Consider the following 56,607-nt stretch of genomic DNA (forward strand, 5'->3'; position numbering starts at 1 on the left):
GATGCGCAGCGCTATTGCATGGGGGCGTTGACTGGCCGCCTCAGGCAAGTTGACTCCGGCAAACTCGGTTTGCGCGGTAGTCAGGGACATGGCGCGTAGCAAACCGCAGCCAGTATCAGCTTCCAGCACATCGCCGTGGTAGCGAACCGCATCGCCGTACAACGCTTTCCACCGGCTTTCGAGCTGGGCAGGGTCCGCCAGGTATGTCACCGCGAGGATGCCGTCAGCGCCGTTTGGGTGGTTTTGCCATCCTGGCACCCAGATCAATTCCGGGCGGTGCTGATGGCAAATGAAGTTGGAAACATCCGGGTGCTCTTCATCCATGAACAGTCCCAACGACACGACGGCTTCGTCCGGACTGCCATCGGGCAGGGTCATTTTGCGCCGGAAATCAATACGGCCCTGACTGGCCAGCCCGGCGTTTGTCAGGCGTGCATAGTCCGCATCAGCGTCTTTGCTGTGCAATGCCACCAGCGAGATGCCCTCTTCACCGCGATCCAGAAATGTGCCCAACTGACGGCCGAAACAGAAGCCATCGACCGAGTTAGTGCCAAACTTCGAGGCATCATCCACTGCAATGATTTCGATGAAATTGCTCGGGAACATCACCAGTGTCGTGACTGTGCCCCACGGGTGATAACTGATTGGAGAGGGTTCGAAGCCCATCTTGCGATACAGCTCCAGCGTCTGCGGATGGTCGCGTACAGTCACCAGCGGGTGGTCGATACCTTGAGTGGATTGAGCGGCTGCGGCCATGTTCATTGCTCCCGTTGGGTAAGTGTTTTCGAGGTCAGGGTGGCCAGTGACTGCGGTGCGCTACCGACAATTTTTGCCGGAGTGCCTGCAACGACAGCGCTCGCCGGTACGGGTTTGAGCACCACTGCGTTGGCCGCCACGATGGCTTTGGCACCGACTTCGATGTTGCCCAGTACGCTGGCGCCTGCGCAGATCAATGCGCCGCGGCGAATCTTCGGATGACGGTCGCCGACTTCAGCCAGCGTGCTGCCCAGCGTCACGCCGTGCCAAAGACTGACTTCATCTTCTACGACGGCGGTTTCGCCAATCACCAGGCCAATCCCGTGATCAACAAACAGTGCTTTGCCCAGTCGCGCTGCCGGGTGGATATCGATGCTCCAGGTGTTGGCTGCCCAGTTCTGCAACAGCACTGCGCTCTGAATATCGCCATCGTTCCACAAGGCATGGCTAATGCGGTAAGCCTGAACGGCCTGAATACCGCGGAATGTAAGGAAAGCGGTGAGGTGATCGGGACAAGCCGGGTTGACGATCACCAGGTGGTTGATGTCAGCCGCGGCGCTGGAGGCGATGTCAGGGTTAGCGCGGAGGATGTCCGTAAACCAGCCAGTCAGATCGGTGCTCCCAGCCTGCCCCTTGAGTTGCCGGGCCAGGTTTGCTGCCAGGGCGGTGGGGAAGGAGGGCTGCGACAGAATTCCGAACTGCACGTAATGACTCATTACGGGGTTACGCTCTGCGAGCTGATGAGCCTGTTCTTGCAGACGCTGCCAAAGGGAATCCATGACCTTCTCCTTTTTGGGGTGGGTCGAGTATGGGCAGGCAAAGGGGGCGCTATCAATCCTTGCAGGAAGGCAGCTTTGTTGCTTTTTTCGCAACGCAGGAGGGCGGTTGCTTGCGGTGCTGCTAATTGTCCGCAAGCTTGCTATTGCGCTGTTTAACCACGTACGGCCGGCTTTAGCCGGGAGAGCGGTCTGTTTGCCGAAGCAAATCATGCGACTGTCTTGACGCTCTCCCGGCTGAAGCCGGTTCTACAGAATGAACTGCCAGGTCCAGCCGTTTGAGTGGTGAGATTTCTGCCAGGCATCAAACCAGATACTTGTTGAACCACTCCAGGGTCCTGTCCCATGCGAGCTTCGCCGCCGCTTCGTCGTAGCGCGGGGTGGAGTCGTTGTGAAAGCCGTGGTTGGCACCGGGATAGACATATGCCTGATAGGTTTTGCCTGCGGCCTTCAATGCCTGTTCGTAGGCGGCTGCGCCTTCGTTGATGCGGGTGTCCAGTTCGCCGTAGTGGATCAACAGCGGTGCCTTGATTCTTGGCACATCTTCGGCTTTGGCCTGACGTCCGTAAAACGGCACGGCGGCGGCCAGTTCGGGGTAGGCAACTGCTGCTGCGTTGGCGACACCACCGCCGTAACAGAAGCCGGTGATACCGACTTTTCCGGTCGTTGCGTCGTGCTTCATCATCCACTCGATGGCGGCGAAGAAGTCGTTCATGAGCTTTTCCGGGTCGACGGTCTGTTGCAGTTCGCGGCCTTTGTCGTCGTTGCCGGGATAGCCACCGACTGACGTCAGACCATCGGGAGCGAGGGCGATGAAACCGGCTTTTGCCACGCGGCGGGCAACGTCTTCGATATAAGGGTTAAGCCCACGATTTTCATGCGCCACGACCACAGCGGGCAACTTGCCGGTGGCTTTTGCTGGACGTACCAGATAGCCGCGCACCTGACCGTGGCCCTTGGGCGAAGGATAGTTGACGTACTCGGCGACGATATCCGGGTCAGTGAACTCCACTTGCTGTGCCATCGCGTAGTTGGGGCTCAGCGAAGCAAGGACGGCACTGGCGGTCAGGCCAAAGACAGTGAAAGCTGCCGCGCGGTCAAGAAATTCGCGCCTGTTGATCTTGCCGTGGGCGTAGTAGTCGTACAGCTCAAGCAGTTCAGGGGAAAAATCTTTCGCGGTGAGACGTTCCATCTGTTCGCTCCTTCTTCGGTGAGTTGGCTGATTAAAGCAGTCTTTGCCATCGAGGCAAATGGGCCTCGCTGTATGTCTGGGGTATGATGGCGCCCCTTCGTACCGAGCATGCCGGTCCGGGGATGCCTTAAAGTCTGGAGTCACCATCTCGATGTTCACCGTCACCCGCTTCGAAAGCCCGCCCCCCGAGTTGATCAAAAGCCAGATCATGCAGATGGTGGTCGATTACGTCACCGATATCAGCATGGTCAATATTGCGCCCAGTAATCCGCTCTACAGCCTTTATCAATATGGCGTCGGTTTCGAAGTTCATCTCTACATCGAGGCCATGGATGGATCAAAAGGGATTCCCGTTGAATTGATTGTCGCGCTGGATGCTGACGAACCGGACACGGTGATCGGCTTCTTGCTGTATTTGCCGGTCAAGGACGATCCCGAAGCCTGCGCGGTAGCGTTTATGGCCGTGCAGGCCAGCAAACGTCGCAAAGGCGTGGCGCGCGCAATGCTGGCGCAGATGACCGAACGCTACCCACATGCCGAACTGGCCTGTCGCGCCGCCGCGGTTCCGCGTTTCGAAGCAATGGGTTTTCAGGTGTTGGCCGCTCGCGGTCCGCAGGTATTGATGAATACGCGGGATCACGGCATTGACGGTCTGGTGGCAGTACTGGATGTAGCGCCGATCTACAATTCGCTGGAGATTCGGCAAATTCATGCTTATTTACTTCAGCAGCACGGAAAGCGGCCGATGATAGAAGCCGAGAAGCAGCGTGATCGGCATCTGGATCAATTAACCCGGCAAGCCAAAGCACTGGTTGATGCGCGCCAGAGGCCCGCGTCGAACGAGACTATCGACTAAGCGCACACGCTAATATCGGTAAAAGTTCGCTCCGCAACCTGTATCCGATTACAATTACCGTTTGCGGTTCCCGATACACGTGTACATAGATGCTTTACCACGCATGACTTTTTGTTAAGCAAGTAGCAGATGTTGTTCCGTGAAAGACCTGGGTGCTGGTTGTAACGAGGTTGTCGGAGCCGTTTTGTTCTGACGATGTACCAAGAGATTCAATGTCACTCAGCAGCTGAAAACAATGGCAAACAAGAAGTCAGCTCAGGAGAGACAAGAGAGTGAGGTTGATAGCAGTGCATCAGCCTTGAATGTCCAGCCGTCGGTCCTGCCGATTGCCGCTGTTCACGATATGCCTGCAAGCATGCGTGGAACCGGTCATCAGATGCGTAGATTGACGGAGGGATGACGTTCTATCCTGGAAAAATCACAGTATGTTAAAAAAAGTGAACACAGCCCTCCTGGGCCTGGCGCTGTCGATGGGACTGACGCCTTTGCATGCAGAAGAAACCAAGAAAGTCGATGTGTTGCTGATCGGTGGCGGCATCATGAGCGCTACCCTTGGCACGTGGCTGAACGAGCTTGAGCCGACCTGGACCATGGAAATGGTCGAGCGTCTCGACAAAGTTGCCGAAGAAAGCTCCAACGGCTGGAACAACGCCGGTACCGGTCACTCTGCCCTGGCCGAGTCCAACTACACCCCGTACGGCAAAGACGGCAAGATCGAGATTGCCAAGGCAATCGAAATCAACGAAGCGTTTCAGGTCACCCGCCAGTTCATGGCGTGGCAGGTCAAGAATGGCGTCCTGAAAAACCCGCATTCGTTCATCAACTCGACTCCACACATGAGCTTCATGTGGGGCGACGATAACGTCAAGTTCCTGAAGGCCCGCTACGAAGCGCTGAAAACCAGCCCGTTGTTCGCCGGCATGCAGTACAGCGAAGATCAGGCTCAGATCAAGCAGTGGGTTCCACTGATGATGGAAGGGCGTGATCCAAACCAGAAAATCGCTGCTACCTGGACACCACTGGGTACCGATGCGAACTGGGGCGAAGTCACTCGCCAATACGTTGCCAACCTGCAGACCAAGCCTGTCTTTGACCTGAAGTTGTCGAGCGAAGTCAACGAAATCACTCGCAACAAGGACGGCAGCTGGCACGTCGAGTACAAAAACCTGAAAGACGGTACTACCCACGGCACCGACGCGAAATTCGTGTTTGTCGGCGCTGGCGGCGGTGCGTTGAAGCTGCTGCAAATCGCTGACATCCCCGAGGCTCGCGAATACGGCGGCTTCCCGGTTGGCGGCTCGTTCCTGGTAACTGAAAACCAGGATCTGGCCATGCAGCACATGGCCAAGGCCTACGGTATCGCGTCGACTGGCGCTCCACCCATGTCCGTACCGCACCTGGACACCCGTGTTCTGGACGGCAAGCGCATGATTCTGTTTGGCCCGTTCGCTACCTTCTCCACCAAGTTCCTGAAGGAAGGTTCGTACCTTGACCTGCTGTCGACCACCACGACCCATAACGTGTGGCCGATGACCAAGGTTGGCGTCGAGCAGTATCCGCTGATCGAGTACCTGGCAGGCCAATTGATGATGTCGGATGACGACCGCTTCAACGCGCTGAAAGAGTACTTCCCGCACGCCAAGAAAGAAGACTGGCGCTTGTGGCAAGCCGGTCAGCGCGTTCAGATCATCAAGCGCGATGCCGAGAAAGGCGGTGTGTTGAAGCTGGGTACTGAGGTTGTTTTCTCTCAGGACCGTTCTATCGCTGGCCTGCTGGGCGCGTCCCCGGGTGCCTCGACTGCACCTCCGATCATGATCGACGTGCTGGAAAAAGCCTTCAAGGACAAGGTTGCTACTCCAGAGTGGCAAGCCAAGATGCGTCAGATCGTTCCGAGCTATGGCACCAAGCTCAACGGTTCTCCTGAGCGCGTTCAGCAGTCGTGGGATTACACCGCTGAAGTCCTGCAACTGACCAAGCCACCGGTAATCGACCCTGCAGCTTACCCGGCTGCCAGCGCTGCACCGGCCAAGCCTGCGAAGCCACAGCCAAGCAATCCTGCTTCGGATATGGCTCTGTAACACGCTTATCGTCAGACGCACGGGGCTCATGTGGTCAATAATGACCACTTGAAACCCGAACAAGAAACCCGGCCCTGCTTAAACGCAGTGCCGGGTTTCTGCGTTTCAGGTCGGTGAATATTTATAGGCGAGTGCTAAAGCCACTATTATTTATAGGTTTAAGGAGTTAATACCGCTGGCGTGAAAATCTCGTTTGCCTGTTTTGATAAATAAGCTATGTTGTAAGACGTCGTATAAGACAGCTCGGTCTTTTGCGCGTTTTCCTCCATTACCAATAAACAATAACAAGGAATAAACATGAACAAGCGTTTCAAGCTGCTCGTTGCGTTTCTCTGCCTGTTCGGCGGTTACACGGCTACGGCTCATGCCTCAGATCAAGCCGATGTTGAAAAGGCTGTCGACAAGCTGACTCAAGCCATGTGGCACAAGGATATTGCGCAACTGCAGGCACTGACTGCCGACAAACTTACTTACGGGCACTCCAGCGGTAACATTCAGGACAAGAAAGCCTTTATCGCGGATATCGAAACGGGCAAAAGCGCGTTCAACAGGCTTGAAATGCAGAAGCAGCAGATCACTTTGTCGGGTGATACCGCGCTGGTTCGCAACCACTTTTCCGCCGAGGCAGTGAACAGCGGCAAGGTTGTCCCGACTGAGATCGAAAACTTCCAGATCTGGCAGAAGCAGGACGGCAAGTGGCTGCTGATCGGGCGTCAGGCGTTCAAGTTCTGATGTGAGGGTAAGCACCGCTCTCATGACTGCACTGTCCGTTGGAGCGAGGCTTGCCCGCGAAGAACGATGACGCGATCTGCCTGACAGACCTCATCGAACGCTTCGCGGGCAAGCCTCGCTCCAACAGGGCAATTGGCTTCGTAGCCTGCGGTAACTTCTATAACGTTTGCGTGCTAACCATAATTCGACTTGCTCCCCACACTGGACTCAGCCCACAGCTCATCCAGGTTACTGAATCCCCATTCCTTCGCTGACTCACGACCCACGATGCGATCCTGGCCCACCAGTGCGGCGAGGTTGAGGGTGGTGTGCGTTATGTGCTGATTGCTGTTGGCGCAGAAAAACACCCGGACCTTGGGCGTGAGCAACGATTTTTCATGCTGTTCGATCACTACACCAATCCGTCCGCTTTGCAGGCGGACCAGTGCGCCGACCGGGTAAATGCCTACGCATTTGACGAAGGCCTGAAAGACCTTTTCGTCAAAATGTCCCTGCCACTGGGCCATGCGGTGGATGGCTTCAGCCGGGCCCCAGGCTTCTTTATAGGGGCGGTCCGAAGTTACCGCGTCATAGACGTCACACACCGCGCCCATCCGTGCAAACAGGCTGATCTGGCTTCCCGCCAGCCTGTGGGGATAGCCGGTGCCGTCGATTTTTTCATGGTGATGCAGGCAAACGTCCATGACCCTGGGGCTGAAATGGTTGCTCTGCCGCAACATATCGGCCCCGGACTGCGAGTGGCGGCGCATGGTTGCGAACTCCTCATCGCTGAGCGCACCCGGCTTGTTGAGGATGGTCAGCGGGATCACGACCTTACCGACATCATGCATCAGGCCTGCGACACCCGCTTCGTGAACCAAAGCAGGCGGAAGTCCAAGCTGGCGGGCGAGGGCGACCATCAGTGCGCAGACTGCGACCGAATGCATGTAGGTGTATTCATCACAGGTCTTCAGTCGAGCAAGGCTGATCAAGGCATCGGGATGCCGGGACAGCGAGTCGGAGATTTCCTCGACCAGTTCGCTGACCTTCTCCATTTCAATGACCTGACCCATGCGTAAATCACTGAACATCTTCTCGACAGCCGCTCTGGAATGAGCACACAGCTTGAGGGATCGGGAAATTTCCTGATTCAGTGCAACACGATGGGGAACAGGTTTGTTGGCGATGTTTTGCAGGCAGGTCGGCAGTGCTGGATCTGATTGAACAGGCGCGGCGGGTACAGGGCTGACACCGCGGCTGTCATCGATCCAGAGCTCTGCGACTTTTGCGTCGAGGATGCGTTGCAGATCATGCTCATTCGAAAGCATGAATCCGTTTTTCCAGAATGACTGCTCTATCCCTGAGCCACAGAATTCGTGTACGTACATGCCGAGGCGTAGCTCGGCCACAGAGATATGTTTCAGCACGATAATGACTCGCTTTTTGTTATGGCTGAAGTTCGCAATCAGGCATTCGGAACTGATCGCGCTTTTCCCGCAGTTGCTATACCGAAAACCTCGCTACCAGACGATTAAGGCCTACGGCCAGTTGCGACAGCTCATTGCTGGCCAGTGAGGTCTGACTGGCTGCGGATGAGCTTTGTGAGGAAAGGTCGCGAATACTCATCAGGTTCTGGTCAACCGAACGGGCGACTTGCGCCTGCTGTTCTGACGCGGTGGCAATCAGCATATTCCTCTCGTTGATGTGGGAAATTGCTGCGGTAATCTCTTTGATTGCGACACCGGCTTCATGGGCGATCTGCAAGGTCGAGCCGGCTTCAAGCGTGCTTTGTTTCATGGACTGCACTGCCAGGGTCGAGTCTTTTTGAATGCCCTGGATCATCTGCTCGATTTCCCGGGTAGACGTTTGCGTTCTGTGGGCCAGTGCGCGGACTTCATCCGCCACCACGGCAAACCCGCGGCCTTGCTCGCCCGCCCGGGCGGCTTCGATAGCGGCGTTCAAGGCCAGCAGGTTGGTTTGTTCGGCGATGGAGCCAATCACGTCCAGTACTTTGGCGATGTGCTGTGCCTGGTTCGCCAGGCCTTCGACTTCAAGGCCGGTACGTTCGACTGTAGTACTGAGTTTTTCCAGCGAGGCGATGGTCTGGCTGACGCGTTCCTGCCCGGTCTGTGCCGAGCGTTCTGATGCCTGGGTTGACTGAGAGGCAGCGACCGCGTTGCGGGCGACTTCCTCGACGGCGGCAGTCATCTGGTTGACTGCGGTGGCCGCCTGCTCGGTTTCCATGCTTTGCCGTTGGATACCGGCATTGGACTCTTTGGTGATCGAGCTCATTTCTTCCGCCGCTGAGGCGAGTTGTCCCGAGGAGTCGGAGATATGCTGAATCGTCCCTTTGAGATTCGCCAGCATGGTCGCAGTAGCGGTCTGCAACTCGGTCATCTCATCCGCGCCGCTGATTTCAACCGTAGTGCGTAAATCGCCGTCGGCAATTTTCCGGGTGGTGATCAGCAGGGTTTGAATAGGCTGGGTAATACTTCGGGTAAAGGCCACGGCTACAACTACAGTAACGATGACGGCGATAACAATGAATATCATTGAGATATAACGGCCGCTGATAAAACTTTCATCCGCGATCGATCCGGATTGCTCCGCCCCTTTTTCGTTAACGCCAATCAGCTCTTCAATAGCGCTTTGCAGCGCCACTGCCTGAGGCTTGGAGGTGTCCTGGATGAATACCGCCATTTCCTGATAAGTGCGAGTTTTACTTAACTCCATCAGTTCGTCGATTTTGCCCTGATAGGCACTGACGTTGGCCGAGACCTTATTGAACAGTTCTCGCTCGGCGGCGTCGCCGACCATAGGCGCATAGTCCTGTGTGGCTTTGCTCAAGTTGGCTTTGAGTTGATTGATTTTCTTGATCGACGCTTCGCCCAGGCGTGCGTCGTCCATGACAAATCGTCTGGCGTCCAGACGATACAGAAGCATCGCGGTCTCGATCCGACCGGCCTGTCTGACGCTGGGCAGCCAGTTTTTCTGGAGGTCGGAGGCTGAGTCGTGAATGTCATCCATCTTGAACAGCGAGGCGGCGCCAAGGCCGATCAAGAGAAGACAGATGATGCCGAAGCTGAACAGGGCTCTGGTGGTCAGTTTTATATTTCTTGTTTTCATACCGAGATACCTCGAATCGCCACGCTGCGATAGCTGAGATTCAACTGATCTATCTGCTGGCGACTTGACATCACTGTAGGCGCCAATGTGTGAAAAAACCATCACCTGTGTAGAAAAGTTTTGTTGTTTACACAGGTCTGGTTATTCAAGTCCATCGGCGTTTAAAACTGAAACTTTAAGGGCGTAAACAGTTGGTTATTTGACGCCATTAAACATTGACCGAATCCTTTTTGCTGCGCTTAACGTTGTAAAGCTAACTAATTAATAAAAAGTTATCTTATATCTCTGCAGTTTCAGACACGTCCGTAAAGAGCAGTGCCTTTAATCCACCTTCGACCTCAGCGTCAGGGAACTCCGGTGGATTGTTTAGACGTTGTTCGAAACGCAGGTTTGGCGCTTCAACGGCGGTGTGGTCGATCAGGAAGCTGGAGCCCAGGCTTGGTTCATTCATGCAGGCCAGCACCTGACCGCCCGGCACCAGCAGCTCGGGCATGCGCCGCAGCACTTTCTGGTAATCCTTGTCGAGCAGGAAGCTGCCGCGCTGGAAGGAGGGCGGGTCAATAATAACCAGGTCATAAGGCCCGGATTTTTTGACCTTGCCCCAGGACTTGAATAACTCGTGATCCAGAAAGCTGACTTTGCGCAAGTCGTGTTGATTAAGGCGGTGGTTCTCACGCCCGCGGGTGAGTGCGGCCCGGGACATGTCGAGATTGACCACTTGTTCGGCACCGCCTGCGATGGCCGCGACGGAAAAGCCACAGGTGTAGGCAAACAGATTCAGTATCCGTTTGCCCTGCGCGTTGGCACGTACCCAGTCGCGCCCGTAACGCATGTCCAGAAACAGGCCGCAGTTCTGCTTCCTGCCCAGATCCACTTTGAAGTGCAGGCCGCTTTCAGTGATCTGCCATTCTTCCACCCGCTCACCCAGCAGCCACTCGGTGGTGCTTTCCGGCAAGTAGCGGTGTTGCAGCAATAAGGTATGTGCCTGGCTGTTCAGCCATTGCGGGGTGCGGGTCAGTTCCAGCAGCAGACGGGTCAGCGCTTCAAGCTCGGTCTTTGCGGGCTCGCGGAACAGTGAGACCAGCACCACGCCTTGCATCCAGTCGACCGTCACCTGCTCAAGTCCCGGCCAGACGCGGCCTCGGCCATGAAACAGACGGCGGGTCTCATCGGGCGCGGTTTGCAGGGCATCCAGCAGGTGCTGGTTCAGGATAGCGAGTGCTTCTGGGGTCATGACGGCAATCAGTGGCGAAAGGGCGCGACATGTTAAACGTTATCGACGCCGGACGGGCAGCGACGTCACCCCGGATGACTGATCACATATAGGCAGATCGACAGCGTCACGAGCGAACCGAGAGTCGACACCAGAATCGTGCTCGATACCAGTGACGCTTCGCGCTTGTAGTACTCAGCCAGCATGAATGGGCCGGTGCCGGTGGGCAGTGCGCTGAGCAGCAGGGCGGCATTGGCCCATAGCAGCGGCACATCGAATACATGAAACACCAGCACCCAGGTCAGCAGCGGATGGCCGATGAGCTTGATCAGGACCAGCAGCGACGTTCCTTCACGTGTGCCTTGCTGTTTTTCGGCGAGGAACAAACCAAGCGCGACCAGTGCGCAGGGGCTGGTCGCCGCACCCAAGAGGCTGAGCAGCTTTTCCAGTGCGCCGGGCAAGGGCGCGCCGCTGCTGGCCCATAACGCGCCGAGGATCGGAGACACCACTAGAGGGTTTTTCGCCAGCGCCAGAAACACTTTCAAGGCAATGCGGTGCGGCTTGCGCTCGGTTTGCAGCCCGACTTCCACACAGACCAGCGCCAGGCCAAATAACACGCAAACCACCAGAAGCGCCCCGACCAGCGCCGGTTGCAGTCCTTCCTGGCCGAGCACCATCACGCACAGCGGGATACCGATATAGCCCGCATTAGCATAGGAGCCGCCGAGTGCGTCGATGCTCGCATCGGCCAGATGGGTGCCTTTCTTCCAGCGCAGCAGGAGGGTGATGACGAACACCGACAGGGTGCTCAACGTAAAGCCGATGACGAAGCCCGGATGCCAGATCTGCTCCCAGGTCGATGTTGCCGTAACGCTGAAGAGCAGTGCCGGTAGACACAGCCAGACCACCATCCGGTTGATTTCCGACGCGGCGTTCGGGCCAAGGCGGTTCGTGCGGCGGCAGATGAACCCCAACAGGATCAGGGCGAAAATCGGTAGCAATATATTGAGAACAGCAAACATTGAGGGCCGTCCGTTGCGCGCAAACAGGCGGGCAAGGTTAAGCACGAAAATCGTTAGCGTCCAATCTATTTTCCTGAGTGCTCGGGCCGTCCATCTGCTCGCTGTCCGCAGTAAGCAGATCGTCACAATCGGGCTTTAGCCTTTAAGTCCGCACATTGCGCTGGTCCAGGTGCTTGTCTGACGGACCGCAATGGTCTCCATTCGAAGCGAGTGCCCGCCATGACAATCATAGAAACCGACTTCAACGTATTGGATGAGCAGCAAATACGAGCTGCGCTAAAGCGTCTGTCTTTTTTGCGAGTCAAGATGGAGGCCGCTGCCCGGACGCCCATCGAAAGCATGCAAGTGCACCCCGATTATCTGGACAGTGCTCGCAACTTACTGGGCTACCTCGCGTTGCGCCGCCATGATATTCGTCCTCTGCAACAGCAGTTGTCCGGGCTTGGCCTTTCTTCCCTGGGACGCTGTGAAGCCAATGCGCTCGCATCGGTAGACAGGGTCATTGATGTCCTGAAGCGCTTGCTGCCCGGCGCTGAGCTTGAAGAAAGCTCCGGCAGTTTGGTGAACCGGGCAGGGGAAGAACTTCTTATCCAGCATGCTAACCAATTGTTTGGCGGCCCAGCGCCAGAGCGCGGCGTACGCATCATGGTGACCATGCCTCAAGAGGCCGCGAGCAATCCTTCCATGGTCCGTGAACTGGTGCAGGCAGGCATGGATTGTCAACGCATCAACTGCGCTCACGATGACCCGGCGACCTGGCTGAAAATGATTGAGCATGGTCGCAGCGCCGCTGCCAAGGTCGGCAGAACCTGCCAGGTGATGATGGACCTTGCGGGGCCGAAGTTGCGCACGGGGCAGATACAGCCGGGCCCGGCAGTGTTGAAAATCCGCCCGCAACGCGATGATTTCGGACGCATCGTGACCGCCGCTCAAGTCTGGCTTGCCGAAGAGCCGGAGGCCTTTTCAGACGATGACTATTGTTTGCAGATGCCGGGAAAATGGTTAAAGCAGTTGCAGGTCGGTGATGAGCTTGCGTTCAGGGACGCAAGAGATTCAAGTCGTTCACTGTCGATCGTTGAAGTCACCGGACAAGGCTGTCGGGCGGAGTTGCGTAAGACGGCCTACATGATTCCCGGCATAGAGCTGCACTTGAAAAAGCATCGGGGTCGCCCGAAATCAGAACGCATTACCGGCGTGCCGCCTCGGGAACAAAGCATTGTCCTCAACGAGGGCGATGCTTTACTGCTGAGCGCTGACGCCAGTCATGGTCATCCCGCAGTCCGCGACAGCAGTGGCAAGGTCCTGACCCCCGCGCGTATCGGCTGCACGTTGCCTGAGGTGTTCAAGGATCTGCGCGCCAACGAACCGGTATGGTTTGACGATGGCAAAATCGGTGGGCGTATCCAGTCAGTGCAGGCCGACGTCGTTACCGTCCGTATTACCCATGCGCCGGGCGGAGCCAAACTGAAAAGCGACAAGGGCATCAATCTGCCCGACAGCGAGCTGCAACTTGACGCGTTGTCGCCCGAGGACCTGGAGGCACTTGCGTTCGCCGCCCAGCATGCGGACGTGGTGGAGTTGTCGTTCGTTAACAGTCCTGAGGACGTCAAATCACTTCTGGCGCATTTGAAGCACCTCAACGCCGAGCATCTTGGCGTCGTGTTGAAAATCGAGACACGACGCGGATTCGAGAGCCTGGCGGCGTTACTGCTGGCGGGCATGCAGAATCCGCGACTGGGAGTGATGATTGCCCGGGGAGATCTGGCGGTAGAAAACGGTTTCGAACGAACCGCGGAGCTGCAGGAAGAGATCCTGTGTATTTGCGAGGCAGCCCATGTCCCTGTGATCTGGGCGACTCAAGTGCTGGATACGCTCGCCAAAACCGGCGCTGCAACCCGTGCCGAAATTACCGACGCAGCGATGGGGGTGCGAGCTGAATGTGTGATGCTCAACAAAGGTCCGCATATCCTGGAGGCCATGGGGACGCTGGACGACTTGTTGGTGCGTATGCAGGGCCATCGGAGCAAAAAACGCGACCTGTTGCGCAAGCTGAGTGTCGCTGAGTTGAACGCCTGAGCCAACCGAGCGCCCGGACTCTGGTTCCAGGCGCTCGTCGGGCTGTGTTAATAAATTTGCGGGATGATCAGGTCACTCGGCGTCGGCACGCGGCTGTAATCCTCACGGCGCTGACGCTCTGGCAGTTCAATCGCCGGTTGCTCGACTTCTTCGTAGGGCATCTGGCCCAGCAAGTGGTGGATGCAGTTCAGGCGCGCGGTCTTCTTGTCATCTGCCTGCACCACCCACCACGGCGCTTCGGCGATGTGAGTACGCTCCAGCATGATTTCCTTGGCCTTGGTGTAGTCCTCCCAGCGACGACGGGATTCCAGATCCATGGGGCTGAGCTTCCATTGCTTGAGCGGATCATGGATGCGGCTGAGAAAGCGCAAGTGCTGTTCCTGATCGGAGATCGAAAACCAGTATTTGATTAACTGAATGCCAGAGCGGGCGAGCATGCGCTCGAACTCGGGCACGGTACGGAAAAACTCCTCGTACTGATCGTCGTCGCAAAAGCCCATGACCTTTTCCACGCCCGCGCGGTTATACCAACTGCGGTCGAACAGGACGATCTCACCGGCCGCGGGCAGGTGTGAAACGTAGCGCTGGAAATACCATTGAGTGCGTTCACGGTCGTTGGGCGCAGGCAGTGCAGCGACACGACAGACCCGCGGGTTGAGGCGTTGGGTGATGCGCTTGATCACGCCGCCTTTACCGGCTGCATCGCGACCCTCGAAAAGGATCACGACTTTGTGCCCGGTTTTCACCACCCAGCTTTGCAGTTTGACGAGCTCGCCCTGAAGGCGAAACAGTTCGCTGAAATAAAGGCGGCGGGCCTGTTTTTCATCGCTGTCGCTGATATCGTTTTCAAACAGTTTGTCGAGGCTGTACTCGTCTTCTGCCAGCTCGAGCTCCAGCTCTTCATCATTATGATCAAGCAGCTCGCGATGAATACGCCGCGCGATATTTTCGTGCTCAGGAGACATGTCGGGCACTCATCTGTAGGAAAAGTCCTCAGATAGTAATCAGCCCATATGAAGAAAAGGTGACGGTTTGAAGGCTCAGCGTGGTATGTAGCGACGCTGCCAGCGATAGGGGATAAACAGGGTCAATATCCCCAGCACTGCGGCAAATGCGCCGCTGATCAACAGCGCATTGGGTCCCAGCCGGTTTTCCAGCAGTGCGCCGATAATTGCCCCTATGAACATGCCGGCCCAAGGGACCAACTGTATGCGCCAGCCATCACGGCGCTCGCCAAGCATCCAGCGTCCCAGACCGCGCCCGAATCGGGAAAGTGCTCCCGTCACATATGTCAGCCCCACCGGCAGGCCGTTGACCTGTTCAACGGCGGCATTGAGCATGCCCATGGCCAGAATCGCCGCCACGACGGTAATAATCTGCGAAGCCATTGGCCAGGCTGCGGCAGCGCACAGCAGCATACCGATACTTAATAACAAGGGCAGGGCGCGTCGGCCACTTACCCGGGCAACGATCACCCCCAGCGCATTGCCGATTACGAAGGTGATGATTGCCAACAGCAGGCGAGAGGTGGTGTTCAGGTCACCATCGCTGATCGCCACCGCCAGACGGGTGGTATTGCCGCTCATGAAGGAAACGAAGTCGCCCGTCGCCATGAACCCGATGGCATCGGTCATGCCTGCCAGAACCGAAAGGCTTGCCGCCAACCCCATACCCACACGCCCGCGCAATTTCTGCATGTGCAGATGCTTCAAACTAGCGCTGGCATTGGCGGTGGAAGGCAGCATCGCAGGTCCTTGCATTGATCACTGATTCAGACGCGAACATTGCAACGCTTGATTAAAGAGCCTTGGCGCGAACGATCCGTTTGGCCTTGATCTCGTCGGCGTAGGCTTTGAGCTGATCGGCATCTCCATACAGCCGGTTGACCAATTGCAGAATGGCCGTGACGTCGACATCAGTCATTTGTTCGGCGAGCTTGAGTATTTCATTGGCAGTGCTTTCAAGGTTCTCGGCAGTTCCCTTGAGGTGACGCTTGAGTTCCTGGGTCGGCTTGTTGAGGGCCATGATGTTTCCTTCTTATAAGTACCGCGATTTCTATGCGGTGGAGCATCGCTTTTTCTGGGGGAACAAGCAATCAGACCTGATGATGAGCGTTGTAGAAGTGGCCCCAGTGTGCATGACACCGCGCTGTCTCGCGGCAAACCAACGACCTGTAGGAGCTGCCGAAGGCTGCGATAGCGGTGTATCAGGAGAAATACTTCGCAGCCTTCGGCAGCTCCTGCAGAAAATGCATTTCAATCCAGTAATTTGCATGTTGTTTGATGAGAGAGGGCGGAACGCATAAGGCATGTTTGCCTGGATGCTGACGCACGAAGTACTCCACCTATCTGCAGGGCTGGCTTTCGCCCGGGAGATGCCGGCCTCGTCAGGTTTCAGCATTCAAACTGTGCAATGCGCATATGCCCATGTGAAATGAAACCAGATTGTGGGAGCTGAGCTTGCTCGCGATAAGGCTGGACGCAATTCACTTCAGATCGCATCCAGCCTTATCGCGAGCAAGCTCGGCTCCCACAGGTCCTGCGTCTTCATCAAACTGGGAGTATCCACTGGGGTGGGCTTTAGCCGAGAGGCGGTCCTGATGCCTGATCAATCATCCCGAGTCAAAACCTCCAGCAATTCGATCTCAAAATGCAGATCAGCCCCCGGCTTGATATGCGCGCCCATCTGCCGGTCGCCGTAGGCCAGATGTGCAGGCACAAACAGGGCGCGGATGCCGCCGACTTTCATGCCCATAAGGCCCTGATCCCAGCCCTTGATCACGCGCCCGGTACCGATCACGCACTGGAAAGGCTTGCCGCGTTCATGGGATGAGTCGAATACGGTGCCGTCTTCCAGTTTGCCGGTGTATTGGGTGGTGATCAGCGCGCCTTTGACGACTTCCTTGCCGTCACCGGTGCGGATGTCTGTGATCAGCAATTCGTTGCTCATGGTGCTTTCTCTGAGTAAGGCTACAAAGGTGGCTTTTTCTCAGGAAAGCTTCAGTGGTGCAAGGGGTTTGATGAGTCGATCGAGATTGAATGCCACTCCGCGCTAAAGCGCTCTTACAATCAGCATGCAAACTACTAATGAAATGCATTTTCTGTAGGAGCTGCCGAAGGTTGCGAAGCATTTATCCTGACAGACCGCTATCGCAGCCTTCGGCAGCTCCTACAAGTTCTGTGTTTGCAACTCGATAGCGCGGAGTTGGCAAGGCCGGGTAATCTCCTGTGCTATTCCGTACTTTTCCGAATCAGAAAGGAGTAACAGAATGACCAATAACACCGCATCAAAAGTCGCACTTGTCACGGGCGCAGGCAGTGGCATTGGTCGTGCTGTTGCGTTGGGCTTGCTGGAGGATGGCTACCGCCTGGTGCTGGCGGGACGTCGTCAGGAGCCGCTCGATGAGTTGGCGTTGGTTATTGGCGAGGCGGGTGGCGAGGCCATTGCAGTGTCCACCGATGTCCGCGATCCGGCGAGTGTCGATGCGCTGTTTGCGAGGATTGAAGACGCTTATGGTCGTCTGGATGTTTTGTTCAATAACGCCGGCGTTGGCGCCCCGGCCGTTCCGGTGGACGAACTGGACGTCGAGAAGTGGCTGAACGTGATCAACACCAACGTGACTGGAGTATTTCTCTGCGCTCGCGCCGCGTTTGGGCTGATGCGCAGGCAGGTACCGCAGGGTGGACGGATCATCAATAACGGGTCGATTTCCGCCCACACGCCGCGGCCGTTCAGTTCACCTTACACCGCGAGCAAACATGCTGTGCTCGGGTTGACCAAGACGTTTGCCCTGGACGGGCGTGAGTTCAACATTGCCTGCGGTCAGATCGATATCGGCAATGCTTTGACCGAGCTCGCGGCACGCATGACCACCGGGGTTCGGCAGGCCAATGGGCAGACCGCGGTAGAGCCGATGATGGACGTCAAGGAAGTCGCCGATGCGGTGCGTTACATGGCGAGCCTGCCGCTGTCGACCAACGTGCTGAACATGACCGTTATGGCCACTAACATGCCGTTCGTTGGTCGCGGCTAGATCAAAGGTTTAGTTCATGTTCTGGCTGGCAACAACCATGGCCTGGGCGATGTTGTTTTTTTCGGCTTCGGTGAAACCGTCCCAGACGTGGACCTTGGCGTAGTAGCCCAGGCCAGCCAGCGAATAAAGGCTCAGGGTGAACACGATGAAAATGGTCACGAACGTCCAGCGGCCGCCGTCACTCTCTTCACGGGACGAGAAGTTCTCGGTGTAGGTGTCGTTACCGTTACGTGATACGGCATTGGACGCCAGGCGTTTGAACCATTGGAGCAGGTAGATGATGACGAGTCGCAGCATGGGATTAGCCTCAAGTTTAAAAGTGTGCAGTAGGGCGCCCAGTGGGCTGACCCGAAATCGTCGTTTGCGCTCAGGGCGCGCTCGGCCACAAATGCCGAAAACGAAAAAAGCCCGTCTATGACGGGCTTTTCTTTTTATAAATCTGGTCAAGTCGCCGGGCTTCCAAGTCGACGACTGCTTATGTCGTTGAGGTTAGAGTCCGCGTCCGCTTGCCGGTATTGAAACATTTTAGAACAATTGGTTTTCTCCATCTAGGGCCGTTCGGCGGTTGTCAGACAACTGGTTGAATTTCTGGTGTGACATTTTGTCACGCGCGGCCGGGCGCTGTGAGGCAATTGGCTGCCCGATATCCATTACGGACTAATTAGCCAACAACTCCGCGTAACGCTGCAAATCCACGTTGCCGCCACTGATCAAGATCCCGACTTTCTGTCCTTTGAGCTGGTCCTTGATCTGCAGTGCGGCGGCGAAGCTCAGGCAGCCCGTTGGTTCGACGACCATCTTCATTCGTTCGGCATAGAAGCGCATGGCGTCGATCAGTTGCGCGTCAGACACGGTGAGAATGTCGTCCACGTCACGGCGAATGATCGGGAAGGTGTGGTTACCCAGGTACTGGGTTTGTGCGCCATCAGCGATGGTGTGCGGAACAGCGATACGGACGATTTCGCCCGAGCGAAAGGAGCGCTGCCCATCGTTGCCCGCTTCAGGTTCGACGCCATACAGCTTGCAAGCGGGCGACAGGGCACGGGTTGAAAGTGCTGAACCCGCAAGCAATCCACCGCCGCCCAGGCAGACCAGTAACGTATCCAGCGGTCCGACTTCTTCGAACAGTTCTTTGGCGGCCGTACCTTGTCCGGCTATCACATCGGGGTGGTCGTAGGGAGGAATCAGGGTCATGCCCAGGCGCTCGGAATGTTCGCGGCCGATGGCTTCGCGATCTTCGGTCTGACGGTTGTAGATCACCACGTTTGCGCCATATTCGCGTGTCGCCGCAATCTTCGCAGGTGGCGCGTCGTGAGGCATGACGATGGTAGCGGGGATGCCCAGGAGACGGGCGGCGAGGGCGATACCCTGCGCATGATTCCCTGAAGAGAATGCCACCACGCCATGTTTACGCTGCTGCTCGTCAAATTTCGCCAGGGCGTTGAAGGCACCGCGAAACTTGAATGCACCGACCCGCTGCAGGTTCTCGCATTTGAAAAATATCTGGGCGTCGAACAGGCTGTCGACGGTGCGCGAGGTGATTACCGGCGTGCGATTGGCTTGGCCTACAAGACGCTGGGCAGCGGCTTCCACGTCTTGATAGGTGGGGAGTGTCAGAGTGTTCGTGTTCACGATGATAGTCACCTTCTCAACTGAAAATATCAGGCCGCTACGGCCATGGCTTCAACTTCCACGGCGCAGCCGTAGTGCAATTGTGCGACGCCCGCGACGGCTCTTGCGGGACGGTGATCCCCCAGCCATTGGCTGTAGAGTTGATTGAATAGCGGCCACTGCCCAATGTCAGTGACATACACCCGCACCTGCACCAACTGCTCTCTGCTGATGCCAGCAGTCTGAAGACAGCTGTCCAGATTGAGCAGCACTTGTCGGGTCTGATCTTCAAACGAAGCATTGGCCAGATGTGCACCGTCGGCAGTGATGGGTAACTGGCCGCTGATCATCACGAAGCCATTGGCGATGGACAGGTGCGAGTAGTGCCCGGCAGGTGGACTGATGGTTGTGCTGTTCTTGCAGAGAATGGGGTCGGGCATGGGGTTCTCTCGTTGAAATTCAAATTTCAGAAGCGGCAGTGGGCCTACTTCAGGTAGCTGTAAGCGGCAGCCCGGGAGACCCCCAGGTGTTGCGCGACCACGTCCATGGATTTGCGCACTTCCAGTGCGCCCGATGCTTTCAGCTCTCGAAGCAAGATGCGGCGTTCATCGGCCTTGAGCGAGCGGGGCGTGCTTGCCGAGCGACCCGCGAACTCATCAATCCGTTTGCGAATACTGTGTGCGCTATCCACTTCCAGTGACTCATCCACCGCGCAATCCACTCGGGTGAATTGAGCCATGGCCGTTTGCACGCCCTGGAAAAGAGTCAGATCAACGTTCATGCACAGCGCCGCGACGTATTGCCCATCGACGTTGCGGATACCGATCGAGGTGCTTTTGGCCTGACGTCCATCGGGGAACCGGTTGGCGTAATTGGCGATGACTTGCGGATAGGCCGGGTCGGCGATTCGCGCGAGGCCCAGCTCGGTGGCTGGGTCACCAACAGAGCGACCTGACAGATTGTTGTGGATGGTGTAAATGGCGTGATCCGGAGTCTGCAGGTCATGCACCACCACTTCGCAAAACGGCCCGAAGGTCTCGCCCAGGCCTTGAGCGACGTGTTTGAGTTGTTCGAGCAGGTTGCGGGTTTCTGCAGAAGAGTCGGACATGTAGAGGGGTATCTGGATAAATTTCTAAGACAATTTATCCAGTAATTGACGTTTAGTAAAGGTCGATGGTGCTTCTGACCTTTGCGGGAGCTGCCGAAGTGCCCCTGATAACACCGATCTGTAGGAGCGAGGCTTGCCCGCGAACCAGACGACTCGGTAGGCCAGACGAACCGCATTATCGCTCTTCGCGGGCGAGCCTCGCTCCTACAGACGTGTTTGCCGCAAACAGCGCTGTGTCAAAAACTCCGGGCCATCTCTACAGGAAATTTGCATGTATCCCGGTATGAGCTCAACGCCAGGGATGCTGCGGACTATCAATCGGCCGTACGCCATGTTGCCTGAACAATGCGCCGTACCCGTCCACCAGAAACTGGCCACTGCGCTGCAGCCAGTCTTCACGACGCTCTGCGTAAACCCGGGGCAGGTAATACCAGGGCAAGCCCGGAAGATCGTGATGAATCAGATGCAGGTTCAGGTTCAGAAACAACCAGCGCCAAGGCCAACCCGCTTCATTGATGACCGAGCGATGTTGCGGCGATGCCGCAGGCCGGTGCTCATAGAACGAGCGGACCATGGATAACGCCAGAGCCAGTACGCTGGCCAGCAGGTATTCGAAGATGCCGATTCCGCCTTGTACCTGAACAAACCACAACACTGCCACCACGCAGGCACCGTGAGTCAGCCACATCAGCCAGGCTTGCAACACGCCTTGCCGTAGCCGTCGCAGTTCTACTGACAGCAGGCCAATCAGCGCAATCGCCGGGCCGACCAGTAATCGGCCATAAAGAGTTTTGTTCAACCAGTGCAGGCTGCGCGACACGATGCTATTGCGCTGCCAATGCTGTTCGCTCAGGTAGCGGCTCTCGGGATCATGATGTGGCAGGGTCAGCTCTTCGTCGCGGTGATGCAGCAGATGGCTGTCGCGATACAGCGTGTAGGGATACCAGATCGCGAGCGGCGCGTAGCCTAGTAGCTTGTTCACTGACCGCCAGCGGGTCGGATGGCCGTGGAGTAATTCGTGCTGCACCGACATCCAGAACGTGATGACCGGCACCAGCAACATCAAGGTCAATCCGCGGCCCAGTAGTGCCGAGTATTGGATCAGGCTGAACCAGGCCGCGTAAGTCCCGATCAGCAATAACCAGGTTGGCCAGTCGGTGCGGGCGGTCCAGGTTTTGCGCAGTTGGGCGATGCGCTGTTGGTGCGTGGCGTCGAGGTAGTTGGGCATGCGCATCACCGGCAGATAGGCATTAAGGCAAGTGGCCTGAAGCTGCACCTTAGCAATTCCGGTTATGCGTGAATAATCACATTTAGCAGTGTTTATATAATCTATTGGACTAAGCGTGGGTGCAAAAATGGGGGCAACCCAGGCCCCCATTCTTCAGTTACCTGATCATTCAGTTACTTGCCGAATAACCGCTCATGTACCCAGCCGTTATTGGTCAGGATCATGCCGCGGGTTTCTTTGATCGGCGTTTTTTCAGCGGCGACTATTGCAGGCAAGTCCCGGATGGCAGCTTGCACGGACGCTTCGTACGCCCATTTCGGCAAGTCGCTGGTCTTGTAGCTGTACGTCACGCGTGAAACCTTCTGGCCCATCATGTCGCCAGGCTCACTGAACTGGTCGACGCTGACGATTTTGGCTTTGCCAACACACAGGGCGCCAACAGTGGTCCCGTTCATAAGTTTCCGGGCGTCATTCTTGTAGAACTTTCGACCTTCATCGGTAAGGTCGAAGGCATAGCGGATATCGGTGCGAGCAGGTTGAGCAAAGCTCTTCGGGATCTCTTTACGAGATAGCTCAGTTTCTTTAACTACCCCCACTTGAGCCAAGGTATGCAAGACCTTGTCTGTACCGCTGTAGTCGAACTCCTGACTCTCGGTAGGAAAGTTAGCGGCCACCAGACATCTCGGATACAGAGTGTCGAGGTAAGCTTGTGCAGCTTTTTCGAAATTTTCTTCACTGGCCTTTTTCGGGTCGGAGCAGCCCGCGAGCATGGTGAGCAAAACGGCCAGCGATAAAATCTTCCTGTCTTTCATGTTGCGTCCTTGATTACGGGGGGAAGTTTCAGCCAATGAAATACGTCATTAATCTGAACCCAATCAAGACCTGTGAACGGGGCGGAAGTTTCCGGGTATCTAATGGCATCTGTTGATTTTGTAGAATGCCTCGACCTATACGAAATCACTCCAGCCAATAGATAAAACGGCAAAAGACCTAAGGTTATGCCGCAGAGGAATTTGGCTTTTTCCATTGTCTTGTTCACATTGTGCGCACACGACGAATTTGAAGGTCCGGTAGCACGCAGCGCGTGATAAGGCGAAATACATGACAACACTCTCCGTGACACCCGCAGACGGTTTGCTGGACGAACCGCGACGCATCTCCATAAAAGGTCTGCAGCCCTCGCAAAAGGTTGAGCTTTCCACGCGCACCTTGCGTGGCAACGGGCAGTATTGGGTCAGCTCTGCGACGTATATCGCCGATGCATCCGGGCAGGTTGATCTGGAACGCGACGCGCCTGTATCCGGCAGCTATGAAGGCGTCTCTGCGTCAGGCCTGCTCTGGAGTCAGCGACCAGAAGCGTCTGGTGCTGCTGATGTGTTTCCAGACGACGTGCTGCAACCCTTGGTGACTCAAATATCCCTTGAGGGGAGTGAGCAATCCGTCACCTTGATTCAGCGACTCGCATCTGGAGGCGTAACTCGCCGTGAGGTTCGCGAGGACGGTCTGGTCGGAACCCTGTTCACGCCGCCTGGCGTAGGGCCGCATCCCGCTGTGATTGTGCTGAACGGTTCAGGGGGCGGGATCAACGAACCCCGAGCCGCGCTTTATGCCTCGCGAGGTTACGCCGCGTTGGCGCTGGGCTATTTCAAGGCACCGGGCTTATCGCCTTACATTTCAAATACGCCCTTGGAGTACTTCGTCGCGGGCTTGGCCTGGGTGCGACGTGAGGTTCGGCCTGCCCATGATTTCGTTGCGCTGAGCGGGCAGTCTCGGGGCGGTGAGTTGGTGTTGCTGCTGGGCAGTATGTTTCCTGAGGCGGTGTCGGCGGTCATCGGTTATGTGCCAAGCGCCCTGGTGCATGGTGGGCAAGCGGCGGCTGATCCGGCAGTAGGCCGGGACGGACCGGCATGGCTCTATCAGGGACAGCCACTGGTGCACCTCTGGAACAACAATAAAACCGCTTCATGGGCGGCCAGGGATGCCGGTTTGCGTAATGCTGAATCTATAAGCACAGCGCTGCAGGATCACGATGCCGTGCGCCGGGTCGCCATCGAGGTAGAGAAAATTCGTGGGCCCGTCCTGTTGCTGTCTGCGGGGGATGATGCGGCCTGGCCTTCAGCGCTTTTTTCCAGAATGGCGTACTCGCGGCTGAAAGAGGCGGGACATCCATGGCCCGTGCAACACCTGAGTTTTGAACATGCTGGCCATACGATTCTGTTGCCGAACATACCGTCTACCTACAGCGTTGACGGCACCCCTGCGGCCAACGCTGAAGCCAATGAACAATCGTGGCTGGCGGTGAAGGCGTTTCTCGACGATGCGGTCAACGCTCGTGCTGCAGAGGGGGCTTGATCAGATCTTGATGGGTTGTGGCGCCTTGACCGTGGTCCGGCGCCCGAGTACCACCGTGCCTACGACTCCTGCAGCAAATACCCAGGTCAACGGGTCAATGTGCTCACCAAACCACAGCGCAGAAAAGGCGATGGTAAAGAAAATCTGCAGCAACTGAACTTGCCCGACGCGTGCAATGCCGCCCATGGCCAGCCCGGCATACCAGGCGAAGAAGCCGATGAATTGCGAGAACAGCGTGACGTAGCCGAAGGCCCATAACGTCGGGGCGCTGATTGCTCCTTGATGCTGTGATGCCAGGTAAAGCACCGGCCCCAGCAGCAAAGGGAAGGCCAGCACCAATGCCCAGCAGATGACTTGCCAACCGCCCATTTCCCTGGCCAGACGTCCACCTTCGGCATAACCCAGACCGCCCAGTGCGATGGCCGCCAGCATTAGCAGATCGCCACTGCTGATACTGCCAGCGCCTTGAATCATCGCGTAAGTCAGCACCAGCGCACTGCCCAGTGCAGCGCATGCCCAGAATGCTTTGGAAGGCCGCTCATGGTGCAGCCACGCCGCGTACATGGCGACGATCAGCGGTTGCAGGCCGTTAACCAGCGCGCCATGGGAAGAGGGAATGGTTTGCATGGCCCACGATGAAAGCACCGGGAAGCCGACGATCACTCCGAGGATGACGAAGCACAGGCCTTTGAGTTGTTGCCGGGTTGGCCAGCGTTCCCGGCGCCAGAGCAACAGTGCTGCCGCCGGAATCGCCGCGACAAGTGCACGACCGAGGCCGTTGAGCAGCGGGTGAATTTCCTCGACCACAATGCGGGTCATGGGCAGGGTCAGGCTGAAAATTATAACGCCGAGCAAACCGAGGGCCATGCCGGTGTTATCGCGGGAAGTCATAAACGGTTCATCGTCAGAGAGTGTGGGCCGGTATTTAGCCATAGAGGCGAAATCTCCCAGCGCTACAGAGAGCGACAGAGTGGGCAGTACACTTTGTCCTGTGGCTGTTTTTATTTTGAACAGATCACGAAGGTGCTCTTTGAGCTCCTCTGGCAGGTCGTAATCTCTGTTGGAGCGAGGCTTGCCCGCGAATCAGGCGATGAGGTAGCTCAGTTACTCCGCGTTATCCTCTTCGCGGGCAAGCCTCGCTCCAACAGGAAACGCAATTTACTATTCAGTCCAGCTTCGCAGGATCGTGCAACGAACCGCGCTGATCGGGCAAACCATGCCGCCCCAGGCGGCAGTACAATTTCAGGGCGCTGAAGCTGCAGGCAGGCATGCAGCGATGGATACACGACGCTTATTGCAGTAGACCTCATCAAGGTGCATCGACATAATGTCGGCCGCTGTTTGCCTATAACAATTCCTTCCCGCTTTGATTGCCCGGTCGACGAGCGATCAGCGCCAAGTCATATCAGCTTGACCATACCTTTTAAAAACCAGATCGGTGTTCATCCGTCTGGCGCTTCGCTATTGGAGTTCGAATGCTGTTACCCATTCTGCTGCTGTCGGCCGCAGGCTTTACTGTGCTGACGACCGAATTTGTCATTGTTGGCTTGCTGCCGGGGATCGCCCGGGACCTTGAGGTGAGCATCCCGCAAGCCGGGTTGCTGGTGACGTTGTTCGCCTTTACGGTGGCCTGTTTCGGTCCATTTCTGACGGCGTATTTCGCGCGCTTTGAACGCAAGAAGCTCTTCGTCACCGTGATGGTGTTGTTTGCACTTGCCAATACCCTTGCAGCGCTAAGCCCCAATATCGCTGTAATGGGGATCGCACGACTTATACCTGCACTCGGGTTGCCAGTGTTCTGGGCGTTGGCCAGCGAGACTGCGGTCGATCTGGTTGGACCTGAGCATGCAGGGCGGGCCATGGCGAAAATCACCTTTGGTATCGTCTGCGCCACGGTGTTTGGCATCCCGGTGGGCACGCTGGTCGCCGATGCCGTGGGCTGGCGTATGGCGTTCGGCATGCTCGCGGTGCTGGCACTGGCCAAAGCGTTGCTGCTGTTTGTGTACCTGCCGACCATTCACGTCAACCGGCAGGACGTCTCGTTGCGCGAGCAAATGAAAGTTCTGCGCAGCCCGGTCCTGCAAGGCCACGTGTTGCTGTCCGTATTAGTGTTCTCCGGGATGTTCACGGCCTACACCTACCTTGCCGACATCCTCGAACGGCTGGCCGGTTTCAACGGCACCGTAGTGGGTTGGTGCCTAATGGCGTTTGGCGCCGTGGGCCTGATCGGCAACTCACTGGGCGGGCGAGCGGTGGACAAGCATCCGCTGATGGCCTCGATTGTGTTCTGCGCGTTCATGGTGGCGGGCATGGTCGCTTTGATCCCGAGCATTCATTCGCCGGTTTTTCTGGCGATGGCTTTGGCGACCTGGGGGATTACTCAGGCGGCGTTGTTCCTGGTCAGCCATGTGCGGGTTATGAAAGCCGCTGAAGGCGCAACAGCTTTTGGCGCGTCACTGAACATTTCGGGTGCCAATCTGGGCATCGGCCTGGGCGCGATAGTGGGCGGCCGAATGATTGATTCGTTCGGCCTGCAGAGTCTTGGCTACGCCGCCGCAGGCTTTGTCGGGCTTTCCATTCTGCTCGCTGTTCTGTTGATGGGGCGGCCGGTTTCACAGCCGCTGCCGGAGTAAATCGCAAAGGCCTCCACACCCTTGGTCGGCCCTCAGTAGATATCGCGCAACGGCGATAGCAACCGAACCTGCGCACCGCTAGAATCGCCGCCTGAATGAGCTTCGCCACTGCTGCTGGCGAAGTATTGCCTGTTTGGGGAATGTGATGGCGGTAGCCCGCGCGAAGTTTACTGAAGGGCTTATAGCACGCCATATCCTGGTGATGACCAGCACCGGCGCCCTGAGCCTGTTCGCAGTGTTTCTGGTAGACATCCTGACGCTGGTCTATGTCTCCATGCTTCACCAGCCCTTGCTGCTGGCCGCGGTCGGCATCGCCAAGGTGTTGATCTTTCTCAACAGTGCTTTGGCCAACGGTTTGATTATCGCGGCTGCGACGGTGTTGTCCGAGCGTATCGGGCATCGTGCGACCAAGGCTGTCTCGCGCTTCACTGCCAGCCTGATGTTGATGGTGCTTTGCGTGTGTGGTCTGTCAGCTGCCTTGCAACTGGCGTTGATCGTTCCGGTGACTCATCTGTTAGGTGCGGATGCTGCGACCTATGAAGCAGCACGGGTGTTTATCTGGCTGACGTTGCCGTTCAGTGTGCTGCAGTCGTTGATGCAGATGACGGCGCAAATCCTGCGCACGGCCGGGGATAGTCGTCGGGCGCTGTGGGTGGTGCTGTCGGGTGCTGCCACACTGGCTATTGCTGATCCATTACTGATTTTCGTCTTTGGTCTGGGGCTGGAAGGCGCAGGCCTTTCCTATGCCTTGTCCGCGTTAATGTCTGCCTGCCTGGGGCTTTATTGGGTACGTCGCCATGTCGGGCTGACGATGTCCATCAAGCTCAAACTGCTGCGCATGCATGTCAGGCGCACGTTCAGGGTTGCCTTGCCTGCGATGGTGGGCAATTTGGCGACCCCGGTGGGGGTGGCGTATCTTGTCTCGAGCGTGGCCACTTTCGGCACCTCGGCCCTGGCGGCAATGGCGGTCCTTGATCGGGTCTTGCAGTTTTCCTACTGCGCTTTTTTTGCCTTGCCAAGTGCATTGGCACCGGTGCTGGGACAGAATATCGGCGCTCATCTGGATCAGCGGACCCATTCGGCAATTGCCTTTACCCGCAAACTGGTCATTGTCTATGGTCTGCTTGTCTGGGGATTGTTGCTGTTGACAAGCGGGCCTGTTGCGGACTTCTACGACCTGGAAGGTGAAGGCCGAGTGCTGTTTCTTGCGTTCTGCCAGTTTGGCGGTGGTTTGTGGGTGCTCATTGGCCTGGATTTCGTCTCGATTGCGGTGTTCGTGACAATGCACCGGCCATGGCTGGTCGCTGTGTTTGCCTGGCTTCGGTCAACGGTCGGTACAGTGCCGTTCATATTCGCGGGCACGCACCTGTTCGGAAGCAGCGGGTTGATGCCGGGTACGTTTACCGGTAATGCGTTGATCGCATTGATGTCGACCTGGGTCGCGTCCATCACCGCCAAGCGATTCTTTATACGTCGGGCGCAGCCAGCGAGCGCCGGGAAAATTTGAATGCAGTTGTTATCGGATTTTTATGTCAGTTGACGAATCAGGGAATGAATCAGGCGAAGAGCTTTCGCCGAAGCGTCGCCGGGCCCCCAAAGGGGAGATGCGCAGAACTGCGTTGCTGGACGCGGCCACGGTTATTTTTGCTCGTGACGGCTACAGCAGCGCGTCGATGCGCGATGTTGCGTCGCTTGCCGGTATCACCACTGTAGGCTTGCTGCATCACTTCCCGAATAAAGAGGCGTTGCTGGCTGCACTGCTGGAGCGCCGTGATCAACGGGTGACTTCGAGGTTTCGCGATCTCACGACCGAACTGACACTGACCGGCTTTCTCAAGTTCTTGAGGTTGAGCATGGGGTTCAGTATCGAGGACGCTGCCGAATGTCAGGCGTCAATGGTGATGAACACCGAAAGCCTGTCTGACGCACACCCGGCGTGTGCCTGGCACAAGGAACGCTTTCATCTTACCCACGATCATGCTCGCGGTCATTTGACGGCGTTGATAGAGGCTGGGGAAATTCGCGCGGACATTGACATCAAGGCCATGGCCCAGGAGATTTTCTCGGTCATGGATGGCTTGCAGATTCAGTGGCTGAGAAGCCCTGAAGAGGTGGACGTGATGGCGGTGTTCGACATCTATTTGCGGCGCTTGGGGAAGGACATTCAGGCTCATCCCTGAGCCTGAATGCTGACGCTTAGTAGGTCTGTGCGGCGTTAACCTGCACGGCCTTGCGCAGCGGCAATGGCAGTGGGTTGCTGTCGCGGGTGGTCAGGTGTTCCGGGAACAGCGTGGTCAAAGTGCGGTTCAGGGTCAGGTTCTCTGAGTCGGAACCCACGAGAATCTTGAACTTGCCTGCATCCACATCCCAGCTCGCGGTCTTGTCGACGTAGTAGGCCAGGGAGCGCGAGTCAATCGGGATGCTGACGGTCTTGCTCTCGCCCGGTTGCAGGTACACCTTGGTGAAGCCTTTGAGTTCTTTCTCCGGACGATCAACCGCAGGTTTCACCGGTTGCACATACAGCTGCGCCACTTCGAAGCCAGCCTTGTCGCCGGTGTTGGTCAGCGTGAACTTCACGTCGATGGTAGCGCCAGGACTCAGCACGTTGGTCGACAGTTTCAGATCGCTATAACCGAACGTGGTGTACGACAGACCGTAGCCAAACGGGTAGAGCGGTTTTGCGTGTTTCTTGTCATAACCGCGATAGCCCATGTACAGGCCTTCGCTGTAGGTCATCTCGGTCAGGGCATTGTTGCCACGGTAAGCAGCCGGGTCCGGATAGGACGCATAGCTCGGGTTATCTTCTATTTTCTTGTCGATGGTGATCGGCAGTTTGCCCGATGGGTTGACCTTGCCATACAGGATCTCGGCCAGTGCCTGACCGCCTTGCTGACCCGGGAACCAGGCTTGCAGGGTAGCGCCGACTTTGTTTGCCCAAGGCTGCATGTCTGCAACACCGCCGCCGTGCATCACCACGATGGTGTTGGGGTTGGCGCGGGTCACAAAGCTGATCAGCTCAGCCTGTTGGTCGGGCAGTTCGAAACCGTGGTCGGAACCTTCGCCTTCATGCTCGTAGTTGGAGCCAGTGGCGACGACTACCGCGTCGTATTTCGACAGATCCTTGGGCGGACGCAGGGAAGCCCAGCTCATCTGTACGCCAGTAACACCGCCCAGTGCCGGGATGAAGTTGCCCTGTACGCGCTGGTATTCGAGTTTCACGGAGTAGGACTTGCCTGCCACCAGCGCGGCAGTTTTGCCAGAGGTGGTCATGGCGTTCACGACGTCGGCGGAGTACGGCACGCCGTCGCTCTGCAACACCAGCTCGTCGTTGACCCACAGTTTGTAAGGACCGTCTGCACGCACTTTGAACACGTGAGCGCCGGAAACCGTCGGCTTGATGTTCGCCGTAAAACGAGCCGAGAACGCACCCGCTGAAGGGCTGAAACCGGATACAGCGGTGGTGCCTGCGTTGGTTTCGTTGGTGCCGGTGGTCCAGTTGAGGTTCACACCCGGCTCGACGCGGGTCACGCTCGGGCTGCCCGAAAAGCTGGTGTTGGAGAAGTACTCGGCTTTCACGCCAGAGTTGTTCACACCGTTGCTACCCGTGGCAGGCTGATACCAGGCTGCGGATTTCGGGTTAAGGCTCAGCTCGGACAGATAAGTGACATTCGAGCTGCTCGACGCCAGTTGCTGCAAGCCGCTTAGCTCGGTGACGTAGCTGTTGGGCGGCGAGTTGGCCGTGCCGAATGGCGATGCCGGTGCTTCGTGTGCCCAGTCGCCGATCACTGCGATTTTGGCAGTCTTGGCCAGTGGCAGCAGCGGTTTGCCTTCCGTGGTGTTTTCGTTGCGCAACAGCACGATGGATTCACGCGCGGTGTTCAATGCTGCGCGTGCGCCGTACTCCGGATGGTCCAGCGTCTTCGCAGTGTTGAGGTTTTCCTGGAAGTCGTAGCTGACGATGGCGCGCAGGTTGCGCTTGACCTTGTCATCGATGACGTTCTGGGTCAGCTGACCGCTCCAGAGATACGGCAGCAGGTTGGCTTCGGTAAATTGCAGACCCGACGGCATGTCGATATCGGTCCCTGCCCAGGCACCCTTGAACGCATCGTGAATGGCGTTGAAGTCACTGATTACAGTGCCCTGATAGCCCCATTCGCCTTTGAGCACTTCAGTGATCAGGTGGTGGTTTTCGCAGGCGTAGTCACCGTTGATTTTGTTAAAGCCGCACATGATCGAGGCGACGTTCGAGTTTTTCACCATCGACTCGAAGCCTGGCAGATACAGCTCGCGCAGGGTGCGTTCGTCAGCGATGACGTTGACCGCCTGACGATTGGCTTCCTGTTCGTTGGCCAGGTAGTGCTTGCCGCTGGCCTGGATGCCCTGCGCCTGGATGGCGTTGACCACTGCAGGAGCCAGAACCGCACCGAGGAATGGATCTTCACCGCTCATGTACTCGGCAGAACGACCGTTGTAGGGCGTGCGGTACAGGTTGACGCCCGGTGACAGCATTTGCTGGCCGCCCGAGATGCGGGTTTCGTAGGCGATGGCCAGGCCGAACTCTTTGGCGCGGTTGATGCTCCAGGTCGCCGCGAGGGCAGACTGTGACGGGTACTGCGCACCAAAAGTGGCGTTGTTGACGTGCACGCCCATGGACGAGTCATACGCCGTGGTGCCCTTGATGCCCCACTTGAGCAGCGGCGGAATCATGTGTCCGTCGTTGACGCGAGTGAAGTTGATCTTCTCGGACTGGTTCATGTTGTCGAGGATTGAGCTGACACGGGCTTCAACCTCGTTGCCGGTGGCTGGCGTCACCGCTGCGAGTGCCATGTTGGCTTGCAGAATGCCGAAAGTCAGCAGGCTCAGGCCGAGGGTGTGTTTGAAGGCTGACAAGGCGGGCGTCCTTTTTGCGTAGGCAATCGACTGATAGTTGGAAGGGGTCATGGACGTTGCGCCTGCGCTGGAGCGTCATCGGTGACCACCGGTGCGTCGAGCACGGCGGACGGGCCTTTTGCCGATGCTGTGCTGACATTGGCAACGCCAGTCAGTTGGTCGCGCTTGGCCTCGACCTGAACGCGAACCTGTTCTGTGGAAGTTGTAGTGTTGGTTGCAGAACCAGAGTCTGCCGCCAGGGCAGACAAACTATGGGCGCAGAGCAGCACTGCGCTGAAAACAGACAGCATGGGTCTGGTCATCGATTAAATCTCGATTAATGGTGTGGGGAAAATAAATAAACGCGGTTGCGGCGATCAGCCGAACGTTAAGTCCAGCGCCAGGATTAAAAGTTCACTGACGAATAGAATATTTGTCTAAATGTTTTTATTAAATGGTGGCACTTGGCCTTAACCGTTGTTTTTTCCTGTTTTCCCGCGCTTTTGCCGGCTGTTAATAACGGTTTTAACGTGATTTATTGGTGAAAAATGCTAAAAAATATGGGTTTTATTGATTTAAATAGCGGTTAAAAACTGATTTATCAGTTAAAAATTGCTATTTAGTAAACCTAATTGCAGTTAGGTTTAGTGGTCTGGTAAGCTTTGCTCACTGTGGAAAGTTGGTGTTTTTACTGGTGAGTTTCTTCTGTTTAATGTTTTTTAATAAACAGGTTATCGCTGTTTTCAGGCGCTCTATGTGAATTAAAGAGTTGTTTGTCCAGTGGCGATAATTAGTATCTAAAGTCTCGGTTTGCCACGCGGGTATGTGATCGTGCGCATGCGATGTAAAAGTCTGTGCATTATTATGATTTTTGTTTGTGGCAGAAGAGCATCTTCTCTTCGACTTATTCTTCAGATGCCTTCGCTTATGCCGTCCCCCCTTGCTGATTCTCCCCGACTGATAACCGTCGATGACCGATACAGGGTTGACCTCGCGGTATTGACTGCCGTCCGGGCGCTCAATCTTGCAGGCTCCAGAAAGCTTACGTTCGGCCAGATTTACACCCGACTGATTCGCTCCCAGGCACGCGTTCCAACGATCACGGAGTGCGTAGTGGCTGTGGATGTATTGGTAAAGGAGGGGCTGCTGGTGTCGGAGCGGGTGCTGGATGAAGATCCGGCGTTTCCGTACACCCAGCACATCATCAGTGGGCTGACCGAGATTGGCGCAGCCCTGCTGATTTAGGAGAGGTCAACAAAGGAGTGTCAGCGACGGCCTGCGCTGCTCAAGACGTCGTGCAGCTTGTTTCTCAGCTCGATCTCGTTAAACGGCTTTTGTACCACCGCGGAGCCAGTGAGGCCCAACACGTCGGTATCGGCGTAGCCGGTGACAAACAGCACGGGCAGGGTGGGATACTTTTTATGGATCAGGCTGGCCAGCTCGCCACCGGTCATGCCCGGCATTGCGAAATCAGTCAGCACCAGATCAACGCTCGGGTCCAGCATCGACAGCGCCATCGCACCGTCCTTGGCCTGTTTGACCTTGTACTCCATGGACTCGAGCATCTGTACGGTCACGGCCCGAACCTCAGGGTCATCATCTACCAGCAAAATCGTGTGTGAACCACCCACCCGCGCCGGAGCCTGATTCGGATTCTTTTCTTCCGGCAGGACAGCAGGTTTATCCACGCTGGGCAGATAGACCAGAACTCGGGTGCCGACGCCCAGTTCACTTTCAATCATCACGCCGCCGCCTGACTGCTTGGCAAAACCAAACACCTGAGCCAGGCCCAGACCTGAACCCTTGCCGACATCTTTAGTGGTGTAGAACGGCTCGAACGCGCGCAGCAAGGTTTCGGGGCTCATGCCACTGCCCGAGTCACGGATGGCCAGCACCACATATTTGCCGGGCTCCGGGTCCTCGGGACGGACCGCAGGTTGAGTGATTTCCGCGTTGAACGTGGAAAAGCACAGCGACCCACCCATGGACATGGCGTCTCGCGCATTGATCGCGAGATTGAGAATAATCATCTCGGTCTGGGTCGGATCGCCCATGGCGTACCACAGATCACTGGCCAGATCGGTCTCGATCCAGATGCTGCCGCCCAGTGCGCGACCGAGAAGGGTGCCCATGCCGCGAATAGTGTCGTTGAGATTGATCGCTGTGGGTTGCAAGCGTTGGCGTCGAGAGAACGACAGCAATTGGGCAGTGAGTCTGGCACCGCGCTCGCCAGCATCCTTGACGTTCTGCAAGCGCTTGACGGTCTTGTCCAGTGTGCCGCGTTCGATATCCCTGATCGCGAAAGTGGTACTGGTCAGAATCACGGTCAGCAGGTTGTTGAAGTCATGCGCCACACCGGCGGTCAATTGGCCCACCACTTCGAGACGCTGCATTTGTTGCAGGTCGGCTTCGATGCGTTCCCGCTCACTGATCTGCGAACGCAGGCGCTGGTTGGCTGCAGCCAGCTCATCAATGACCGCACGCTCCTCAGTGATGTCGCGAACGGCGGCATACATCAAGCCGTCCTCGGGCACGATGGTCCAGGACAGCCAGCGGTAATCACCTGATTTATGCTTCATCCGGTTGACGAAACGTGTCGATACATTGCCCTGAGCGATGCTTTCCAGCTCGTGGAGAGTGGTGTCGAAGTCTTCCGGATGGATCAACTCCCACAAGCGCATCTGGCTGATTTGTTCATGGGACCAGCCTAATGTCGCCTCCCAGGCCGGGTTGAACGATATCGGGGTCATGTCCAGTTGCAACACGGCCAGCAGCTCTCTGGACAACTCCCAGATTCGATCCCGCTCACGGGTACGCTGCTCAATACGGGCGCCCAGCACCTCGTTCAGTTCAACGAGCTCCCGGGTCGCCTGCTTGCGCTCGGTGATGTCTTGCATGACGCCAGTGATGCGCACACATTGGCCGTCTTCGAACACGGAGCGGCCACTGGAGAACAGCCAGCGTGATCGGCCACCCGGCATCAGCGCGCGGTATTCGATCTGGTAGTCGGATTCCCTGGCGATGGCCGCACTGATCTTTGAGTCCAGGAGCGCGCGATCATCCGGATGGCAGCGCTCCAGAAGAAAAGGCAGGTTGACCACGGTGTTGGGCAGGATTTCATACAAGGCGTTACAGCGCTCATCCCAAAGCATACGGCCGGTGGATGGCTGAATTTCCCAGACGCCCATCATTGCTGCTTCGATGGCGAGTCTGGCCCGCACTTCGACGTCCTGAAGGGCGGTTTCCGCTGCACGGCGCTGAGTCCTTTCGCGTACTTCCGATACCGCTCGCCTGACGGCCTTGGGCAGCATCTTGAAGTTTTGCTTAAGGACGTAATCGACCGCACCCAGGCGCATCATTTCCACGGCCTGTTGCTCGCCGAAAATGCCTGAGAGAAAAATGAAGGGGGTTTCTGGCGCTAGTTGCTGGGCAATTTTCAGGACTTCTGCGCCGGAAGAACCCGGCAGCAGGAAGTCACACAGCACCACATCAAATACCTCCTGGCCCAGCGCCTGGGAGGCACCCTGGTGATTGTGCACCAGGGTCGAGTCAACTTTGATACCACTGGCCTCCAGGGACAAAAGGGTCAATTCCGCATCCTGCGGACTGTCTTCGATGAGGAGGATCTTTAATTCGTTCAGTGGCATTAAGTCTGACTGCGCTTAATCAATTTAGGGTCAGGAACTGGTACGACGCTGAGCTCTGACAGAACCTGGTGGTGGTTCGTTCAGAACGGCCCAGAAAATACCCAGATCGGAGATGGCACTGACGAACTCCTTGAATTCGACAGGCTTGACCACGTATGCGTTAACACCCAGTTCATAGGCGCGTGAAAGGTCCATTTCCTCGCGGGAGGAGGTGAGCATGACTACCGGAATGCTGCGCAAATCATCGGAATGGCGAATGGCGTCCAGTACCTGCAACCCGTCGACCTTGGGCAGTTTCAGGTCCAGAAGCAGGACCGCCGGATTACCGTCCACGCGATCGGCGTAAGCATTGCGGCGGAACAGGTAGTCAAGGGCTTCCGCGCCGTCGCGCAGAACGATCACTTCGTTGGCCAGTTGGCTGCGTTCGAGCGCAACCAGGGTCAGTTCCAGATCGTTGGGGTTGTCTTCAACCAGCAGAATTGGCTTGAGCATTATTTTTCCTTCGTACTCAGACGACTGGGTTCAGGTGTTTTGTAAGGAAGGGTGAAAGAGAACGTTGCTCCTTCGCCCAGAACGCCTTGCGCGTGAACGGTGCCGCCATGGCGCTCGATGATTCGTCGGACATTGGCCAGGCCAATTCCGGTGCCTTCGAACTCTTCCATCCGGTGCAAGCGCTGGAAGACCCCAAACAATTTGTCGGCGTATTGCATATCGAAGCCCACGCCGTTATCACGAACGCTGACGACAACACCTTGAGACTCCTGAACCGCAGTTATTTCAATGACAGCAATGGTTTCATTGCGGGTGTATTTGATTGCGTTGGCGAGCAGGTTGCGCATCGCCAGGTGTAAAAAGGCCGGGTCGGCAATGATGATTGGCAAATTGCCAACCCGCCACTCGATGGTCCGGCCTTCGTAATCGGGCTGCATTTCTCGCTGGATCGATTCGACCATGGCCGTCAGGTTGACCTCTGACTGGCGCATGGCGGAGCGCCCCATCTGAGAGAAACTCAGCAGATTGTCCACCAGCGTACCGGCAAACTTGGCTGATTCGCCGATGGTGTCGAGGAAGCGCTGGCCGCGGTGGGAGAGGTTGACCTCTTCCATGTCCTTGAGTAGTTCGGCATAACCTGCGATATGCCGAAGAGGCGCCCGCAAGTCGTGGGAAACGCTGTAGGAAAATGCTTCTAGTTCTTTATTGCTGCGCTTGAGCTCCATGGCCAGTTGCGCCATTTCTTCGGCTTTGCGTAACACGATGCCAAGAACGGCAAGACGCAGTTCCGCTACTCCTTCCAGCTCGGCGTCTTCCCAGGGAGACGAATATCCTTCGACATTCTGCTTCCACAGCTCGAAGCTCAGGCGGGGGCTCAGTGCGCCGTTTTTATCCACGGCTTTCTCGGGTTTTCCTGCCCAGTGAACAACCCTGGCCTGTTCTGGTTTGAACCAGATCAGGTAGTTCGAATGCAGCTCGGAAATCGACACTGCCAGCACGCCACTCACTGACTTGGCCAGGCCCGGGATTGGTGCGATATCGAGGCTGACGTTGTTGGTATGAAAGACATTGGGTCCGCCACGTTCGGCCAGCCACTCGGCAAGTGCCTGAACATGGCGCTCGGCAGGCGTCTGACCGAACAAGTGGCACTCTTCCTCGGAAACCACGGCTGCGCCGCAGGCACCCACGAACCTGATGAATGTGTCTGACAGGGATTGCAGGCCCTTGAACACGCTGTCTTGGTCGGCCATTGCCGCCAGCATGTGAACGATGTCTTTGCGCAGGCTCAGCATGCGATGGCTACGCAGATGAGCTTCCTTGGTTTCCACTTGCAACGATAAAACCCGGCCAAGCAGCTCGCAGGCTGAGCGTGTCTGGAAACTGACAGGGTGCGGCGTGGGGTTGTGGCAGGAAATCAGGCCCCACAATTTTCCATCAACCACAATCGAGATGGACATGGAGGCACCAGTGCCCATATTGCGCATGTACTGCAAGTGGACCGGGGAAACGCTGCGCAGTGTCGCGTAACTCAGGTCGAGAGGGCGCTGTGTCTTCGGGTTGGTGCCGGGGATGATCGCTGACGGGGTGTAGTTCGAGTCGGCAATAATCCGGATGCGGTTGAGGCAATACAGTTCACGTGCCTGAGCCGGAATATCCGACGCCGGGAAACACAGGCCCAGATAGCTGGGCATGTCCGCGTCAGCCAGCTCGGCATTCACCACACCGTTACCAGCCTCATCGAATCGGTATGAGTTAACACGTCCGAAGCCGGTGATGCGCTTGATAAAACGGACCGAGCGTTCACACAGCTCGTCGACGCTTTCTTCTTCACGCATCTGGCTGATGAACGCACGCACCAGTGGATACAACTTGCCATGCGCCGTTACGGTGTCGCCGGCCGGTTCGAACTCGGCAATCAGCACGCCTTCGTGACGGTGCAACATCATGGCTACGTGTTGCCCGGCACGATCACCTTTGAGAAAGGTGACGTCACCCACGTGGTAAGGCTGCGCCTCATCTTCATCCAGCTCACCCAACTGCCCGACGAATGCCGAGCCATCTTTGACCAGGGAATCAAGGTGGCTGCCCAGCAACACGTCATGATCGAGATTCAGCCACTGGGCAATGTTTTCGCTGATCTGAACGATCGTCATCCCGGGTTCATCAATAACGATGAGAAACCCTTGAGGCTGAATGCTACCCGGCGTGCGAATGGGTTCGCGCGCGCAGTTATCAATGGCAGCCTGCAGAGATGCATGAGTGTCGATCGCGGTCAAAACTTTCCCCTTTGAAGGCTTTTGAGACGGTAGGCACAGGCTCAGGTGATGAGCTGAAGAAGGCCGAATAGCATTCGTCCCGAAAAATCCGATGACACAGTATCAAATTATGACCACTTCATTGCTGTGATTAGTGCTTTGGTAAACGGTTAGAGGCGTTTTTTTTGTTAATACCCCAGTTTTTACATCCATTCGTCTGAATACCCCTGTTCGAATAGCTCCTATAGCATTTTTTTACAGGCTGGTCGCTTTTTTACGTTCCGTCCAGGTGGCACACCTCTATGACTAAATGACCATGAGCGGCTGTTATTCAGGCAATAATGTTCTTCTGAAGCCCGGCCATCACTCAGGGAAGGCGACGATGAATATTCATGCTCACATAGAAGATCTGGAGCACCGTTTGCTCCAACAGGACGTGCGTGCTGACGAGGCAACCGTACTGGCCTTGATCGCGGATGACTTCATGGAGTTTAGTGCGAGTGGCAGGGTGTGGACCAAGGACGATGTGATTACGGGTTTAAAGTCCGAGGCCTTTGTTTCGCGGTCCATGAGTGACGTTCAGGTGCGGGCATTGGCGGCTGATGTCGTACTCATCACTTATGTGTGCCAAAGCACAGTGAACTCTTTGCGTAGCTCGATCTGGCGTAAGCATCGGGACATCTGGCAGATGACCTTTCACCAGGGCACGAAGGTTGAATAGCGCCGTTACGCCAGTGCTGACCTGTTGCTAAACAATCCGCAGCCAGGGCCAGCGACATTGATAGCTGGCCGCCTTTTTCAAAAACATTTCGGGATGAGCGTAATTCGGGTTGATTCGCAGAATGCCTTGCTCCAGTTCGGCAAGGCCATGCGGGGCATAGACTTCATGCGTTTCGATATCCAGACCAAGACACGTCGCAGCAACAAGAAATCGGTCAATCCCCTGTCTGGCTGAGTGGAGTTGTGAATAAGGATAGCCAAATCGCTCACTGAACCAGAGATGCACGCGCGCCTGATTCCTGAGCTCGACGTTTACACCCAGATCCTGAAACAGTTGCGCTGCTGCCTTTATGACTTCGTTTTCTGCCTCCCAAGACAGGTCTTCATCAAAGTAAAACACGTCGTAATCATTCACGCCCCACGCAGATGGCTGACCTGATTGTTGATTCCATACCGCCTGAAAAATGCATCCCGCGGTGAGCATGCATTGGCTGAGGCCCAGAGACGGCAGCCGGGTGACTATTTCAGCGTTCAGCGGGTTAGACATCGCGATGTCGATCAGGCGGTTTGCGGTCAGTGTCATGGTATTCCTTACGCTCAATTACAACGATGTCGCTCAATCCCCACCGTTCATACGGCGCGCAATCAGGTAGACCCCCAGGCCGGCCAGGGCCGTTGCAGCTCCGATATACCCGGTGCTCGTCCAGCCGAGCCCGGCGGTGATAGCCATCCCGCCAAACCATGGGCCCAGCGCATTGGCCAGGTTGAACGCGGCATGGTTGGACGCTGCCGCGAGGCTGGGTGCTTCGTGGGCAATGTCCATCAAACGGATTTGCAGTGGCGCCGCCAGCGCGACCATCGTTCCGACAAGTCCGATACCCAGCATGACGCCCCACAACGAGCCCGCTGCGAATGGGAAAAACAGCAGCACTGCCATCGACCAGACCAGTAGCAGGCCCACCGCGCGAAATTGCATGCGGTCGAACAGCTTGCCGCCGACGATGTTGCCAATGATGCCGCCGACCCCGAACGCTGCCAGACCAAAGGGAATCCACTGCGGCGTAACCCGCGTCACCTCCAGCATCGTTGGTGCAAGATAACTGAACACACAGAACATTCCGGAAAAACCAATGGCCCCAATCGCAAGGGCCATCCAGACCTGCGGTTTCTTGAACGCGAGGAGTTCCTTGCGAGGATCGCTGCGCGGTTCATCGCGGCGATCAGGCACGAAGCGCCAGACCAACCCAATCGTGCAGAGCGCGATAGCTCCTACCAGGGCGAACGCAGATCGCCAGCCGAAGAATTGACCGAGAAAAGTAGCGATCGGGTTACCCAGCAACATCGCCAGGGTCAGGCCCATCATTACCCTTGCTACCGCGCCCGCACGTTTATTGGAGGGCACCATGCTCGAAGCCACCACCGCAGCAATGCCGAAATAGGCGCCATGGGGCAGGCCGCTGATAAAACGAAAGGCAATCAGGCTGCCAAATGTCGGAGTAAACGCAGTCGCCAGGTTGCCCAGAGCGTACAGCGCCATCAGCAATAACAGCAGATGTTTGCGGAGCAGTTTGGCGCCCAGAATCGCCAGCAACGGCGCTCCAACCATCACCCCTAGCGCATAGGCACTGATGGCGTGGCCCACTTGCGGTTCGCTCAATTGCAGGTTGTTGGCGATATCGGGCATCAGCCCCATGATCGCGAACTCGCCAGTACCGATAGCAAAGGCGCCAACAGCCATGGCGGCTTCCATTTTGGCTGCGGAGCGCGCGGGCAAAACGTGCCCGGATGGTTGCTGAATAGACATGCGTGTTCAAATCTCAAAAGGTGACAGGAGTTGCATCGCTGATTCCAGGTAAATATCAGCGAGAGGGTCTAGAGCGCTTATTGACGGTAGAGTTCAGCTGATTTCGGCACCGCGGCTGCAACACTCTACGCATGGCTGTTTTTCCCAGCCATGCGTGTAGCTGCAATAAATCCTGCGCAGAAAATAACTACCGCTGCCAGGCAAGCCAACTCACCAGGTCGAAGGCACATCCCAGGCGACCAGTCCGTTGTTACAACGTCCCCACAGGCGCTCCCCGGATGGGCTCCATTGCAGTTGCTCAAACTCCTTGCATCCTGAGGCTTCAGTTCCCAGTGTGATTGAGCGACCGTTTTCCAGGTTCCATAGCACTGCAGAGTTTTTGCCACCGCTGCCGAGGGCCAGCAGGCGGCCGTTGGGCGAACCCACCGCAGTTTTGAGCGAGTCCCGTCCGGGCAAGGTCAGTGAATAGCGCACCTTGCCACTGGCAATGTCGACAACGTGCATACCGGGATTGACCTGCTTCCCTTCATCCAATACAAAGCCGACCGCGACCCATCCACCTTTGACGGAACCAAAAGGCGCAGGGTCCCAGGGTGCCATGCCAGTGGCATCGTTGCGGTCCACATCGCCCAATCGGCGCGGCAACTTCACCACGCGCAACACCTTGCCGGTTTTTCCATCGAGTTCGGCAAGGCCGTAAACGTCTTCGACCCATGTGTTGGGCATGAAGCCGTCCCAGCTTACAGGCTTGATCAGGCTATTGCCGCGCAGGGAACCTTTCATCATGTCCTGACGCGGGGAGGCAAAGCGCAACGTGTAATTCCAGGGCGTACCATCGCCAGCCGGCTGTGCGTTGGCTTGCCAGACATTGAGCGTGTCGCGCCCCCCGCTAAGGCTGTGGTCATAGGGTAACGGCACGCCGTTTCCATCGTGGAAATACTTTATGTAGTCGTCCGGTTTGGTCGTTTTTTCGAAGGCCATGGGGTGCTTGAACAGAGAACCGGTCTTAGCGTCAAAGCGCACAATGAGCCCGCCCGTCGTCAGATACCCCGATTGCCCACTCGCATCGCGCGACAGCTGCCACTGGTGCGACTTTTCCTCCGTCGAGGTCCAAAGTTCCCGCAGCTCACCGGTGGCGTCAGGCGACCAGCGCATTAATGCGCGCGGGTAACTGCGGATGATCAGTACGCTGCCATCGCCCAGGACGATGAAGTTATCCGGGGACTTAATGGACATGACCGCTTTCGCCTCGAGTACCTTCGCTTTGGTGTCCGGCAGGGTGAGCTTCGGCTCGGTTACAAAAGAGACTGGCTTTGGGGGCGCGCGCCATTGCTCCGGGCTCACGCCAAGTTCCACGTTCGCGTTTGGCAGCGTGCTCAATGCATCGAATACCGGGCTGAACACCTCACCTGGCACGATGCTGCGATGCAGGGTTTTCGGCGCTGAGGGGTGAAAAATGTCGAGCTCGGCCAGCTCGCGCATCCGGCCGAAGAACCCGGCGTCGGGATTCGGATACTCATCATTTCGCGTCAAATAGACCACGGTTGCGGGGCGACCCAAAACAGGGTCAAGCTGCATCACGCGGGCAATGACACGACCGCTGCTGCGGCCTGTTGCTCCATACTTATGCTCAGCGCTGCCGACCCAGGATTTATACTGTTCGGTCAGCGGGGCCATGCGCTTGCTGCCTGATTGAAAGCGTATAGTCCGTTCAATAAGGGCAATACGCTCGGGTATCTCTGATTCAGCCAGTGCGCCGTCGCGTACGTCTTGTTGCAGCTTGGGTAGATCGAACTGTCGGACCAGTTCCCGTACAAGATCAGGACGGCGCGTCAACAGCACATTGCCCCATTCTTCCTCCAGTTTGGACAACGGCTCCACACCGGACCGCTCGTCCAGGGGCACCAGGGGTCGCAACGCAGAGATGACTTGCGGCAGTACCTGGTTGAAGGGCAGGGCCACGACGATGTGCACCTCAGCAAGCCTGCGCCCATCTTTCGCCAGCTCCGACGATTGCAAAGCCGATGGAAGCCCTTTGTCGACGTCCTCGGCAGCGCTTGGATGGATTTGCCAGCCCTGGGGTAACGCTGCGGCATTATTCATACCGCTATAACCGATCGCCGCAGCCCATAACGCATACTTCCAGAATCCTGCGCATTTCATGTGTTGTACTTCCCTGGTATTCCGGCGTTGTTGCCAGCTTCGGACACTGCTATTCAGTTAAAAATATATTCGGGTTCGTGAGCAGAAAAATCGGCAGTCAATACGGCAAGCGCTGTCAGGCATCATGCGGAGTGACTTCCTTGATTGGCCAGGACTTAGTTTGTCGGCACGTGGGAAAGTGCCGCAGTCTGGATTATCCTTCGCGATTTGAAATGAGTTTACAAGGACGTCCATGATCCCGATTAATCCCCTGGCCATGATGATCGGTTCCATGATCTTCATCTTTTCCCAGGTTTTTCTCTGGCTGCTAATAGCCGGCCTGCTGGCTTTTCTTATCCCTCGTTACAGACGCTCCATGCTGGCGCGGCCCTGGCTGTTCGGCTTGACGTTCGTAGTGCTGGCGGCCGCCAGCGTGCCCTACGTCAATATCGGGGTTACCCAATGGCTTGACTGGCGCGCACATAACCCGCGCCTGGAGCGTGAAGAGATGCTGGGCGATCTGGTGCTGCCGGCTGGCACGCAGGTCCAGCTGGAAGACGTCAAACCCTTTAACGACCTGAGCGGTACTCCGCGGCCTTACGGCATGCAGAGCCTCAAGCACGCCGACTTCGAACGCACGCCCGGTAACATCATGGGCATACCTGTGCGTTGGCTCGAGCTGTGGCAGGACCATGGTTCGGCGACGGTGGAAATATTGGCGGCTACCGACTTGCAAGGCTGGAGGTGTGAGCCGGGCAAGGTCGAGTTCCGCTTTCCATCCGGCGCTCATTTCAAGTTCTCCGAATGGCGTTTGAACCGCTGCACGCTGGCGCCAGGCAGCAAGCAGGGAGGCATTGTCTGGCCGGGATCGTTGACGGTCTCTTCCGACTCGGGCGATAGCTGGGAGCTGAGGACGGACACGCCGACGCGCCTGCTGGGACTGGAACTGAGATGGCTGAGCATGCTCGTGAACAAGCCTGACGGTGATGTGCTCAAGTGGAGCGGTGAATTGAACAGTGCAGCCGATTTCGGCCCTGTTCACTATCCTGTCGGCGCTCAAGTCAGCAGTTTTCAAGGCTACCTGCTCTTCAGCCCGCCACCTGAAGCACAGGCCCTGGATCGGCTTACGGGAACGCCCATCGAGTCTGATCATTCGGTTATGCAGAGTGCTGATGGGAAGGTTCTGGATGTGCGCCCGAATGGCGAAGTGGGTGTGTGGTTTTATGATGAGATTGTGGTTCCTTGATGGCGAGTCTCATGGCCGTCGAAGGCTTATCAAGTTCAGATCGGTTATGGAGAACGCATAATGTTCGCGACAGGAATTGCGCTATTCGCAGTAGGTTTGGGCACTGGAAATCCTGGTCTATGGATACCGGGCTCTGCCTTGATGGCGGCAGGGTGTTTTAAAACAATCAATTGTTGGGACCGGCGGGAAGGAACATCGGTTAAAGCTTCCGGGCGAGGTCAACCAGACTGAGAGTGGCTGGCGCCAAAAAACATTGGCGCTTGGCTTTTCAGGCGAATTCAGTAAGATTACGTTTTTTGGATCCAATAAGGATCTATCACCTACTCAAGCAAGCCATTGCCAGCAGCGATAGCTCACCCATTCGGGCAAAGTGCTGAAAGGAAGTCCACCAGTATGATGCCCGACGAAGCTTTACGTGTTACCCGCTGGATGCCCTGCCTCTCGATCACTACTGTGATTCTGGGTTCGATATTCGCACTCTATTTGCTGCAAAAGCCTAGCTCCTCCTTCGTCTCATCGTATTTGTTCTCGTTCGCCGTGATGTGGTTCACCAATCTGGTTTCAATGGCGCTGAACGTTATTTACTGGTCTGTCCGCCGAGGACCGAAATGGCTTTCGGTCACGCTGCTGATTCAAGCAGGGGTGTTTTTAGCCCCTTTTGTTGTATCCCTCTTCGGGGATTATTTCTTCGGCTGAGCGGTTGCAATCCGGAACGGGAAGTAGCAGTCACGCTGCCATGAACGCAAAGGCTATGAAGCATCCAGGTTGCTGCAAGTGAAGGCTTTATCTATTGCGGCAATTGACTTTAGTGGCGTGAACCACGCCGCAGCGATGATTCGTTGTTTGGGCAAAGCTAATTGGAAAGGATATACATCGGTATGATATCCCACGGCGTTTTACGTTTTACCCGCTGGATTGCCTGCCTCTCGATCACTACTGTGATTCTGGGTACGATATTCGCACTCTATGTACTGCAATTGCCTAGCTCTGCCTTCGTCCCGTCGTCTCTCTTCTCGTTCGCCGTCATGTGGCTCACCAACCTGATTTCAATGGCGATGAACGCTATTTACTGGTTTGTCCGCCGAGGGCCGAAAGGGCTCTCGGTGACGCTGCTGATTCAAGCAGGGCTAACGGTAGCCGGGTTTCTTGCACTGAGGTATCCGAATTATTTATTCGGCTGACCGGTTTCACTCCGGCTCGGGCGATTAGCAGTCAAGAAACACAGCGTCGTGCGACGGGGATTGATATTGATGAAAAATTTCTGATCCAGGGATCACGTCGCTAAAGAATACCCTTCACGATAATCAGAAAGTCATCAGAGAAAATATGAAATTTTTATCGGTTTTTACGCTGGTTATGGTGGCGATCCTTTCAGGCTGTGACAAAAAATTAGAAGACTTTAACCACCTTCCTGCCTTGTATGGCAGTTCAGACCAGTTGTCAGTTAATAAACAGTTACTGGCGGAGTTTAAAGATAAGAATTTTGTTTGCCGTAGTGAGACGGATTTTTTGCCGAAAGAGTCCACCGCAGCTGCGCAGGCTTTCAGGCAACTCGTGGAGTACGCCTCGCAAGGGGACCAAACCGAAAACTTCTGGAGGGACAAAGAGCATAAAAAAAAGCGTGAGGATTTGCTCGCTGTCGCCATAAAGGAGGGGAGTTGGAAAGCCAAATATCTCGACAGTGTCTGGTCGCTGCGTTATCCGGCCAGCCCCGAAAAAGCTGCCGCAGCGTCAGATACAATCAACGAATTTGTTCAACAGGGTGTACCAATTGTAGTCGCTGGCTATGGAGCCTCTCTTTATGGCCGGGACTACGACGCCATGTACAAGCTGCTTTCTGACGCCGTTGATCGCGGCAGCCCGCAGGCGATGGCATCAGTCGGGGGAAATATCGTCCCGCAGGCGAAAGAGCTTCATCCTGTGGGCAAACAGATGCTTGAGTGCGCGGTAAAACAGGGTTATGCCCCGGCCTACGCGAGTCTGGGGCAGTTGGCCTGGATGGAAGGACGTCGTCTGGATGCCTACCGCTTGTGGGAAAAGGGCGTTAATGAAGGATGTGCGGATTGCAGCGAGAGACTTGAGTACATTGGACGGGTACGACCGGGCTATACGTATGCAACGCCGATGCTGGATTTGGTTCCGGAGCTCGCAGCAATTAACGCATTCTACGAGCACAATCTTTTCTACGAACTGAGTGGGCTCAGGGACTTCGAACGCCCGCTTCCTGAAGCACTCGCCTTTCATCTGGATGACAAAGAACTCCTTAAGTTGCTGGAATTAGAGCAACGTACTCAGCAGTGAACTGATTACCCATTGACAGGGGCGAAAACATATTTTCTGCAGCTGTATCAACGCGCTGCAAATAGCTTCATCCCAACATTCACGAATGTAATCATCGGCCTAATGCAGGCTATGACGATCACATTTAAAGCGATGATGGCTTTTTGTCATTCTCCGGTGGAACCTGGCCGATATATTCCAGTCTGACTGCCAGATCTGTAACTCTCTGACTTCAAGGACGACCCCCGTTATGCCTCCCTCAGCTTTTGATCGTTTCAATAAACTTGCTGCTGTGTGTGTTCTGCTTGGGGCAATACTGGCTCTCCCAGGCTGTGATAATTCCAACTCGACCGGCAACTCTCAGACTCCTGCAACCACTCAGGTGGAATCGGCTCAAGCTGTAGAACAGCAAAAATTCAACCTGTATGTGAAAGCTTATAACCGCTTGCTGGACGACACCTTTGGACTGCTTGGAACTATCAGGTTATACGGTGAGATGAAACTTGATCGCGCCAAGCCGACTGATATGTTCCATGCTCCGTCGGCCGGCAGCTATTACACTGATGCAATCAATGACCTGAAGCAGGGCCGTGATCTTTCTGCCACAGGATCGGAAGATGCGGACGCGGCCGCTGACGCTTTACTGAAAACATTGCCTGTTGTCGTTTCACGCATCAACGAGATCGCGCCTTACTTTAACGGTGGCGCCTATCGAGAGGATAAGCTGGCAAAGGGCAAAGCCCAGGATCCGGCGACTCGAGCAGCGTTCGAGGACGCCATGGAAAGCCTGGGACAGATGGATCAAGCGCTGTCGAGTCATCAACGGCGAGCCCAGGCAGAAGAGGCTGAAGCTCTTCGCAAAGAAGGCAACATGCCGGCTTACTACACGCTCAACAGCCTGATGCTCGGGACCGATATGGTAAATGCCATGAGTCAGAAGGATGTGGCGAAGGCCGACACCATAGTGCCGAATCTGGAGGCTTCACTGGAAGAATTGCGCAAGTCGCTGATCGACTACAAGGATCCTGTGACCAAGAGCAGTATGAGTATTGTGCAAAGTGCGTTGACCAACTCCATCGGTTTCATGCGGCAATATAAAGAGCTTAAACATGACTCTTCTATCAAAGCGATGATGGACTCCTACAACGCAGCAGTGGGGGCGGCAAACAATCTGCGATAGTTCCAGTCCACTGCAGCAGGAGGGCGCGCTTTGATTTTTGGAGTGGCGCTTCTGAATAATGGGCTGGGCGGGGTGCCCTCAGCTCAGCTTCGGTATTCTCATAATAGAACTGCGCTGAAGAGTCTCTTCAGCGCAGTTCATCCACCTTATGCATTTCAGGCGCTGCCGTCGAGGCCATGCATATGAGCAACAACCTGCATAAAGACCCAGGCATCACCTTTTTCGTAGGTCTCCAGCGCTTCGGTGCCGCCGAGAAACGGGTAGGGCTTCGGGATGTAGACCTGATCTTCAGCTAGAGGGCCCAGATGCTGAAATAATTCGGCGACGTGATCCGACCTCAGGACGTGCAGATCGAACCCCGGTTCTTTCAGTATCTCGGTTTCAAACTCTTCGACTGACTCAAAACTTCCATACGACTTTGCTGCGCGCTTGAAAGGGTGCAGGACGATATAGTCCTGGTCGTCCGGGCTGCGAAGGAAGAAATGACCGAGGCTTGAGTAACCGACAACCTCAGTGTGGTCCGGGAAGCTGGGTGCCCATGCACCCAGATCGCTTGAGGGGCGAGCCGAAAAGAGTGTGTAGAGAACTGGTTCGGATGGCTTTCCGAATATTTTAGAGAAAAGTCCCAAGTGGAAACCTCAAGCTGGGCGCATCATCTCAAGAACGCGCCTGTGAATTTTTGTGGTCGTCACTATTGAGAGCCACACTCGATTTAGCGGATTACTTCAGATCTCATGTCTCGCGTGATGACTTTCACACCGTTCCAGTCGGAGCGGGAACCGTTAAATGATAAAAGACAGTCCTCAATATGCTGACCGCCTATACCAAGTATATGGCTGACGAAGTTACCATAGTGTGTAGGGCAGTGGAATCAATGTGTGGTGACGTGTTGAATACGGTCGCGGCACCTACCCAATGATGAGAGGGTGGAGTTCTTTCAGTAGGCTTATGAGGTGTGCATGAAGGCAGTCAGGGTGTTGATACGCGTTTTTCTGTATGGAATTTTTGTCTTTTGCCTACTCACCTATACGTTTATGCAAGGGTCAGAGTATGACTGGATGGGGCCCGATTACGTTATAGAGGATAATTCGAATGACAGGGGGGGTATAAGAGGTCTAGCGGTGGCAATTGCCTTGTTCACTCAGTTTCTGATTTATGTGAGCTGTTCCAGGAAAGAAGCCGCAATGACTGTTGTATTGCTTGCGGTTGTGGTTGGTGTTTATTGGTGATCGGTATGCCCGCCTGATAGGTAGGCGGATTTGCAGTCCCCATGCAAATCATCAAGCGGTTGCATACCGACCTGTCACTCCTGGTAGTACAGCCATGTGCGGTGCTCCGGCAGTTTAAGACAATTATTCAGCCGTGCCCTGGCGCCATTCCAACTCAAAGCGATAGTTGACATCCACCTTACTGGCATCTACCGGCAGCTCGGTCTTGGTCAGCACAAACTCGAAGGCTGGCTCGAAGTATCCATCGCGCAGGATTTCGCCCGCCAGTATCTCGACTTCATACCAGCCATTCTCGACTTCAATCGTCGGTCTGTTGGGTTGCTGATAACGCTCGAGCAACTCATGGAGGTTGTCCTCCGTGAACGCCTGCAGAATGCGCCACGTATACAGATGGATGCGGCCGTGCTCCACACGCAACGAATAACCGCCGCGCCGATGCTGGATGCGGTCTTCGTACCGTGGCATTTCTGGTTCGGTACCTGCTAACGTGAAGACAATCGTGTACGGATGGTTTTCCACTCCGATGAGCGGGATGAGGACACCTTCAAGAACGGCCGCGTCGCCGCTTTCATTGGAAACAAACTCGCTAGCCAGGTCATCGGGAAGTTGATGCTCTTGCTTGAAACGTTTGAGCAGTTGCAAGTCACTGAGCAGGAAGTAGTCAATCAGGTCATTAAGGACTTCGGAAAATATATATTGCATGTGGAGGTATCCTTGGCGTCACGGCGCGAAATGAAAAATTAGCATGGCATTGGCGAGTACGTTTCTCTCATTGCCCTCATCTAACCTTTTCTACGCTGAGTCCACCGGTCATATGATTTGGAGCCTGGTTGTGGTGGGGGCGTGGTTGGGCGCAATCACCCGGAGATCGCATTCATTGATCATAACCTGCTGTGGTGCGGGCTTCCTGAGGTAATGATCCAGGGAGTCGCAGACCGAGTAGCCTCCACTCATAGTGTCACCCGTCGCAATGTCCTGCACATGAGATTGACTGCACATCGCCAAGATCGTTACTGTATGCATGTACAGTTATTCTTCGCAGGGTCAGTCTCATGAGTATTACCATCCTTGGTCCGATATCAGCCGGGGGCGAAAAGCTTCCGCTCTATTCCTTTCAGGCACCTGAGGGCTTGCCGTCGCTGGCTGCCGAGCACATCGAAAAGCACATCTCACTGGATGAATTGTTCGACATCCCGACACCCGATCTGTACATGGTGAAAATTGAGGAGGACAGCATGCAGGGGGTGGGGATTTTCTCCGGGGATCTTCTGATCGTAGATCGCAGCCTTTACGCGGAACATGGCGACATCGTCATCGCAGCCCTCAATGCTGAACCCGTCTGCAAGCGGCTGCACATGCGTGAGAACACATGCATGCTCACCTCGGAAAACAGCAAATATCCACCACGGCACGTGATGGAATGCGACGACCTGGTGATCTGGGGGGTGGTGAAGCACAGCGTGCGCGTTCATGGCAAATTGTGACTCTGGATTGCGCTTGATGGCTGCTTTTACCGGCCTGTTCGCCTCCGGAAACATATAGTTGCCTACCAAGATAACCCCCGTTTGGGTTGAGTTGGAGCAGGTATCAGCAAGTCGATGCGGGGATGATTATGTGAAGGTTAGCGCCTATGATCAGACGGCTGCTTTCGAGACGAGGTCGAAGCCCCGCTTGAGCAAGGGTACGGCGACGCAAACGGAAATTGCGGCAAGCTGCCAGCGCATGAGTTTTATTCATGCAGGGTAAGCGATATTTTCATGGCATCTCCAGATTTGACGAGGAGACAACGCCTGACTGAGGGGGCCGTCAGGGATTTGTTAATGGCTTTGGGGGGCGTCAATCATCTAAGGTAATCCAGCGACACTCACCTAAAAAGACGCTTTGATTACTCCATGTTTTAATTATGCCGTGTGCACAAAAAACAACCCATTGCCTGAGCCGTCTTTTTTCAAGAGAAGACACCCAACAGCATCGGTCAAATAAAATATATCTTTAAATGGCTCTGGAAAGTCTGACGAGTAAAGCTGCATAACAAATTCGTATTCCTCCAGCAAATCCAGGGGCAGCTTTACTCCATTAGGTGGGGTGTTCGTAAGCATGGAGAATACGGGGTACTCATCTTCCTGTACCGCTTTGTTGTTAAATTTTGTATTCGTTTTCGGGATTATATTGTATGGACTGTTAATTTCCGACTCTGAGTCTTTCATGGCTACTAAAGTGTAACCACTCGATATCGACTCCAGCTCGGAAGTGTCGCCGCTGTAAGTAATATTGTCGAGAAAATAATCAGAGCTGCTGTAGGTTGAAAAAATATACAGCATGCCTTCTTGGGGGATTGACCTGTAATTGTGTGTTTTCTTCAGGCTGGCGCACTCTATGGTGGCAATCAGCACTAAAGCTTCTCCATCAGGGTTCATGGGCCAAGCTTTTAAATTTACTGAGCCGCCGCCTATGATAATGCCAGAGTCCTTAGGGTCACCAGATAGTATAATTTCTTTAACCAGAATCATATATTTACCCACCTCCGTTAAGACTGCTATGTAGTTTCTAAGTCATTCGGCCCGAGGTTTGGCAGGCTTCGGACTCTATGCGTCTATGACTGCCCGGGCAGGGTGATCGTGACGGCAATTTGCCTAGATAACCAGGGAGACGCAGGGAGAATCTGCACACACTTCCCGAGGCTGAGCGTGCTTGGGTTGCTTGCTACTGATGACCGTCAGTAGCCAACGGGTGTGATCCGTGACGCGTTCAAATTCTTGCACATGCCGATGACCGTGGGAATGTCGTAAATAAGCTTAGGTGCCGACAGATTTAGTGGGATCGGTCGGTAGGAAATTTTACTTATTCCGGTTTTTCTTCGCGGGGCTCTCCTAAGTAAGCGTACTCCCCACGATTCCCCCCATGGCTATCGCTCTTCATAAATATCGATAACGTGATTTGGCAGAAAGCAGACCTTCATCCCAGCCTGAATCTCGTCAGTGCAATAAGGGTCGTTATCGAGCTGCCCTATATACAGATCTCCCACTCGATCCTTGACGATAACCCACATGCGCTCGACGCTGACCTCTTCTGCTCCACGCTCATCGGTAGTGACGATTCTAAAAATCAACTTAACAAGCTGTTGTGCTTGAAGGCTATTTCTAGCATCTCTCGGAGGAAGCCAGAAGCTTGTAGGGTTTTCATTGTGGATGGCTTCGGCGTCGTCTAACTCCCAGCCATCTCTATCGATGTCAGCTAACGTTGCTTCCATAACCCCTCAAAAAGCTCATATGTTGACTTGACTCGGCTGGAGTAATGCCATATTTCTCGCCGTTATGCCAGCGATCCCCCGCGCAAGCTATATCCTTCGCACGTTTACTGCTGAACTGAGTTGTGCGAGGTAAAATTGGACTACCCATCCAGTGAATCTGAAAGATAGAAAGCATGCATACCTACTACTTCCGGCTGAGTCGTACTGAGGATGTGGCGGATTTATGCCGTATCTCGGCAGAGGCTCGTCTGCGTTACAGGACATTTCCATCTCTAGCCCATATCGCTGACACACCTGCGTTGACCCCTGTGAGATTTGAGGCCTGTCGTGTCGTGGTGGCGCTCGATAGCGATAGTCATAAAATAATGGGCTTCGCGGCAATGCGACCGCTGGACGGGCTTCTGTATTTAGACAATATTTCCGTTGGCCCAGGTGCTTCAGGGATGGGGATAGGGGCAAAACTGCTTTCGGCAGTCATAGAGCATGCTGAAAGCCTCGGGGTTCAAGCGGTGAGTTTGACAACTTTTCGTGAGCCTCCTTGGAATGGCCCCTGGTTCCGCAAGCACGGCTTCCTTACGATGCCGGGTGCATATATAGGTGAGGGATTGAAACAGGTTATGGATCGCCAACGGGTTACGCTGGATGCCACAACGCGAGAAACATTATGGCGTGTCCTATACGATTGATAAGCAAACCAGGCCATTCTAGTTAGGGCGTGTTTGCCATCCGCTGACCTTCAAAGGAAAGCTATGAAAACTCTAATCTTCGACCTGGACGGAACTCTCGTTGATTCAGCACCAGGTATCGTCGCCAGTCTGACACACGCCGTTCGGGCTCTAGGTCACGACTTCACGCCCTCTGCCGGAATCACGCACCTTTTGGGGCCGCCGATGACTCAGGTAATGGCACAACTGCTGATGCCTTATGGAGATGACCGCATCGACCAAGGCGTCGAGTTGTACCGGACTCATTATGGGCGGTACGGCATCTCTGGATCATTGGCTTATCCGGGAATTAGACAAGTTATTGATTCGCTGACTACACAAGGATACGCGTTATATGTCGCTACCTCTAAGCGTCAGGAGTTTGCCGAGCGCATTCTGAGTGAGACGGGGCTGAGAGGTCATTTCCAAAGCGTTTTCGGCACTTCACCGGATGGTAAACTGGACGACAAGTCCCGCTTGCTGGATACATTGCTGGCGGTAGAGGCGATCCGTCCTGGATCCGCCTGCATGATCGGCGACAAGCGCGATGATATTGTCGCCGCCCATCAAAACGGTTTACTTGCCATTGGCGTACTATGGGGTTATGGCACCCGCGCAGAGCTGATCGAGTGCGGTGCCGACAAGCTAGTCGAGCAACCGACTCATTTGCTGGGTGCACTCGTAAAAGACTGAGGTGTATGACAGCTTCGGCACTTGGCTGGCTGCACAGGCGCTGCGCTACATTGACAGTTGAGATAAATCCCCAGACTATAAATCAATGACTATTACCTACCGACTGAACATGATGCGCACCTTGATGACCGCCTTGGGCGGGCCATGAGGTTATGCGCGCGTAGGTAGTAGCGCATTGACTAAAGCCCCGCCAGGAATGGACGGGGCTTTTTCATTCTCCGTCCAGAATGGCCAATCTCAGGAGTGTGAAGATGTTGCAGATTCGTCGAGCTGAGCGTTGTGATGCTGAGGCAGCATTCGATATCCGCTTTCAGGCAATTCAGAACCAATGCAGCACCGTTTACACGAATGCTCAAGTGATGGCTTGGACTTGCGTTCCGCTCACGGATAACTACAGATCCTGGGTGGAAAAAGATTATCACTTGGCGTGCGTCAATGGACTTCCTGTGGCTACAGGACTGATAAATCTCCAGAGCGGGGAGCTGGAGGCAATCTTCGTGTTACCGGAGTTCATGGGCCAAGGCATAGGTAAAAAGATGGTCATTCATCTTGAACATCTAGCACGAAAGGCGGGTCTTGCTGAGATCCACCTTGAAGCCACGCTGAATTCTGAAAGTTTTTATCAGCGCTGTGGCTTCACCGCAGGCGTCCAGGCTATTTACAACTCACCCTCCGGGCTCCAATTGGCATGCGTGCCTATGCGCAAGCAGTTGGTGTATCTGACCGACCTCAAAGATCTTGAGTGACGTGCGCTTCGCTAGCTGCATCTGCGAAAGTCGACCCTTGGCGATTGGTGGTCCAGTCGCCTTCGGACGACAGATGACGCACTTATTTAGCTAGGCACTTATGTCTGCTACGCAGGCGTTGGGAAGGTGACTTCGCTGGATGCTTACTTTGAACGGGATATTGCGATGCTCTCAGGTTGAAAAGCATTAAGTTTCCCAGCCGTGGGTCGCCGCCGTATACCAAGGAGTTGAGCTTAAGTAAGTGCGATCATGTACTGCTCTGCATTCGTTGACCAATGAGCCCCGACCTAGGCATATTGGCCGCCCGCAGCGTAGAGCTGTTCAAAGGATGAGAGTCGCCGTAATGGATTTATCACTGAGCAAGAAAGGATGGTCAGCACTGGCTTTGACTGGGCTGATTTATTTGGCGGCAGGCAACTCCTATGCAGCGGATGGCGAAGCCTTCTCTCCATCCACTGCATGCAGCGTGTTGGCACGAACTCCCGGCTTCAAACCCAATCCCAGCGGCTACAGTGAGTTGCACGACGGTGTCTATTCTTGCGGCACTCCGTACAAATATCTGGGGTCGCAAGAGCTACCCAACAACGTAGCGTTGTACGGCCGTGGCACTGCTGACGAGGTTACGCGGGTCAAGCTGATGCTGAATGTGAACGTGGCAAGCCGAGCTGTTGCGGATACTAAGGCGCTTGCGGCTCTATGTACAAAAATGATCGGAGATCTGGCGGGTACCGTTCCTGTTGGATTTGGCAAGAAAGCCAGCTTGGGTAAGCCATTCGAGGAGCAGTTTCAGGGCTACAAGATTTTCCTGACTAAAGAAGTTTGGCCGACCGGCAAGGGATTTGAGCTCAACTGCGGTATCGCAACCTTGAGTCATGAGGAGTAGCGCTATAGGCGTCATCAGAGTGTGTATAAGCATCCGGAGCCTACAAGTGGATGCTGATGACGAATCAGTAGGTCGCCTCGCTCGGATCCGAAAAAAATCAGTCTCACAAGTGGCAACCGATTTAATTACGCAGAATCTAATGGCCGCCGTATGCAAAGCTTCAATTAACCAAACCTACTAACTGAATAGGCTTTCGGGTTCTACGGTCGGCAGTTTCAGAAGTGCGCGACACTTCATAACAGCGTCAACTATTGCCAATTTAAAGCTGTCGGCGTCGTGAACAACTGCGGATAGTATTGCTGCCCGAGACTGAAGATTTACCTGCCATGCAGTCCGGCACCCCTGGTTTAAGATTTGGGAGAATTGCTCTTCTGCAAACTTGAGGTCGCCTGCTAACCCGGCTGCGACCGCGCTATTGAACACTACCCAATTACTCTTGCGTGCCTGAACACGGAGATGCTTCGCACAAGCATGAATTGAAGGATATTTGAGTCGAAGATTGAGGACTTCTTTCTTCGCTTTCATGGCCAGAGACTGTGCGACCTCGCAGAATTGTTGAGAGTCCAAGTACTCCTCAAACGGTTCAATTCTGTAGCCATCATCGAATGAAAAACTATCTTTTTCATGCCAAAGCCAACATGCACCCACATTCAAGTAGCTTCCCTTTGCTCCTGAGTGAGGTTGAAACTCCACCACTCCAACCCACCAGTTGTGATCGTCGAGCCATATTCTTGACTGGCCCTTTTGCACGCAACCTATAGGGTTCAATTCAGTCCTTGCGGCTTGCTTGATCAAGCGGTTATGGTCGTCGAGCTTCATCATCCAGCCTCTTGGTGATCACACTTTTCGTGAAGATCGAATGGTAGTTTCTGGTCTATTCGGCTCCAAGCCTAGATCAGAGCCTAGAGACCGTCGTGGGGGCTTTTGAATACAAGAGCTGGGTCTCTCCGCAGCGGAAATCATGCAGAGTGCGTTCACCATGTGCCGCAGAAGACTTGATCACATTACTGACGCTTGCGAGTTAGACCTAAGAGTTACCACTGCTTGGCCCAGCCGGCCGCGAGAGTGGTGGCACGCTACCTACATGGGGAGTCAATGGCGGGAAATTACGGTTCGGTCTCGATAGCTCAGGCACCTAACGGCGTTATCTGTGCTCCTGCGACCATTCGTCCTTCAGATGTTCACGCCCACCATTTACATTTGCGTTTTCCGGCAGATCAACACGCAGTAGCCTGAGGGGGCTGGCAATTCTTCGTCGGCCAATTCCATTTGGACCAACGCCTCAAGCAGCGAGGTGGCTGGCCAATTAGACTATCGAACGGCCTTTGGCGTGCCTGCGGTCTGATACTTTGGTGGCGCCAATTCCGCTCATGTCTTTGTAATTCGATATGCGCTATAGAGCACGTTCGGTCATGCAAAAAGCCCGTGGTTAATGCGGCCCAGCACTTCTTCAGCAGCCACATATCCAGGCGTGGTGCCGGCCGCCTCCAGTGCGGTCAGGCCTCCGAATGCCTTTTGAGCTTTGTTCAGGCAGTGGGTTGCCTTGTCCTTGTCGCCGAACACTTGCTCGGCAAGTACCACCAGTTTGCTCACGCGATACAGGCGATCGCCTTCTTCGGGGGAGAGTCGTTCGCCCTTGGTTCGACGGTGAAGGAGGGTGCGTGCGTCGATGATGCCGACGCTCACTGCGTTGACA

The 56,607-nt window shown here is 55.5% G+C and carries 53 protein-coding genes (2 of these 53 cut by a window edge); 21 read left to right on the forward strand and 32 right to left on the reverse strand.

The annotated features are described in order from the left end of the window. From K3169_RS13160 to yghX, 3 genes are all read right to left on the reverse strand, one after another. Positions 1–756, reverse strand: the 5' portion of a protein-coding gene (locus K3169_RS13160; RefSeq protein ID WP_263271869.1) for a VOC family protein. It extends 135 nt beyond the left edge of the window; only the first 756 of its 891 coding nucleotides appear in the window; the start codon lies at positions 754–756; the stop codon falls past the left edge of the window. 2 nt (positions 757–758) lie between these two features. After that, positions 759–1,535 (reverse strand): serine O-acetyltransferase EpsC, encoded by a 777-nt coding sequence (gene epsC / locus K3169_RS13165; protein ID WP_263271870.1) that lies wholly within the window; start codon positions 1,533–1,535, stop codon positions 759–761. Between the two features lie 301 nt (positions 1,536–1,836). Further along, positions 1,837–2,724, reverse strand: coding sequence for a YghX family hydrolase (yghX, locus tag K3169_RS13170; RefSeq protein WP_027900193.1), 888 nt, complete (start codon positions 2,722–2,724; stop codon positions 1,837–1,839). Positions 2,725–2,875: 151 nt separating this feature from the next. Here yghX and K3169_RS13175 point away from each other — a divergent pair, with 151 nt between their 5' ends. The 3 genes from K3169_RS13175 to K3169_RS13185 all read left to right on the forward strand — a co-directional run bounded on the left by K3169_RS13175 (position 2,876) and on the right by K3169_RS13185 (position 6,390). Next, positions 2,876–3,580 (forward strand): GNAT family N-acetyltransferase, encoded by a 705-nt coding sequence (locus K3169_RS13175; protein ID WP_027900192.1) that lies wholly within the window; start codon positions 2,876–2,878, stop codon positions 3,578–3,580. Between the two features lie 425 nt (positions 3,581–4,005). Next, positions 4,006–5,658 (forward strand): malate dehydrogenase (quinone), encoded by a 1,653-nt coding sequence (gene mqo / locus K3169_RS13180; protein ID WP_027900191.1) that lies wholly within the window; start codon positions 4,006–4,008, stop codon positions 5,656–5,658. A 297-nt stretch (positions 5,659–5,955) separates the two neighbouring features. Continuing rightward, complete coding sequence (locus K3169_RS13185; RefSeq protein WP_263271873.1) at positions 5,956–6,390, forward strand: nuclear transport factor 2 family protein; 435 nt, start codon at positions 5,956–5,958, stop codon at positions 6,388–6,390. A gap of 173 nt (positions 6,391–6,563) precedes the next feature. Here K3169_RS13185 and K3169_RS13190 read toward each other — a convergent pair whose 3' ends face one another. The 4 genes from K3169_RS13190 to K3169_RS13205 all read right to left on the reverse strand — a co-directional run bounded on the left by K3169_RS13190 (position 6,564) and on the right by K3169_RS13205 (position 11,730). Continuing rightward, the gene (locus K3169_RS13190) at positions 6,564–7,796 is read right to left on the reverse strand and encodes an HD-GYP domain-containing protein (protein WP_263271874.1); all 1,233 of its coding nucleotides are present in this window, start codon (positions 7,794–7,796) and stop codon (positions 6,564–6,566) included. A 76-nt stretch (positions 7,797–7,872) separates the two neighbouring features. Then, positions 7,873–9,597 carry a methyl-accepting chemotaxis protein gene (locus K3169_RS13195; RefSeq protein ID WP_411567034.1) on the reverse strand — a complete coding sequence of 575 codons (1,725 nt, stop codon included), beginning with the start codon at positions 9,595–9,597 and terminating at the stop codon, positions 7,873–7,875. A gap of 175 nt (positions 9,598–9,772) precedes the next feature. Continuing rightward, a complete protein-coding gene (locus tag K3169_RS13200; protein WP_122703771.1) occupies positions 9,773–10,729 on the reverse strand; it encodes a class I SAM-dependent methyltransferase in 957 nt (318 codons plus the stop codon). A gap of 65 nt (positions 10,730–10,794) precedes the next feature. Next, positions 10,795–11,730, reverse strand: a complete 936-nt coding sequence (locus K3169_RS13205; protein WP_027900186.1) for an AEC family transporter — start codon at positions 11,728–11,730, stop codon at positions 10,795–10,797. 219 nt (positions 11,731–11,949) lie between these two features. Here K3169_RS13205 and K3169_RS13210 point away from each other — a divergent pair, with 219 nt between their 5' ends. After that, on the forward strand, positions 11,950–13,806 hold the full coding sequence (locus tag K3169_RS13210; RefSeq protein WP_231674767.1) for a pyruvate kinase: 1,857 nt from the start codon (positions 11,950–11,952) through the stop codon (positions 13,804–13,806). Between the two features lie 47 nt (positions 13,807–13,853). Here the strand turns inward: K3169_RS13210 and ppk2 are convergent, their stop codons facing one another. The 4 genes from ppk2 to K3169_RS13230 form a co-directional block, all read right to left on the reverse strand. Continuing rightward, positions 13,854–14,771: a polyphosphate kinase 2 gene (gene ppk2 / locus K3169_RS13215; RefSeq protein WP_027900184.1), complete on the reverse strand. Its 918-nt coding sequence runs from the start codon at positions 14,769–14,771 to the stop codon at positions 13,854–13,856. A 75-nt stretch (positions 14,772–14,846) separates the two neighbouring features. Further along, positions 14,847–15,551 carry a YoaK family protein gene (locus K3169_RS13220; RefSeq protein ID WP_231674766.1) on the reverse strand — a complete coding sequence of 235 codons (705 nt, stop codon included), beginning with the start codon at positions 15,549–15,551 and terminating at the stop codon, positions 14,847–14,849. Positions 15,552–15,603: 52 nt separating this feature from the next. Further along, the gene (locus tag K3169_RS13225; RefSeq protein ID WP_027900182.1) at positions 15,604–15,831 is read right to left on the reverse strand and encodes a hypothetical protein; all 228 of its coding nucleotides are present in this window, start codon (positions 15,829–15,831) and stop codon (positions 15,604–15,606) included. 582 nt (positions 15,832–16,413) lie between these two features. Next, positions 16,414–16,755, reverse strand: coding sequence for an FKBP-type peptidyl-prolyl cis-trans isomerase (locus tag K3169_RS13230; RefSeq protein WP_263271875.1), 342 nt, complete (start codon positions 16,753–16,755; stop codon positions 16,414–16,416). A gap of 319 nt (positions 16,756–17,074) precedes the next feature. On the opposite strand from K3169_RS13230, the gene K3169_RS13235 reads away from it, so the two are divergent. Continuing rightward, positions 17,075–17,839, forward strand: coding sequence for an SDR family oxidoreductase (locus tag K3169_RS13235; RefSeq protein WP_263271876.1), 765 nt, complete (start codon positions 17,075–17,077; stop codon positions 17,837–17,839). 9 nt (positions 17,840–17,848) lie between these two features. Here the strand turns inward: K3169_RS13235 and K3169_RS13240 are convergent, their stop codons facing one another. The 6 genes from K3169_RS13240 to K3169_RS13265 all read right to left on the reverse strand — a co-directional run bounded on the left by K3169_RS13240 (position 17,849) and on the right by K3169_RS13265 (position 22,598). Further along, positions 17,849–18,136, reverse strand: a complete 288-nt coding sequence (locus K3169_RS13240; RefSeq protein WP_099268766.1) for a hypothetical protein — start codon at positions 18,134–18,136, stop codon at positions 17,849–17,851. A gap of 360 nt (positions 18,137–18,496) precedes the next feature. Further along, entirely contained in the window at positions 18,497–19,456 is a 960-nt protein-coding gene (locus K3169_RS13245; protein ID WP_263272280.1) for a threo-3-hydroxy-L-aspartate ammonia-lyase, read from the reverse strand. A 44-nt stretch (positions 19,457–19,500) separates the two neighbouring features. Beyond that, positions 19,501–19,890, reverse strand: coding sequence for a RidA family protein (locus tag K3169_RS13250; RefSeq protein WP_099268768.1), 390 nt, complete (start codon positions 19,888–19,890; stop codon positions 19,501–19,503). A 44-nt stretch (positions 19,891–19,934) separates the two neighbouring features. After that, a complete protein-coding gene (locus K3169_RS13255) occupies positions 19,935–20,558 on the reverse strand; it encodes a transcriptional regulator (protein WP_263271879.1) in 624 nt (207 codons plus the stop codon). Between the two features lie 289 nt (positions 20,559–20,847). Next, positions 20,848–21,786, reverse strand: coding sequence for a fatty acid desaturase (locus K3169_RS13260; protein ID WP_255877213.1), 939 nt, complete (start codon positions 21,784–21,786; stop codon positions 20,848–20,850). 173 nt (positions 21,787–21,959) lie between these two features. Further along, entirely contained in the window at positions 21,960–22,598 is a 639-nt protein-coding gene (locus K3169_RS13265) for a hypothetical protein (protein WP_263271881.1), read from the reverse strand. Between the two features lie 289 nt (positions 22,599–22,887). Here K3169_RS13265 and K3169_RS13270 point away from each other — a divergent pair, with 289 nt between their 5' ends. Further along, positions 22,888–24,138, forward strand: a complete 1,251-nt coding sequence (locus K3169_RS13270; protein ID WP_263271883.1) for an acyl-CoA thioesterase/bile acid-CoA:amino acid N-acyltransferase family protein — start codon at positions 22,888–22,890, stop codon at positions 24,136–24,138. Here K3169_RS13270 and K3169_RS13275 read toward each other — a convergent pair whose 3' ends face one another. Further along, entirely contained in the window at positions 24,139–25,029 is an 891-nt protein-coding gene (locus tag K3169_RS13275) for a DMT family transporter (RefSeq protein ID WP_263271885.1), read from the reverse strand. A gap of 584 nt (positions 25,030–25,613) precedes the next feature. Between K3169_RS13275 and K3169_RS13280 the strand changes: the two genes are divergently transcribed. The 3 genes from K3169_RS13280 to K3169_RS13290 all read left to right on the forward strand — a co-directional run bounded on the left by K3169_RS13280 (position 25,614) and on the right by K3169_RS13290 (position 28,951). Then, positions 25,614–26,771 (forward strand): MFS transporter, encoded by a 1,158-nt coding sequence (locus K3169_RS13280; RefSeq protein WP_027898978.1) that lies wholly within the window; start codon positions 25,614–25,616, stop codon positions 26,769–26,771. A gap of 145 nt (positions 26,772–26,916) precedes the next feature. Then, on the forward strand, positions 26,917–28,278 hold the full coding sequence (locus K3169_RS13285) for an MATE family efflux transporter (protein WP_263271887.1): 1,362 nt from the start codon (positions 26,917–26,919) through the stop codon (positions 28,276–28,278). Between the two features lie 22 nt (positions 28,279–28,300). Further along, complete coding sequence (locus tag K3169_RS13290) at positions 28,301–28,951, forward strand: TetR/AcrR family transcriptional regulator (RefSeq protein WP_099268774.1); 651 nt, start codon at positions 28,301–28,303, stop codon at positions 28,949–28,951. Between the two features lie 16 nt (positions 28,952–28,967). Here K3169_RS13290 and K3169_RS13295 read toward each other — a convergent pair whose 3' ends face one another. Continuing rightward, positions 28,968–31,712, reverse strand: a complete 2,745-nt coding sequence (locus tag K3169_RS13295; protein WP_263271889.1) for a beta-glucosidase — start codon at positions 31,710–31,712, stop codon at positions 28,968–28,970. Next, positions 31,709–31,951 (reverse strand): hypothetical protein, encoded by a 243-nt coding sequence (locus tag K3169_RS13300; protein WP_263272281.1) that lies wholly within the window; start codon positions 31,949–31,951, stop codon positions 31,709–31,711. The genes K3169_RS13295 and K3169_RS13300 overlap by 4 nt, the downstream gene beginning before the upstream one ends. Positions 31,952–32,567: 616 nt before the next feature. Between K3169_RS13300 and K3169_RS13305 the strand changes: the two genes are divergently transcribed. After that, positions 32,568–32,885 carry a hypothetical protein gene (locus K3169_RS13305; RefSeq protein WP_231674759.1) on the forward strand — a complete coding sequence of 106 codons (318 nt, stop codon included), beginning with the start codon at positions 32,568–32,570 and terminating at the stop codon, positions 32,883–32,885. A gap of 20 nt (positions 32,886–32,905) precedes the next feature. Here the strand turns inward: K3169_RS13305 and K3169_RS13310 are convergent, their stop codons facing one another. Genes K3169_RS13310 through K3169_RS13320 form a run of 3 tightly spaced genes read right to left on the reverse strand, consistent with a single transcriptional unit; the run spans position 32,906 to position 38,055 of the window. Beyond that, positions 32,906–35,287 carry a hybrid sensor histidine kinase/response regulator gene (locus tag K3169_RS13310; RefSeq protein ID WP_122703739.1) on the reverse strand — a complete coding sequence of 794 codons (2,382 nt, stop codon included), beginning with the start codon at positions 35,285–35,287 and terminating at the stop codon, positions 32,906–32,908. 30 nt (positions 35,288–35,317) lie between these two features. Then, positions 35,318–35,779, reverse strand: a complete 462-nt coding sequence (locus tag K3169_RS13315; protein WP_027898985.1) for a response regulator — start codon at positions 35,777–35,779, stop codon at positions 35,318–35,320. Continuing rightward, positions 35,779–38,055: an ATP-binding protein gene (locus K3169_RS13320; RefSeq protein ID WP_122703737.1), complete on the reverse strand. Its 2,277-nt coding sequence runs from the start codon at positions 38,053–38,055 to the stop codon at positions 35,779–35,781. The genes K3169_RS13315 and K3169_RS13320 overlap by 1 nt, the downstream gene beginning before the upstream one ends. Before the next feature lie 361 nt (positions 38,056–38,416). On the opposite strand from K3169_RS13320, the gene K3169_RS13325 reads away from it, so the two are divergent. Beyond that, a complete protein-coding gene (locus K3169_RS13325) occupies positions 38,417–38,755 on the forward strand; it encodes a DUF4440 domain-containing protein (protein WP_027898987.1) in 339 nt (112 codons plus the stop codon). Positions 38,756–38,782: 27 nt separating this feature from the next. Here K3169_RS13325 and K3169_RS13330 read toward each other — a convergent pair whose 3' ends face one another. The 3 genes from K3169_RS13330 to K3169_RS13340 all read right to left on the reverse strand — a co-directional run bounded on the left by K3169_RS13330 (position 38,783) and on the right by K3169_RS13340 (position 42,532). Next, the gene (locus K3169_RS13330; RefSeq protein WP_027898988.1) at positions 38,783–39,337 is read right to left on the reverse strand and encodes a nucleotidyltransferase family protein; all 555 of its coding nucleotides are present in this window, start codon (positions 39,335–39,337) and stop codon (positions 38,783–38,785) included. A gap of 33 nt (positions 39,338–39,370) precedes the next feature. Continuing rightward, positions 39,371–40,558: an MFS transporter gene (locus tag K3169_RS13335; protein WP_263271892.1), complete on the reverse strand. Its 1,188-nt coding sequence runs from the start codon at positions 40,556–40,558 to the stop codon at positions 39,371–39,373. Between the two features lie 210 nt (positions 40,559–40,768). Next, a complete protein-coding gene (locus K3169_RS13340; RefSeq protein ID WP_263271894.1) occupies positions 40,769–42,532 on the reverse strand; it encodes a WD40 repeat domain-containing protein in 1,764 nt (587 codons plus the stop codon). A 421-nt stretch (positions 42,533–42,953) separates the two neighbouring features. Here K3169_RS13340 and K3169_RS13345 point away from each other — a divergent pair, with 421 nt between their 5' ends. The 5 genes from K3169_RS13345 to K3169_RS13365 all read left to right on the forward strand — a co-directional run bounded on the left by K3169_RS13345 (position 42,954) and on the right by K3169_RS13365 (position 47,406). Then, positions 42,954–43,946, forward strand: a complete 993-nt coding sequence (locus K3169_RS13345) for a hypothetical protein (RefSeq protein ID WP_263271896.1) — start codon at positions 42,954–42,956, stop codon at positions 43,944–43,946. Positions 43,947–44,339: 393 nt separating this feature from the next. Beyond that, entirely contained in the window at positions 44,340–44,642 is a 303-nt protein-coding gene (locus K3169_RS13350; protein ID WP_231665975.1) for a hypothetical protein, read from the forward strand. Positions 44,643–44,824: 182 nt separating this feature from the next. Continuing rightward, the gene (locus tag K3169_RS13355) at positions 44,825–45,127 is read left to right on the forward strand and encodes a hypothetical protein (protein WP_027898995.1); all 303 of its coding nucleotides are present in this window, start codon (positions 44,825–44,827) and stop codon (positions 45,125–45,127) included. Between the two features lie 145 nt (positions 45,128–45,272). Then, positions 45,273–46,247 (forward strand): hypothetical protein, encoded by a 975-nt coding sequence (locus K3169_RS13360; RefSeq protein WP_263271898.1) that lies wholly within the window; start codon positions 45,273–45,275, stop codon positions 46,245–46,247. Between the two features lie 229 nt (positions 46,248–46,476). Further along, on the forward strand, positions 46,477–47,406 hold the full coding sequence (locus tag K3169_RS13365; protein ID WP_263271900.1) for a YiiG family protein: 930 nt from the start codon (positions 46,477–46,479) through the stop codon (positions 47,404–47,406). A gap of 155 nt (positions 47,407–47,561) precedes the next feature. On the opposite strand, the gene K3169_RS13370 is transcribed toward K3169_RS13365, so the two are convergent. Beyond that, the gene (locus K3169_RS13370; protein WP_263271902.1) at positions 47,562–48,035 is read right to left on the reverse strand and encodes a DUF1851 domain-containing protein; all 474 of its coding nucleotides are present in this window, start codon (positions 48,033–48,035) and stop codon (positions 47,562–47,564) included. A 723-nt stretch (positions 48,036–48,758) separates the two neighbouring features. Beyond that, positions 48,759–49,337, reverse strand: a complete 579-nt coding sequence (locus K3169_RS13380; RefSeq protein WP_263271903.1) for a hypothetical protein — start codon at positions 49,335–49,337, stop codon at positions 48,759–48,761. A 350-nt stretch (positions 49,338–49,687) separates the two neighbouring features. Here K3169_RS13380 and K3169_RS13385 point away from each other — a divergent pair, with 350 nt between their 5' ends. Further along, on the forward strand, positions 49,688–50,119 hold the full coding sequence (locus K3169_RS13385) for a LexA family protein (protein ID WP_263271905.1): 432 nt from the start codon (positions 49,688–49,690) through the stop codon (positions 50,117–50,119). Positions 50,120–50,536: 417 nt separating this feature from the next. On the opposite strand, the gene K3169_RS13390 is transcribed toward K3169_RS13385, so the two are convergent. Further along, positions 50,537–51,145 carry a YwqG family protein gene (locus K3169_RS13390; protein ID WP_263271906.1) on the reverse strand — a complete coding sequence of 203 codons (609 nt, stop codon included), beginning with the start codon at positions 51,143–51,145 and terminating at the stop codon, positions 50,537–50,539. A 395-nt stretch (positions 51,146–51,540) separates the two neighbouring features. After that, entirely contained in the window at positions 51,541–51,885 is a 345-nt protein-coding gene (locus K3169_RS13395) for a DUF2314 domain-containing protein (RefSeq protein WP_263271907.1), read from the reverse strand. A gap of 173 nt (positions 51,886–52,058) precedes the next feature. Between K3169_RS13395 and K3169_RS13400 the strand changes: the two genes are divergently transcribed. The 4 genes from K3169_RS13400 (at position 52,059) to K3169_RS13415 (ending at position 54,911) form a co-directional block, all read left to right on the forward strand. Then, a complete protein-coding gene (locus K3169_RS13400) occupies positions 52,059–52,571 on the forward strand; it encodes a GNAT family N-acetyltransferase (RefSeq protein WP_263271908.1) in 513 nt (170 codons plus the stop codon). A gap of 63 nt (positions 52,572–52,634) precedes the next feature. After that, a complete protein-coding gene (locus K3169_RS13405) occupies positions 52,635–53,282 on the forward strand; it encodes an HAD hydrolase-like protein (protein WP_263271909.1) in 648 nt (215 codons plus the stop codon). Between the two features lie 251 nt (positions 53,283–53,533). Further along, the gene (locus tag K3169_RS13410; protein ID WP_263271910.1) at positions 53,534–54,028 is read left to right on the forward strand and encodes a GNAT family N-acetyltransferase; all 495 of its coding nucleotides are present in this window, start codon (positions 53,534–53,536) and stop codon (positions 54,026–54,028) included. 343 nt (positions 54,029–54,371) lie between these two features. Beyond that, positions 54,372–54,911 (forward strand): hypothetical protein, encoded by a 540-nt coding sequence (locus tag K3169_RS13415; protein ID WP_263271911.1) that lies wholly within the window; start codon positions 54,372–54,374, stop codon positions 54,909–54,911. Positions 54,912–55,088: 177 nt separating this feature from the next. On the opposite strand, the gene K3169_RS13420 is transcribed toward K3169_RS13415, so the two are convergent. Next, on the reverse strand, positions 55,089–55,733 hold the full coding sequence (locus K3169_RS13420; protein ID WP_263271912.1) for a hypothetical protein: 645 nt from the start codon (positions 55,731–55,733) through the stop codon (positions 55,089–55,091). A gap of 588 nt (positions 55,734–56,321) precedes the next feature. Next, a protein-coding gene (locus K3169_RS13425; RefSeq protein ID WP_263271914.1) for an antitoxin Xre/MbcA/ParS toxin-binding domain-containing protein crosses the window boundary here: on the reverse strand, positions 56,322–56,607 show its 3' portion. It continues 122 nt past the right edge of the window; 286 of the gene's 408 nt are visible here — the last part of the coding sequence; the start codon falls outside the window, past its right edge — the gene reads right to left on this strand; it ends in the stop codon at positions 56,322–56,324.

Source organism: Pseudomonas phytophila (genome assembly GCF_025643095.1).
GTDB lineage: Bacteria > Pseudomonadota > Gammaproteobacteria > Pseudomonadales > Pseudomonadaceae > Aquipseudomonas > Aquipseudomonas quasicaspiana.

What these genes read in the sequence shown, in the direction of transcription:
- K3169_RS13235 (WP_263271876.1), top strand. Translation starts at nt 17,075, where the DNA reads ATGACCAATAACACCGCATCAAAAGTCGCACTTGTCACGGGCGCAGGC.
- K3169_RS13185 (WP_263271873.1), top strand. Translation starts at nt 5,956, where the DNA reads ATGAACAAGCGTTTCAAGCTGCTCGTTGCGTTTCTCTGCCTGTTCGGC.
- K3169_RS13280 (WP_027898978.1), top strand. Translation starts at nt 25,614, where the DNA reads ATGCTGTTACCCATTCTGCTGCTGTCGGCCGCAGGCTTTACTGTGCTG.
- K3169_RS13385 (WP_263271905.1), top strand. Translation starts at nt 49,688, where the DNA reads ATGAGTATTACCATCCTTGGTCCGATATCAGCCGGGGGCGAAAAGCTT.
- K3169_RS13275 (WP_263271885.1), bottom strand. Translation starts at nt 25,029, where the DNA reads ATGACTTCCCGCGATAACACCGGCATGGCCCTCGGTTTGCTCGGCGTT.
- K3169_RS13395 (WP_263271907.1), bottom strand. Translation starts at nt 51,885, where the DNA reads ATGGAAGCAACGTTAGCTGACATCGATAGAGATGGCTGGGAGTTAGAC.
- K3169_RS13225 (WP_027900182.1), bottom strand. Translation starts at nt 15,831, where the DNA reads ATGGCCCTCAACAAGCCGACCCAGGAACTCAAGCGTCACCTCAAGGGA.
- K3169_RS13240 (WP_099268766.1), bottom strand. Translation starts at nt 18,136, where the DNA reads ATGCTGCGACTCGTCATCATCTACCTGCTCCAATGGTTCAAACGCCTG.
- K3169_RS13310 (WP_122703739.1), bottom strand. Translation starts at nt 35,287, where the DNA reads ATGCCACTGAACGAATTAAAGATCCTCCTCATCGAAGACAGTCCGCAG.
- K3169_RS13350 (WP_231665975.1), top strand. Translation starts at nt 44,340, where the DNA reads ATGATGCCCGACGAAGCTTTACGTGTTACCCGCTGGATGCCCTGCCTC.
- K3169_RS13420 (WP_263271912.1), bottom strand. Translation starts at nt 55,733, where the DNA reads ATGATGAAGCTCGACGACCATAACCGCTTGATCAAGCAAGCCGCAAGG.
- K3169_RS13345 (WP_263271896.1), top strand. Translation starts at nt 42,954, where the DNA reads ATGATCCCGATTAATCCCCTGGCCATGATGATCGGTTCCATGATCTTC.
- K3169_RS13325 (WP_027898987.1), top strand. Translation starts at nt 38,417, where the DNA reads ATGAATATTCATGCTCACATAGAAGATCTGGAGCACCGTTTGCTCCAA.
- K3169_RS13300 (WP_263272281.1), bottom strand. Translation starts at nt 31,951, where the DNA reads ATGCTGTCTGTTTTCAGCGCAGTGCTGCTCTGCGCCCATAGTTTGTCT.
- K3169_RS13355 (WP_027898995.1), top strand. Translation starts at nt 44,825, where the DNA reads ATGATATCCCACGGCGTTTTACGTTTTACCCGCTGGATTGCCTGCCTC.
- K3169_RS13335 (WP_263271892.1), bottom strand. Translation starts at nt 40,558, where the DNA reads ATGTCTATTCAGCAACCATCCGGGCACGTTTTGCCCGCGCGCTCCGCA.
- K3169_RS13200 (WP_122703771.1), bottom strand. Translation starts at nt 10,729, where the DNA reads ATGACCCCAGAAGCACTCGCTATCCTGAACCAGCACCTGCTGGATGCC.
- K3169_RS13410 (WP_263271910.1), top strand. Translation starts at nt 53,534, where the DNA reads ATGTTGCAGATTCGTCGAGCTGAGCGTTGTGATGCTGAGGCAGCATTC.
- K3169_RS13400 (WP_263271908.1), top strand. Translation starts at nt 52,059, where the DNA reads ATGCATACCTACTACTTCCGGCTGAGTCGTACTGAGGATGTGGCGGAT.
- ppk2 (WP_027900184.1), bottom strand. Translation starts at nt 14,771, where the DNA reads ATGTCTCCTGAGCACGAAAATATCGCGCGGCGTATTCATCGCGAGCTG.
- K3169_RS13315 (WP_027898985.1), bottom strand. Translation starts at nt 35,779, where the DNA reads ATGCTCAAGCCAATTCTGCTGGTTGAAGACAACCCCAACGATCTGGAA.
- K3169_RS13405 (WP_263271909.1), top strand. Translation starts at nt 52,635, where the DNA reads ATGAAAACTCTAATCTTCGACCTGGACGGAACTCTCGTTGATTCAGCA.
- K3169_RS13230 (WP_263271875.1), bottom strand. Translation starts at nt 16,755, where the DNA reads ATGAGCAACGAATTGCTGATCACAGACATCCGCACCGGTGACGGCAAG.
- mqo (WP_027900191.1), top strand. Translation starts at nt 4,006, where the DNA reads ATGTTAAAAAAAGTGAACACAGCCCTCCTGGGCCTGGCGCTGTCGATG.
- K3169_RS13295 (WP_263271889.1), bottom strand. Translation starts at nt 31,712, where the DNA reads ATGACCCCTTCCAACTATCAGTCGATTGCCTACGCAAAAAGGACGCCC.
- K3169_RS13305 (WP_231674759.1), top strand. Translation starts at nt 32,568, where the DNA reads ATGCCGTCCCCCCTTGCTGATTCTCCCCGACTGATAACCGTCGATGAC.
- yghX (WP_027900193.1), bottom strand. Translation starts at nt 2,724, where the DNA reads ATGGAACGTCTCACCGCGAAAGATTTTTCCCCTGAACTGCTTGAGCTG.
- K3169_RS13380 (WP_263271903.1), bottom strand. Translation starts at nt 49,337, where the DNA reads ATGCAATATATATTTTCCGAAGTCCTTAATGACCTGATTGACTACTTC.
- K3169_RS13210 (WP_231674767.1), top strand. Translation starts at nt 11,950, where the DNA reads ATGACAATCATAGAAACCGACTTCAACGTATTGGATGAGCAGCAAATA.
- K3169_RS13250 (WP_099268768.1), bottom strand. Translation starts at nt 19,890, where the DNA reads ATGCCCGACCCCATTCTCTGCAAGAACAGCACAACCATCAGTCCACCT.
- K3169_RS13255 (WP_263271879.1), bottom strand. Translation starts at nt 20,558, where the DNA reads ATGTCCGACTCTTCTGCAGAAACCCGCAACCTGCTCGAACAACTCAAA.
- K3169_RS13390 (WP_263271906.1), bottom strand. Translation starts at nt 51,145, where the DNA reads ATGATTCTGGTTAAAGAAATTATACTATCTGGTGACCCTAAGGACTCT.
- K3169_RS13330 (WP_027898988.1), bottom strand. Translation starts at nt 39,337, where the DNA reads ATGACACTGACCGCAAACCGCCTGATCGACATCGCGATGTCTAACCCG.
- K3169_RS13265 (WP_263271881.1), bottom strand. Translation starts at nt 22,598, where the DNA reads ATGAAAGACAGGAAGATTTTATCGCTGGCCGTTTTGCTCACCATGCTC.
- K3169_RS13365 (WP_263271900.1), top strand. Translation starts at nt 46,477, where the DNA reads ATGCCTCCCTCAGCTTTTGATCGTTTCAATAAACTTGCTGCTGTGTGT.
- K3169_RS13175 (WP_027900192.1), top strand. Translation starts at nt 2,876, where the DNA reads ATGTTCACCGTCACCCGCTTCGAAAGCCCGCCCCCCGAGTTGATCAAA.
- epsC (WP_263271870.1), bottom strand. Translation starts at nt 1,535, where the DNA reads ATGGATTCCCTTTGGCAGCGTCTGCAAGAACAGGCTCATCAGCTCGCA.
- K3169_RS13415 (WP_263271911.1), top strand. Translation starts at nt 54,372, where the DNA reads ATGGATTTATCACTGAGCAAGAAAGGATGGTCAGCACTGGCTTTGACT.
- K3169_RS13290 (WP_099268774.1), top strand. Translation starts at nt 28,301, where the DNA reads ATGTCAGTTGACGAATCAGGGAATGAATCAGGCGAAGAGCTTTCGCCG.
- K3169_RS13220 (WP_231674766.1), bottom strand. Translation starts at nt 15,551, where the DNA reads ATGCTGCCTTCCACCGCCAATGCCAGCGCTAGTTTGAAGCATCTGCAC.
- K3169_RS13205 (WP_027900186.1), bottom strand. Translation starts at nt 11,730, where the DNA reads ATGTTTGCTGTTCTCAATATATTGCTACCGATTTTCGCCCTGATCCTG.
- K3169_RS13260 (WP_255877213.1), bottom strand. Translation starts at nt 21,786, where the DNA reads ATGCCCAACTACCTCGACGCCACGCACCAACAGCGCATCGCCCAACTG.
- K3169_RS13360 (WP_263271898.1), top strand. Translation starts at nt 45,273, where the DNA reads ATGAAATTTTTATCGGTTTTTACGCTGGTTATGGTGGCGATCCTTTCA.
- K3169_RS13195 (WP_411567034.1), bottom strand. Translation starts at nt 9,597, where the DNA reads ATGGTTTTTTCACACATTGGCGCCTACAGTGATGTCAAGTCGCCAGCA.
- K3169_RS13285 (WP_263271887.1), top strand. Translation starts at nt 26,917, where the DNA reads ATGGCGGTAGCCCGCGCGAAGTTTACTGAAGGGCTTATAGCACGCCAT.
- K3169_RS13270 (WP_263271883.1), top strand. Translation starts at nt 22,888, where the DNA reads ATGACAACACTCTCCGTGACACCCGCAGACGGTTTGCTGGACGAACCG.